A 56,297-nucleotide genomic window follows, 5' to 3' on the forward strand; every position below is an offset into this window, starting at 1 on the left:
CGAGAACTCGACACATGGCCTGGATGCGAGAACTCGACACATGGCCTGGATGCTGAACTCGTTCCTATGGGCTTCGATGAACTTGTATGCCTGTCTGACCTTACTTAGGGGCTTGCCTGGGGACATAGCCGAAACCCTCAGCGGATCGTGTGGATACTAGGACTTGTCCACTAAAYCCTGGTAACTCCACTCTGACCCCAGTTTCGGCCGATGGCGCAGGGGCAAGGGGTCCAGGCTACGACCGAGTTCCTCAACAGTCGCGACACGGGGGAGTTCACGGATATCTATGAGGCGCATGGTGTACACAGCGCTGGATCGCCAGCCATTGGTGTAACTGATGATCCCGCTGTAGCGGAGTACTTTGCCCGCGGGCCTAACCAAGATCAGAATGGTTACGTAACTGTTTTCCGAATGAGTGTTGAGGATGCTAACAAGTTCGCGATACCGAACTTCGACAATCCTCAGGCGTTCTTCGAGATCAATCCGAAGATCGGCTTGGCGGAACGCGAGTACCTATTCCATAATTTCATCGACACTAATTACATCCATCAGCAATATCCGGTGAATCCATGATCAAGGAATTGAGGTTGCGGTGGGAGCCTGAGAACACGACTCCGCTGAAAGATATCGAAGATCGAATGGTTTCGTACAAAAAAGGGCGCGATGGGATCATCATCCTTGGCAATGGAACATTGCTTTCGCTCACCACAGGTGAAGATGATGTGGCGGATGCAAGGCACGCGCTAGATGAAGCTCGCTTCATCGTCGATTTTCGTGTGGTGCCTCTTAAAGAAGGGGGCTACATGGTGGCTTTTCACGGCGCTGTTGCCGTGTTTGTGGGGCAAGAAGAGTTTGAGCAAAGAAGGAGTGAGATTGAAGCCAGGCAATTCGAATTGCGCTTCCCAGGAGAGTCATTCATCGTCCCTCCAGACATGCCAGCCGAGCATGTTCTGATAGGACTATATGCGCGCGGAAAGCTTCAAAGGGACGCCTATAACTTTCATTTCTACAAGAAGGTTTAAGTTCCAGACACAGAAGCGCCATTTAGCCCCATAGTTGACGGCGGTGGACTGCAGGCTCATGAAGATGCCGGCGGCCATCTCTTGGAGAAGCACGTTGGGCAGTCGGAGCAGGACCTTGGGTCCAGAACGGGGTCAGGTTCACTTCCTTCGTGGTGGGCGATGGGCGGGGCGAATACCGGCGAAGCGCTGGGTCTTGGCTTCAACCATCGCTCTGAACGCATCTCGCCCCAAGGCACGTTGTTGTTGAAGATGCGCACGAAGAACTGGGGTCAGAGTGCACTTTTAAGGGCCGGTCGACTTGCGCGGTCGTCCGATTTTGGCCGGCGCTACGCGGCGCGCGAGCTGCGCCTCGATCGCCTCACGAAAGCGATCTGATCCAAGCGCGCTGTCGCTGAACATGGCCACGAATCGCCTCAATATCATCATCGGAGAGGATCTCCGTCACGAGCGCACGATAGGCCGCGCAGCGTTCGGCCTTCGCCGCACCAAGGGCCAAGTAGTTGGAAAAGAAAGATGCCCGGGACATTTTTCGGGAGCCCGAATTGTCCCTGGCACCTGTTCGGGTTCCCGGCATTTGTTCGAATCACTGGCACTCCTGGCGCCAATGCTTTCGCACCTGCGCGGACTCCAGCCCCCACTTAGCTCGCTTAATCAACGAGAGGGCGATAAGCGCGCACCACAGGCTTCGCCCTTTCCAGGTCGTACCGCGCCTGCAGTGCCAGCCAGTAAAAGGCGGTGGTGTCGAAGGCGAGAGAGAGGCGGATGGCGATCTTGGGCGTGATCGGGAGAGTGTCGGCGATGAACGCTTCGATCTGATTGGAGGGTATGCCGGTTCGACGGGCAAGTTGGGCGGGGTTGAGTGCGCTTGGGATCAGGTAGGCATGCAGCAGGATGTCGCCGGGGGCTCGCAGGGGTTGCGAGGGGTCCACTTCCGAGTGCGGGGTGAGCTGGATCAGTTCCATGGGGGTTCCTCCCTGTCGGACACGGCCGCACGGCGGCTCAGGCGCTTACAGCGCTCCGTGTCAGTGAATGCTTGGCAGCTTCGTCGGTGATCGCTCGAATGCGGCGCATCGCCACGCCGGCCGATGCGCCGCAACGGCGATCATCGGAGGCGTGTGGTGTTCACTCGAGGCTCGTCAGCGAGCAGGCGGGCGTACTGCTGTAGGCAGTGGATGGCCGTGCCCAGACTGGCCGTGACGGCCACGGGAAGCGGCCATGGCAGCGCCCTGCCGGGGAATCCCCGCGCCTGCGCGTTGCGGCACTGCTCGCTGTCGAGACGCAAGCGCGTGAGGGCGAGCACCGCCAGGGCGATGTCACCGCGAGTGCCATGACGAAGGGTTTCGGGCCATGCCACAGACGTCGATGACGGGTCGCGAGGCGGAGGAGTGAGGGTGTCGTCAGGGAGAACGGACGAGCGAATGCGTACCGTATGATCGTGGGTAGCCATGATCAACTCTGCTTAGTTGGTGATGGTTAGCGGGTCGTGGGTGTTACAAGCACTCACGGCCCGCGCCTCATGACCTAGTGGTCATGGTCACTCGCGAGGCCGTGCAATACGACAGCGCGAACGACTGACTGACCCTAACAAGCAGGTTTGGGAACGTCTGTCAGGGATCGGCGAGATGGGTGTCCACCTAGGTAATGCGGCGCGTGACGGCGCCAGGCCGATCGAATGTCAGCACCATTCCCATAGATGACCTGAAGGCAGTGCGCGCTCTCAAAAAAACGTGCACTCATGGACTATGAAATTGTCTCCGGCACCTTTTCACTTTGATGCCTTTGCGTATGCGAAATGAAAAACGATGGTCAGCGTGCGCATTTATGGAGCGGTCGACTTAGGTAGCCGGTCAATTTCTTCGGTTGCGCCCGCATGACGCGCAAGCTGCGCCTCTAATGCTTCACAAAAGCAGAAAGTTGCTGACCTTCACAAGGCCAGCAACTTCCAGTCTCCTTAGTTCGGAACCGTCAGATTCCCCGAATTGCCAATCACAGGATTGTCCCCGTTATACGGTGCAATGCCGTGAATGTAGATCTTGTGGCCCGCCCACTGCGCCCTCAACGCAGACGACAGTGGAATGGCGAAGCGGAAGCTTCCCGAGCCTGCGGCGCAGGCATTGGCAACGGCCTGCTCGCTACTCACGTTGGCCAAATACTCGCCCACGCCCGTGCCGCCTTGCCCGTAAGGGGCGTCCATGTAGAGGTCGACGTAGATCGATTGCGGCATGCCTTTGGCACAGGCCCAGCCCGATATGGTGGGGGTGAAGTCCATGTAGTAGACGCTGTCGATATTGCCGATGACGGGATTGGACTGCTGTTTCAACGTTTGGCCAATCTCGGAGTACGGCGTCAACAGGGCCGGTAGATCACGTACGCCAGGGCAATTGACGTCGGGCGTGAACCAACGGAAAGGCGCCAGCCAGACGGCCTTGGCATCGGTCTCGATCAGGTTGTACATCACCCACGGGTCGGAGTAGGCCGTCGCACCGCCGCCAACGCCACAGACGCCGCCCTTGGTCGCCTTGGGCACGAGGATGGTCCGCTGATTGGCAGCCAGCATGCCCTTGAGCTGGTTGTAGGAGCTGTTCCACTGGGGTTGGGTTTCACCGTAGTTGTCGAAGCCGACCCAGTCAAACAACGCCATGGTCCGAGGGTTGTTGTAAAAGCTCCAGCCCATGATGGACGCAAGCGGGATGCCGCTGGTGTTGCCGTTGCCGCGAATGGCGTTCACCGCATTGACGACAGCCGCGTCGGCCCCGCCATTCTTGTCGCCCAGACCCGCAAGGTCCGGCTCGTCGATCACATAGATGGCCGCAACGGTACTCAGTGTCGGATTGCCCGGCACGATATAGCCGTTGGCGACCAGTTGATTGACGAAGTTGGCCCACTCTGCACCTGCGTTGGGCTCGGCTTGCCAAGCGGTGCCGTTCAACTGAAAAACAAACGGCGTGGCCGTCACGATGGCCTTGACGCCGTTCTGGCGAGCCAAGGCGAGTTGCCCGAGCGTATAGGAGATCGTTCCGGCACGACCTCCCTCGGTCGTATTGCCGCTCCAAAAAGCGATGTGATAGAGGTTGATGCGGTTGTAGTTTTCGGTGAACGCGGGGTTGCCGCTGTTGTAGCTGGTCGCGTCGTTGTAGAAGTAGCCGAAGTATTTAGTGCCGCTTTGCGCGAATGCCCCGAACGGAAGCATGAGCAAAAATATCCCTATGGCTCGAATCCACCTCATGTGTTTCCCCTTGATAAGCCGGCCAGCCGGCGAAGACAAAACGGTCCCTAGGTATCGTCTTGTGTTAGCGCTTGCTCTGACAGCGTCGAGACGTAGGGTTTGAGTTGGTCACGCTGTAGGGGGATGCCTAGTTTCGCAGCGCCGTGATGCCGATCTCACATGGGCAAAAGGGTTGCCCGATTTCTGCTGCGCCCGTGGCAAGACTGGTTCGATCGCCTGTTGCGCGGCAGACCTAAACTTTTTCCTCTGACCGCGGATTAAATTGAGATGCCCTGCGAGCCAGGGCCAGTTATCAATCGGCGGTCGTTGCCTGAGGGTGGTGACGACTTTTTTTCGTGTGTTTCGACAAAACAGGGGATTCACGGGATGAAAGGTATTTCTTGGAAGTCCGCCATGGTGGCCGGCACGCTCTTGCTGGCGGGTTGCACCGCCACGCCGACCAAGCCGGGTGATGGCACGCCGAGCGTCGTTTACGACAAGCCGGCCGTTGAGGTTCAGAAGGCCGCCGTGGATGCGCTGGTCGCCAATGGATTTGTTGTAAGCAAGACCACCGCCGACTATATCGAGGGTGCGCGCCCCCATAAGGTGGGCCTGGTGGTTGGTTCGGGCGGCGAGTCGGCCGGCGTGTGGCTGTCGCCAGTGGGCGGCACCAAGACCTCCGTCAAGGTGAGCACCGCCAAGTCGTTCGCGGGCATGGCCGGCCAGAAGAACTGGGATAAGGAAATCATCGCGGAAATGGACAAGGGTGTCGGTCCGCACGAATAAGGTCGCAGCGCAATGACGGGGAAGATCATCATGGTCAGAAATGTCGCGGTGATCTTCCTCGCCCTGTGCCTCTGCGGCTGCATGGCGACCACGGGGAACTACCGTCCGCTCAATGGTGGCGCTACCGCACGGGCAGCGGACTGCCAGGTTTCTGTTCACAAGGACGCGCCGCCGAAGCTGCCGTACGTGGCGATATCGCGGCTCAATGTCCATCTTGAGAAGACCTTCTTCGTGTCGTCGGACTATGTTTCTGCAGCCGCCGAGTTGAAGCGGCAGGCGTGCCTGTCGGGTGCCGAGGCGGTGGTCGTTCTGCCGGAACAGTCGTCGAGCTATCTCGAGACACGCATTGACAATCTCTCGGGGACAGGCGCGCGTTTTCTTGCTCAAGACGCGTCCCGCTGAGAGAAAAAATTAGGCACGTAATTGCTGGTTCCGACCGGGAGATTGACGCGTTGAGGACTTCGCTCTTGCGTCGCCTGTAGCGGGTGCGTCGAAGACGCTCGCTCTTGCCTCAGTCCAACTGGCGAGCGTTACTGGCGCTTCAATCCGCGCACCATTTCGACGAATTGCGAGCGAAAGCGCTCATCGATGTCGATGGCCTGATTGATGCGTTCCACCATCGGCTGAAAATGCGTGCTCTGCCGAAAATCGCTGCCGAATTCCCAAAGAATGATTTCTCGCAGCGCGGGCTGCTGCACGGCCCGCATGGCCTCGTCATCGTCAGGGTCGACATCGGCAAGTAGCGCGCGCAGGCGCTGGCGAAGCTGTGCGGTGGAATGACGCGAAATTGTCGGAGTCCGGTCGTTCTTGACCGAGGGCGCTGCTGCCGACCCCGTGGTGGATCCGGCCTTGCCTTGAGCCAACGCCCGCATCGTTTCCAGTAGTGAAGAACCTGGGGTGATGCGATCGGCGGGCATGGGCATTTCCTAGAGATGGGCGGGCGAAGTGTAGCGGTGTTGCTGTACCGATATAAAAAGTGATGCACATCACATTCAAAATGCCCACTTCTGACAAACGAATTCAAAGGCAATTTCTTGAACACACCTAACAGCGGCGGAGTTCGTCCGTACGGTCTTCAAGCTTTACATTTATATCCTTGATTTTACGGCCCTAAGTATCGCAAAGATTTACGAGCCATCTGGCTTATTGACACGCTCTTCACAGCGCACCTAGTCTCGCCGCGTCGCAGCCCAGATTAGTGTGTTCGATCTGCTGGACAGCGCGGGGGCGCTGTTTTGAAGGGCTGGAATGCAAGGGGGCGTACGGTCTTCGCCGTGCGTAAATGGAATTACGTGTTCAAGACCATGTTGGATGCAGGACGTCGTGACGTCCCGCCTGAAGTAGTTGTCCGTCTGCAGCGCGAAAAGTTTAGGGGTTGCCGGTGAGCCGCGTTGCCTCGCTGGAGGCTTATGCGGACCGCGACCCTTCCAATGCCGACCTGCTTTGCGAACTGCTTGATCAGCTGCTGATCGAGGGTCAGGTTGCGCGAGCGCGCCAGCGCCTTGGTCAGCTTGCGCACCCGTTGAGGTCGTTGCCGGGCGTGGTGTTTCGCGAAGCCCGTTGCGCGCTCATGGATGGCGATTTCGCGACCGTGGAAGGGTTGCTACAGCCGCTCGTCACCGCGATGCGCCCGGCTCCTGCTGGGTTATGCCACGACCTTGCCTTGGCACAATTTCGCCTTGGCAAGTTGGACGACGCGCTTCGTGTGCTGTCATTGGCGGGCGCGGAAGACGACGACACCTTTGCCGCTATCGCCTTGCTCAAAGCGCGCATCCTGTTCCACCAGCAGCTTATCGCCGATGCCATGGCGGCGCTGGATAGCGTGGGCGCGAATCACAGGGGCGCAGAGTTTCATGGCTTGCGTGCTCTCTTGCTGCTCGATAGCGGCGACACGGCGCAGGCTGCACAAGCCGCGGCGCATGCGCTTGCTCAGGATCCGGCGCAGTTCGATGCCATGCTGGTAAGCGCCACGCTTGCGCTATCGGAACGTCGCGATGACGTCGCTGTCCCGATGTTCCAGCAGTTGATTGCTGCGCAGCCCAGCGCGGGCAGGGCATACCTCGGTTTGGGCGAAGGCTTGATGTTGCGTGGCGATATTGTCGCGGCGCGCGCCGTGCTGGATCGCGCCGTGGCCTATATGCCGGAACACATCGGTACCTGGCACGCCATGGCGTGGTGCCAGCTGTTGCAAGGCAACCTGGACGGCGCTCAGCAGAGTTTCGACGCCGCTTTTACGCTGGATCGCACCTTCGGCGAAACGCACGGTGGACGCGCCCTGATCCATGCGCTTCGCGGCGAACGGGAGGCGGCAGGCGAAGCGATCAAGCGTGCGCTGCGGCTCGATCCGAATGGTCGCTCGGCACGTTACGCACAAAGCGTCCTGCTGCTGGACGAGGGCAGGGAGGCAGAGGCGCAGGCGATCATCCAGTCGCTGACCGCCTCGTCGGCGAACTTGCGTGAGCCGATCACGGCAGAGTTCGTTTACACGCTGCGGGATCTCGTGCGTCCGACACAGGAGCGTACGCGTGGACACTGACGTCGCCATGCATCTGCTCGCGCAGACGTTGCTGACGGCGGCGAAAGTGAGCGCGCCGATTCTGGTGGCGACCCTGCTGGTGGGTGTGGTGATTTCCATCGTGCAGGTGGTGACGCAGATCCAGGAGATGACTTTGACCTTCATCCCGAAGCTCGTCGTCGTCGTGATGATGTTTGTGATGACGGGCGCCTGGATGATGGCCGTCGTTGTCGAGTTCACGCGTCATCTGTTTGGCTTAGTGGCGGGGATGTAAAGCTCGTGGAAGTACTGGATAGGGATATCGCGGCGTTTCTGTTGGCGATGGCGCGCTTTGCGCCCCTGCTGATGGTGCCCGCGCTCGGCCCCTTTGCCTGGGTGCCGGGAACGGTGCGCGTCATCGTGCTCCTCGCGCTCAGCTTGACCGCGGTCGGGGCGGTGGACGCGGCAACCGTGTCGACGGCAACGCTCGATTCGCCTCTGCTGTTCGGGCTTGCGCTCGGCGGCGAGAGCCTGGTGGGTCTGACGTTTGCGTTGGCCGTCGTCCTGCCCATGGCAGCCCTGGGGTTCTCTGCACGCATGCTCGACATGCAGTCGGGCCTGGCAGCGGCCAGTCTGCTCAATCCCTCCACGCACACCACCGAGTCACTGTTCGGCACGGTTATTCAATGGGCCGGGATGGTGGCGTTCTTCGCCTTGGGTCTTCACCTGGTTCTGCTGCGCGGGCTGGTTGCCTCGATCAATCTGGTTCCGCTTGGCAGCGGTCGCGTGGTCATGACTCCTTCGGCGTTCCTGAGCCTGCTTTCAACGCAATTTCTGCTGGGCTTGATGGTGGTGCTGCCCGTCGTGCTCGGCCTGTTCGCCATTGATCTGGGCACCGCATACGCAAGCCGCTCGTTGCCCCAGGCCAATATCTATTTCGTGGCGCTGCCGTTGAAGGTGATGGCGGGTTTCGCGCTGCTGGCGGCCACACTGCGGTTTGCGCCACCGCTGATCGAGCGGCTGTTTCGTGCCGCGTTCTCTTCTTTGCCGATGCCGGCGGTGCACTGACATGGCGGAGAACGAGCAGAGCAAGACCGAGCAGCCAACCCCTTTTCGTCTCCAGGAGGCACGCAAGAAGGGGCAGGTGGCGCGCAGTGCGGAAGTGAGCGGCCTGTTGGTGACCGTGGTCTTCAGCATCACCTTGTGCGCTACCGCTGCCACGCTGGCCGGTGCCTGGGCGCATTCCTTCCAGCGGATGATCCTTATGGCAGGCAACGCGCCCACGCCATCGGTGAGTCTGATGCAATGGATAGGGGCGACGTTTCGACCGGTTTGGCAGGCCATGGTGCCGCTGGTGATTGCGCTGATCGTGACGGCGGTGATCGCCAACCTGGTGCAGACCGGCCCGGTGTTCAGTACGGAACCGATGAAGCCGGACTTTTCGCGACTCAACCCGGCGCAGGGGTTCAAGCGGATTTTCTCACTGCGCTTACTTTGGGACCTTTTCAAGCTGGTGCTCAAAGTGTCGTTGCTCGGCGCGATGGCCTGGTGGCTGACCGGCTCGCTACAGCATCAGTTGTTGGCCACGGCGACCGCGGCACCCAGCGCAGCAGGAGCATTGCTGCAGTCGATCTATGTGCGCGTCACCACCTGGGTATTGGTGGTACTGGCCTTGGTGGCGCTGATGGATCTGCTCTTTTCGCGCAGAGAGTTTCTGCGCAAGCTGCGCATGAGCCGCAATGACATCAAGGACGAAGTGAAACGCCGCGAAGGTGATCCGGACATCCGGCACAAGCGCAAGCGGCTGATGGTCGAGCTGCTCAAGCAATCGCGCTCGGTACGGCGCGTGCCGGAAGCTGATGTGGTGTTGACCAACCCCACGCATCTTGCCGTGGCGATCCAGTACCGCCCGCGCACGATGCGATCGCCCGTCGTGCTGGCCAAGGGAACCGACGCGGTGGCGGTGGCCATGCGCAGCAAGGCGGCCGTATCGGGCGTCCCCTGTCTGCGCTCGCCCGCGCTGGCGCGTGCTTTGTTCCGGGAGTGCGGGATCGATAAGCCCGTGCCTGACCACCTCTATGGCCAGTTGGCACCCGTCTACCGTTGGTTGATGGGCCGCGCCGGCAACAGGATTTTTTCGTGAGCGCACTTTTTGGACAGCTGTGGAGCGGCAAGCGCGATATGGCGCTGGTGCTCGGCATGGTCGGGATCCTGGTCATCCTGTTCACGCCGATTCCGCCAGGCTTGCTCGACTTTCTGCTGGTGTTGAATTTCACGTCGGCGCTGCTGGTGCTGCTGATTACGTTCTTTACCGAGACGCCGCTGAGCTTCTCCACGTTCCCTTCGCTATTGCTCATCACCACGCTGTTCCGCCTCTCGCTGAACATTTCGGCGACGCGCCTCATCCTGGACAAGGGCAACGCCGGCCGGGTGATCAACGCGATCGGCTCTTACGTGGTGGGCGGCAACTACGTCATTGGCCTGGTGGTGTTTCTGATCCTGGTGGTGGTGCAGTACGTGGTTGTCACCAGTGGCGCCCAGCGCGTGGCCGAAGTGGCTGCACGCTTTACGCTGGACAGCATGCCCGGCAAGCAGATGAGCATTGATGCGGACATGAACATGGGCCTCATCGATCAGCACGAAGCCAAGCGGCGCCGTGCATTGGTCGAGCGCGAGGCGAGCTTCTATGGCGCGATGGACGGCGCGACCAAGTTCGTGAAGGGCGACGCCATCGCCGGCATCATGATCATCCTGATCGACATCATCGGCGGCCTGGCCGTCGGCATGGTGCAGCGGGGCCTGCCCTGGTCAGAGGCGGCGCACCAGTACACGCTGCTGACCGTGGGCGACGGCATCGTGACGCAGATCCCCTCGCTGGTGATCGCCGTAGCCACCGGCATCATCATCACCCGCGCCGCGTCCGACGCCCAGCTCGGCACCGAGATCACGCGCCAGGTCTTGTCCAATTCACGCACTCTGCTGATCGTGGCAGTGGCCTTGATGGGGGTGATGCTGCTGCCGGGCCTGCCTGCGTGGCCGGTGCTTGTCGTGCTGGCCGGCGTAGGCGCCATGCTCTTCTTCTCGTTCCGCGGCAAAGCCTCCGGTGAAACGAACGAGGTTGAGGAACCCTCGCTTGAGTCACCGGCGAGTCGCACCGAAGAAGACCTTTATAAGCTGATGGTGGTCGAGCCGATCGAGATCCATCTCGGCACGGCCATCGTGGCGACCTACAAGGCTAAGAATCTCGACCTGGGCGAGCGTATCGCGACGTACCGCAAGCAGTACGCACTGGAGGCCGGTTTTATCCTGCCGAAGGTGAAGCTCATCCAGGAGGCGCCGCTGGCCGAACGCGGCTATGAGATTCATGTGCAGGGATCGCGTGTCGGCAAAGGCGAGCTGCACTTCGATGCACTCCTGGCCATTGATCCGGGCGGCAAGCGTCCGCGCCTGGAAGGCAAAGAGACCAAGGACCCCGCCTACGGCCTGCCCGCGCTATGGATACCGCCGGAGCAGCGGCAATTTGCGCGCGGCGCCGGCTATACGCTGGTCGATCCGGAAACGGTCTTGATCACTCATCTCGGCGAGGTCGTGAAGCGGCACGCTCCGGAATTGCTGACCCGTGCTGAGACCGAGCGCCTGGTTGCGCGGGTGAGGGAACAGCAGGCATCGCTGGTCGACGAACTCATTCCTGGTGTGCTGTCCTTTACGGATGTGCAGAAGGTGCTCCAGCAGTTGCTCAAGGAGCAGGTGAGCATCCGTAACACCGAGTCCATCCTCGAAGTGCTGGTCGATGCGGGCAAAACCTATAAGCAGACCGACGACCTGGTTGAGCGAGTGCGTGAACGCCTGGGGCCGACCATCTGCCAGCGCGTGAGCAATCCCCAGGGCGAGCTGCACGTATTGACTCTCGCTACCGAGCTTGAACGCCATATCGTCGCGGCGCTCAGGCAGCGCGAAGGTAGCGGCCTGCTGCTTAGCGATCCTGGGCAGCTCGAGGCCCTGCTCGGCGGATTGGCCAAACAGTCCGAAGCGATGATGGTGCGCAACCACCTCCCTGTGCTGCTGTGTCCCAGCGCGCTGCGACGTCATTTGCGCGCACTCATCCAGCGCAGCCTTCCCCATATCACCGTGCTTGGCATCAACGAGGTGCCGGCGTCTTTGGCCGTGAAATCTTTCGGCGTCGTCAGCGTGTCTCCATGAGGAATTCATGAGCAACGTCATTTCCAGTATCGCCAGCTATCTCAGTCGTGATGTTGAGTCGCTGGATATCATTGGCCAGAACGTGGCCAATATGCGCACGGTCGGCTATCGCACCGAACGACTCAAGGGCGATTTTCGTGCTGCCACGGCCAGCGGCGATCGCACGCTCAGCATGCTCGACGGGAACCTCGACAAGACCGGGGCTTCGCTGGACCTGGCCATCCAGGGGCAGGGCTTTTTCGTGGTCGATGTGAATGGCCAGGAGCGCTTGACGCGCAACGGGCAATTCCATCTCGACGAAGACCGGCAGCTGGTGGATGCCATGGGCCGTGCCGTGATGGGCGAGTCCGGTCCGATCACGCTTGACACCGCCGCGGTGCAGATCGGTGCCGACGGCACCATCAAGGACGGCGAGAAGCAGGTCGATACCTTGAGGATCGTTGGCATCGCCGACGCAAACGGTCTGCGCGAGATCGGGGATGGCCTCTATGCGTACAGCGGCTCGACTGGCGAGTGGAATGGCAGCCTGCATCAAGGCGCGCTGGAGCGCTCGAACGTGGATCCCGGCACCGAAATGGTGCGCCTGATGGAAGTGACTCGTCATGCACAGTCCGTGCAGCGGGCCATTCAAGCCTACGACACCGCGATGCAGAGCGGCGTTTCCCACCTTGGCGACAACGCCTGAGGAGCTCGACATGATTGACGCGCTTTACATCGCCACCTCTGGCTTGAAGAGCCAGCAGAGCCAGATTGATACCCTGTCCAACAATATCTCCAACATGCAGACGCCGGGCTTCAAGGCCAAACGCGTGGCGTTTGGCGATATTGCAACGATGTCGCCGGCGCAGGTGGCGGCCGGGCTGCCGCCCGAGAGCGAAGGAGCCGGCTCGGAGATCATTGCAACCACGGCGTTGTTTTCGCAGGGCCAGATGGTCCAGACGAATAACACCTGGGACATCGGCATCCAGGGCAGCGGTTTTTTGGAGGTTGCCGACAGCAATGGCAATCGTCTCTACACGCGTGCCGGCCAGCTGCACGTCGATAGCGAGGGCTATCTGGCGACGGTCGATGGCAATCGTCTTGCGCAGAACATCCAGATTCCGCCGGATGCCGCGCAGATCCAGATCAACCAAAGCGGTCAGATCTACGCCAACGTCGGCGGCAGCGCCACACAGACGCTGTTGGGGACGCTCGAGCTGAGTGTTTTTCCGTCCCCGGATGGGTTGCAGTCGGTGGGCGGCAATAACTTTGCCGCCACCCAGGCGTCGGGCGATCCGAGCGTGGAGAAGGCCAACGAGAACGGTACTGGCAGCATTCTGCAGGGCTCCCTGGAAAGCTCGAATGTGGACATGGTGTCTGAGATGTCGTCGCTGGTGATCGCGCAGCGCGCCTATCAGCTCAATGCGCGCGTGCTGCAGGCGTCGGATCAGATCCTCGACACCATCAACAACCTCCGCCAATAAGCATGCGCTACATCCTGTTCGTGCTTGCCGTCCTTCTGTCTGCGCCATTCCTTGCGGAGAGTACTGCGCAGGTGGTGGGTGCGTCGCGCCTGGTCGGCGCGGCCGAGGATGTGCTGCGCGAACATCTTTCCACGGGCGGCGAAGTCACGCTCACCACGATTGGTACGCCCGAGGATGTGCACGTGCCAAAAGGCGGCGTGAGCCTGCAGGTTCATCCGATCAGTGGGCGTTGGCCGCGCCCTCGGGTGGGGATGCCCGTGGATGTGCGGGTGGATGGTCGCGTGGTGCGATCTGCCACGGTGTGGTTTGCGGTGAGTGTCCACAACAAGGTGCTTACCTACAGCGACGATGAACCCATCGGCATGAAGGCGCAGGCGCTGCGTATCCAGGAAGCGGACGTCGACGTGGCAACTTTGGCGGAAACGCCGGTGGACGGACCGGCGGCACTCGATGGCATGCGGCTACGCAAGCCGGTTCAAGGTGGTGCCGCGGTGCTCTTGAGCGACTTTGAAAAGATTCCAGACGTGGATCGACGTCAGAAGGTCCGCGTGCTTGCCAGTTACGGCGCCATTCGCTTGGCGACGCGCGGCGTGGCCAATGAGAAGGGCAATGCGGGCGATGTAGTGCCTGTACTGGTCGATGGTGCGGACGAACCCGTGCGTGCGCGAGTGACAGAGAAGGGAGTAGTCGAAGTTGTCCAGTAAACGTGCCATACCATCATTGCTTGTCGGCGCTCTGATGACGTTCACAGCGCAGGCACAACACGCCAGCGGCTCGATGATCGAGCCCGATGCCTACCACGGCCTGGCGGCGGATCGGCGTGCTCATACGGTGGGGGATACGCTGACCGTGGTGGTCACGGAGACGGCACAGGCCTCAGCCAGCGCCAACACGGACGCTGACAGCGCTGTGCAACTTGCCGCCAACACGCAGAACAAGCACGTGCAGCACAACTACGGCGTGGGCCTGTCCGGCAGCGATACCGGCGAGGGTAAGACGACCCGCGCGGGCATGCTCCAGGCCCAGTTGACGGTGCGTGTCACCGGCATCGAGGGCAACGACATGCTGCGCGTCCGCGGCGAGCAGACCGTGGTGGTCAACGGCGAAAAGCAACATTTCGCGCTCACGGGCCTGGTACGTCCGGAAGACATTTCAGCGACGAATGTCATCCTCTCGACCCGGATCAGCGAGGCGAACATCGAATTCACTGGCCAAGGCGATGTGTCCGAAGCACAACGCCGAAGCATTCTCTATCGCATTGCACGCTGGCTGCGCCTGATATGAAATACCGTGTACTCATCGGCGTGCTGTTCGCCGCCTGCGCACTCTCCGTGCAGGCAGACACCGGCAGCGTGCGCCTGAAGGAAATTGCCCGCATCGAAGGCGTCCGCGACAACCCCTTGACCGGCTACGGCCTGGTCATTGGCCTTGCCGGCACGGGCGACACCAGCAAAAACCATCTTACGGTGCAGTCGGTGGCCAATACGCTGAGTCATTTCGGCGTCAACATTAGCCCTGACGACCTCAATAGCCGCAACGTCGCTGCCGTTCTCGTGACTTCAACGCTACCGGCGTTCGCAGAGTCCGGGCAGAAGCTGGACGTTTCGGTGTCGTCGCTCGGCGACGCGCGCAGCCTTTCCGGTGGCGTGCTGGTGTTGACGCCGTTGAACGGACCTGACGGGAAGATGTATGCGCTTGCTCAGGGTGCGCTTTCCGTTGGTGGATACGACGTGCGTTCGTTTGGCAGCATCGAGCAAAAGAATCACCCCACCGTGGGCCGCGTGCCCGACGGTGCCTCGGTCGAACGGGAGGCGCCCCTAGGCCTCAACACTGACAGTCGAACACTTGACGTGGTGTTGTATCAGCCCGATTTCACCACGGCTGAGCGCGTTGCCGAGTCGTTGCGGCGAAATGCGAGTGTTTCGGCCGTGGCCGAGCATGCCGGCAAGGTCAGGGTCGTGTTCTCCACGCCACCGACGGACATGGTGCGCATGATCTCGTCGATCGAGAACGTGCCGGTGATGCCGGATGCGATTGCGCGCGTCGTGGTCAATGAGCGCACTGGCACCGTGGTCTCCGGCGGCGATGTGAGGCTGGGCAGCGTGACCATCTCGCATGGCGATTTGCGCGTGTCGGTACAGACCGATTACCTGGTTTCGCAGCCTGAGGGTCTTATCAATCCTTCCCGCAATATCGGCACGGCCGTCGTGCCCCAGTCGACCATCCACGTGCAGGATCCCGAGGCACGCATGGTCAATATGCCCAATGGCGCCACGGTTGCCGACCTCGTCGGTGCACTGCGGGCCATCCATCTTTCGACGCGCGACGTCATCACCATTCTTCAATCCATCAAGGCTGCCGGTGCTTTGCACGGCGACCTGGTGATTCAGTGAGGTAGACCGTGGATCTAACTACCGAAGCATTGCGTCTTGGCATGGGTCTGGCGCGTACGCGTGCCGAGATTGCGAGCGCCAACATCGCCAACGTCGATACCCCAGGGTTCCGGGCTCAACGAGCTGACTTTGGTCAGGCACTCGGACTGTTGCAGCAAGCGGCAGTCCATCCAGAGATGAGCAGCGATACGCTGAGGCTGGAAGGCAAGCACACCACGATCACGTCGGTGGCCACTACGGATGCCGCTGACGTGAATGTGCACCTGGACGGTGAAGTGGCGGATCTTGAGGCTGCCAGCACCGACTATCAGTCCATGACGGCTGTGCTCTCCCGTCGTTTTTCGCTCATGCAGCTTGCGCTGGCAGGCAGGGGTTGATCATGGTTGACCAGATTTTCGCGGCCACGCGCTATGGCCTGGAATACGAACGTCTGCGGCTGGAGGCAGCAAGCCACAATATTGCCGTGGCCAATACGCCCAGCGACGCCGCGCAACCGGAGCGACTCATGCGCGTTTCCACCACGTTCCTACCGCATGTGGGAACGTCGGCGTCGCTGATGGCTGGTCACTTGCCGCGCCCGGTGATGGTTGATGCCGAGGCTGCCGAGCGCAAGGTACATGACCCATCCGACCCGGCCGCTGACCAGAACGGCATGGTCAGCTACCCCAAGGTCGACCTCGTGCAGGAAATGAGCTCATTGCTCGATGCCAGCCGCGCATACGAGGCCAATGTCCGCGCTTTCAACACGCTGCGTGGAATGGCGCTTCACGCTTTGGATCTGGGAGGTGGCGCATGAGTGTGGCGCCGATCCAACCGATCTCGCTCAGCGCCGTCGATGCTGCGCGCGAGGCAACGCCGCTGTCGTCCCTGCAGGGCAACGGATTCATGCATGCCCTGGGCGATGGGCTGAACGGCATCAATGCCGATCTCTCGCAAGCCGACACACTCGCTCGCCAGCTGGCGGCAGGCGACAAAATTCCGGTGCACGACGTGATGATCGCGTTCGAACAAGCGCACCTGAAATTGCAAATGGCCGTCGAGGTACGCAATCGCGTCGTCGATGCGTATCAGAACCTGACCAACATGCAGTTGTAACAGCACGTGCAGGACGGCAGTCCTATCCCCGGAGCAGGTATGCAGCAGTTTTTTTCCAATCTTTCACGCCGGGCACGTCTTGGCTTTGCACTGGGCGTGCTTGTCATCGTCGGCCTTGGTGGTGCTGTCGCTTGGTGGGCAGCCCATCCCGACTACGGCGTGCTGTTTCGGGACCTCAAGGAAACGGATGCGGCGGAGATCACCACCGCGCTCGGGCAGATGCAGGTGCCCTATCACATTGCCGATGGCGGTCATTCGATCCTTGTGCCGGAGACGGCGGTCTACGACACCCGCATGAAGCTGGTGTCGCAAGGCGTGCCCAAGGGCGGCAGCGTGGGCTTCGAGCTCTTCAAGGACTCGGACTATGGGGTTACCGAGTTTGCGCAACGGGTGAATTTTCAGCGCGCGCTGCAGGGCGAGCTGGAGCGCACCATCGACGCGATGGACGAAGTCGCTTCGTCCAGGGTGCACCTGACCATACGCCGCGAGGACATGTTTGCGCACGATGGCGACGCCTCCAAGGCATCGGTGACGATTGCGATCAAGCCGGGCAAGCACCTCGAGGCACGGCAGGTGGTGGGCATCCAGCGCCTGCTGGCTTCCGCCGTGGAGGGGTTGTCGTCGGATGCCGTTGTAGTGCTGGACGGTAACGGCTCCGTGCTTTCGGCCCATGGCGCTGACGGTGTGGCCGCGGTGGGCGATCGCATGGACGAGCAGGCGCGGCTGGAGCTGCAGTTGCGGCAGAAGGTCGGCACGTTGTTGCATCGCGTGCTGGCCAATGACGACTTCACTGTGTCAGTGGATGTTCGTGTCAACTACGACCATGTGAAGCAGGTTCGTGAGCGCCTGATTGCGCAAGGCAAGGATGGCAATGGACTGCTGGTGAGAGAGAAGACCGGCTCGACCGGAAGAACCGCGGACGATTCGGACCCGGATCATGCCAAGACCGGTTCGTCCACCAGCGACCGCGAAGTGGAATACGCCCACGGTCGCGAGCAGGAGGAGATCGAGCAGGCGCCCGGGCGCATCGAGCGCATCTCTGTGGGCATCGTGGTGCCGGATGCCATGCCGCAGACCGAGTTGTTGAAGCTGTCGGACGTCGTTTCCGCCGGCCTTGGGCTGGACCTGGCGCGTGGGGACAAGGTTGATATTGCCTCGATCGCGCCGCCGGCCATCGCCACCGTCGAGAAGCCGCGCAGCTCGGTGGCCGTTGTTGAGAGCGCGGCAGGCAATGTCGTGGAGGATCGCAGCCAAGCTGACGCCACGAGTTCGGGCGGTCATTTGCCTTTGTGGGCGTATCTCGCGCTCAGCGCTGGCGTGATGCTGGTCGCTTCGCTGTGGATGGCCTTTGGTGCGCATCCTCGCCAACGCCGACTGACCGCGCCCGAACGCGAGGAAGCCCTGCAACGCCTGCGGCAATGGGTTTCCTCTGCGGAGGTGAAGTCGTGAGCACGCCTGGCATGCGCAAGGCCGCTGTTTACCTGGCGACGCTGCATCCCAAAGACCGGCGTTGGTTGCTCGCCCAGCTGCCCGCGTCCCGAATGTCTGCATTGGATGCGCTCATCGCGGAGGCGGAGCCGTTGGTAAAGGCGGCGCCCGAGCTGGTCGTCGAGCTGCTGGCGGACAACGAAGCAGGAAAGCCGGCAGAAGTGCCTGCGCCGAACCTGCTGATCAGTACGCTCAACACGCTTGATGAGTCGTGGGCTGCACGCATGATTGCGGCCACGGCGCCCGATCATGCAGAAATCTATCTGGCCGCCTGCTTTCGGCAACGCGCCATGGGTATTCGCAGTGAACTTGGCGCTCTCCCCGCGGCATTTCCACCAGCGCTGGCTCGTTGCATGGCCGATGAGCTGGCCGTGATGGCCCATGAGTCGGAGGCGACTGCCGCATGATCCGGCGACTGTCCGACGCCGCAGCCGTGTCCGAAGCTGCGCGATTGCAATCCATGACGTTGTCGCACGAGGCCGTCGTTGTGGACGGCGCGGACGCGGCAAGGTTTGGCGACGGCTACCGCGAGGGATTCGAGGCGGGGGAGGCAGACGGTTTGCGTGAAGCGGAAGCACGTTTCGCAAAACTAGAGGCCGAGCTACGGGACCGTCATGAGCTAGCAGAGGCATCGCTCCTGGTGGAGCGCAGTCGATGGAGCGAGCTTGCCGCAGGCCTGGCCGACGCCGAACGTGCCCGCGTAGCCGACATGGAAAAGGACGCATTCGAGATAGCGCTGCTTGCACTGAGCGCGGTGCTTGGAGAAGGCATGAGCGAAGGCGAAAGATTGGGGCGTGTGGTGGCTCAGCTCATCAACGAGTACCGCGCTGACGCCTTGTGTCTTCAGGTTGCCGCGGCTGACCTCGCGCACCTTCCTGATCAGGTCAACGGTGTTCCAATCGAAGCTGGTGCAGCCATGGTGCCGGGTTCATGCGCGCTGATGACGGCACGCGGACGCTTGGAGACATCCATCAAGGATCGTTTGGACGCCGTTCATCGCGCGATGCTCGACGGGCTCGCGAGGGCGACACCGTGAACGCGGCCGCGGCGACGACGTTCAAGGCCGCGCTGGGCGCCATGCCATGGGTCAGGCGCCTGGGTTGTCTTGTCGCATTCAATGGGCTGGTTGTCGAAGCGCAAGGTCCTGATGCGGTCGTCGGTGAGCTTTGCCAGCTTTCCGGCCAGGGAACGCAAGCGCCGGTGCTCGCCGAGGTGGTGGGGTTTCGCGATGGCCGGGTCCTGTTGATGCCGTTTGGACATCTGCGGGGCATGCCGATTGGCGCCACCGTGGAGGCCTTGGGACGTCGCGCCCGCATCCCCGTCGGCAAGGACATGATCGGGCGAGTGCTCGACGCCTTCGGTGCGCCGCTCGATGGTAAAGGACCGGTCCGTGCCGAACTCGAACGAGATATTCATGGCGTAGCGATCAACCCGATGGCCCGCGCGCCCTTGAGCGAAGGACTGGAAACCGGCATCAAGGCCATTGACGCTTTGGTCCCGCTGGCCAAGGGTCAGCGCGTAGGCATATTCGCGGGCAGCGGTGTTGGCAAAAGCACCTTGCTAGGCATGCTTGCGGGACACGTCCGCGCCGACGTGATCGTGGTTGGCCTGATCGGCGAGCGCGGCCGCGAGGTGGCCGACTTTCTGCACGATGCACTGAGCAAGGAGGGTCGCGAGCGCTCCGTGCTGATCGTGGCCACCGCCGATCAGCCGGCCCTCACGCGCACACACGCCGTGCACGCGGCGCACGCCGTCGCCGAGCACTTCCGGGAACTTGGGCTGGATGTCCTGTTGGTCATCGACTCCATCACACGCTTTGCGATGGCGCAGCGCGAAGTCGGCCTGGCCACGGGTGAGCCGCCCACATCGCGTGGCTACCCACCATCGGTATTCAACCTGCTTCCACAGATACTCGAGCGGGGAGGCAGCCTGAAAGGGGCTGGCACTATCACAGCAGTGTATAGCGTGCTGGTCGAAGGCGACGACATGAACGAACCCGTCGCCGATCACATGCGCGCGATTCTGGATGGCCATATTGTGTTGTCGCGCGATCTGGCTGCGCGCGGTCAATTGCCGGCGATCGATGTGCTTTCAAGCATCAGTCGGCTCCAGTCAAAGATTTGCCAGCCAGATGATCTTGACCTGATGCGGCAGACACGGGCCATGGTGGCGATCTACGAATCGTCGCGGGATCTGGTGGAGATGGGCGCGTATCAGGCGGGCACGAACCCCGGGCTGGACCAGGCGCTGCGCTGTCAGCCGCGCATCGTCGACTTCATCCGCCAGTCGCCCGGTGAACGCAGCACTCACGATTCAAGCATGCGCTTGCTCCGTGAATTGGTTTCGGAGGAGCCCGCGTGAGCAAACACTCGGTTCGTTCCTATGAGGTGCTGCATCGCATCGCCCGCGTCAAGGCATCACAGGCAGCGTTGGCGCTTACGGCGGCAAGCCGTGCCGAACAGGCTGCGTCGAACGAGGTCGATCAGGCGACATCGCTTTGCGCGACCGCTTCGAACGCGCGGGCTCGTTGCATCCGTGACGATGGCAGCCTGCGCCTTGGTGAGTACTCGATGTTGAGCGATTTGCACGCTTCGCTGGAAACGCGCCGTGAAGCCGCTATCGATGCATGGAGCGAAGCAAAGGACGAACAGAGGGCGCGCGGTCTCGCCGCCGCCTCGACGCAGCGTTTCGCCGATGGCGTACAGGAAGACCTGGAACTGCGCCGCCGGGCAGTGACGCTTGGTACTGAAGGTCGGCTTCTGGCGGAATCGTTAGATCTATGGATGCTTCATCGGAAGGAGTCGTGATGGATTTGTCCCCGATCCTTGGCATGCAGGCGCGCGCGCCTGGCCGTCTGTCGCAAACCAGCTCCAGTGATTTTTCCGACCAGTTGAACAAGGACATGCCGCGCGAGGCGTCGAAGTCCCCTCGCGAGGACCTGTCTCAAGAACGGATCAGTCAGACGAGCGAGCAATCTGCGAGTGATGCGTTTGCGGCGTCGCAAGATGAGAACGGCATTGTGCTGGGTCCGCTTGCGGTCACTGATACGGGGGCCCTGTCTACCGTGGCAAGCGTTGAGCAGGTCCTTTCCGCCCGCGTTTTTGGCCTGCACCTGCAGGCGTCTGGCTATTTGTCCGAATACCGGCTCGCCTCCGCGGAGAACGAGACGTCGGCGTCGCACGCGCAAGTGAGCGCGATACAAATGGACGAACTTCCGGCTCGGTCGCCATTGCAGGAAAGCTCGGTGACGGCGAGCGCGCTCAGGGATGCCTCTGGATCGGCCTTTGGCGCGATGGGCATTACGAATGTCGCGCTACCGGAGATTGCCGCAGCCGCATCGACTGAAGTCGACGCTATGGCGCCGCCATTGTCCGGCGCCGCGGCGTGGCGCGAAATCACGTGGCAGCAGCGCGCGTTGCGATTGATCGCGCGGCCTGATGGAAAGCACACAGCCTGGTTGCGCGATTACAGCGTTTCCACGGACGAGGCGCGCCAGCTGGCAACCAGCCTGGCTCGACAGTTGAAGGGGCAGGGCCTGGCTCTGCATAGCATCATTTGGAATGGCCACGAAGTGTGGTCATCCGTGGACGTTGACTAAGGAAATCAAATGACCGTCCAAGCCATCGGTAATGCATTGAGTACCAGTGATGCGTCCACGCTCTCCAACTCAGGAATCAACGAGCAGGACTTCATCAAGCTCTTTGTCAGCGAGCTGCAATTTCAGGATCCCATGCAGCCGCTCGATAACAGCCAGTTTCTCACCCAGCTGGCGCAATTCGTGAGCATCGAGCAACAGAGCGAGGAGGTGAGCGGCATCAATAACCTGCTCACGCTCGACTCGTCCGATCAGTCGCTTGGCCTGCTGTCCCATACCGTGCAAGTGGCCAATGCGGATGGATCAACCACTACCGGCAAGGTCACCGGCATCCAGTACACCAGCAATGGTGTGCAGATGACCATTTCCACTGGCACGAGCAATGGCGTCACGAATGTCGGCTTGTCCCAGATCCAGCTCGTCACTCCCTGAGGCTTGAGTCATGCCCAGCATCATGCAAGCGCTATACAACAGCGTGTCGGGTCTTTTCAGTTTCTCGCAGACGTTGAATACCATCAGCAACAACGTAAGCAACATGAATACGCCGGGCTTTCGCGGCAGCGACTCGTTCATGGAGAACGTGCTCGACGACGATGGATCGAAGGTCGCCGGCACCGGCTTTAACCTGAGCGAAGGCCAGATCGAGCAGACCAGCACGAGCACGGACGTCGCGATCGATGGGAAGGGCTTTTTCATCCTCAAGGATGCGCAGGGCGCCACCTATTACACGCGATCGGGCCAGTTTGAATTCAACGAGCAGGGGCAGCTGGTCGACTCCGTCAACAAGTATGTTGTTCAAGGCTATGCGACGGATGGCACCTATGGGGCCATCGATATCTCTTCGCTGGAGAAGCTCCCAGCACAGCCGACCACCAGTATTTCTATGGCGGGCAACATCGACCCGACCAGCCCTTCGGACACTGTAAACAATGTCACTGTGTACGACGCGCAAGGCAACGCCCACGTCCTGACCGTGGCGCTCACGAGCAATACATCGGTGACGGCGGGTAGCTGGAAGGTCAGTGTCACCGATGCCAGCGGTACATCGCTGGGGAGCGGTGAAATACGCTTCAGCACGGACGGCACGCTGCAGCCCGGGTACACCACGGTATCGGCCAGCGCAAACTGGGGTCCCACCGCCCAGGCATTGACGTTTAATTTTGGAACGGCCGGCGGCTTATCCGGTACGACGACGTTCGCGGGAACCACGTCCACACTCGCCGCCCAGGTCAAGGACGGGCACGGCGTCGTTGGCCTCTCCTCGGAGAGCTTTGATACCACCGGCACCTTGCAGCTCGCCTATTCCGATGGCGAGACCAAGGCCGGTCCGCAACTCGCACTGGCGACATTCCAGGATGAGTCGAACCTGCAGATGATCCAGGGAAATCTCTATCTGCAACCGCAGACCCAGATTGCCCAGGTCGGCCGGCCGAGTTCGACGGTGTTCGGCAAGATCGATGGCGGAAGCCTGGAAATGTCCAACGTTGACCTCACCCAGGAGCTCGCCGACATGATCGTGATCCAGCGGGGCTATCAGGCCAGCTCCCGGGTGATGACGGTATCGAGCGACATGCTCCAGCAGCTCTACGATTCGACGCGGGGCGGGTGATGATCGACGTTCCGCGTTTTGGTTGGCTCGGCGAATCCCGGCGCATCGAATTTCATGCGCTGCTGGTTCGCGAAATCTCCGAGTGGTCGCGCGACTGGTGGCTGGAGCATTCCTCGGCGGCGATCGACGTGTTCCCACTTGATGCGTGGGCACCCAGCCAAGAGTCGCTTGCTACATGGCGCCTGGGTACGGGGACGCTCCAGTTGGTCTCACTGAGCGGCGAAGCTGCGCTTGGAAGCCATCTGTCTGGTCATGCCGGTGACAACTCATCCGCGCTCGCTGCGCGCATCGGCAACCGAGCTCTGGCGGACTTGGCCCAGCGCTTGGCTCGTCGCGCACACGTGCCGCTTGGCGGCATGTCCGAAGGCGATAGCCCAAATGATGCCTGCCATCAGCTTGAGCTTGGCGCGTACTTGGCGACGGTGTCTCTGGGCAGGTTCACGTTCCTCCTCGCTATAGACCGGGCGGTTGCGGATCTGCTGGCGCCTGCGAAGAGTCCAGAGAAAGCCGCATTGGCTTCGCGCGCCCAGGCCATGAACGGCCTGGTTGTCGACCTGGAGGTGTGCATCCCTCTGGGCACGGCATCGCTGTCGCACTTGGACAATCTAGGCGTCGGTGAAGTACTGGTCGGCGACGCCTTGTTATCTGCGCCAGTCGAGATACGCGTCGTCGATGGCCAGGCCATCGCCTTCGCGACACTTGGCGAGAGGGATTCTTCCCGCACCGTCACGCTTACCCATTCCCTCTGAGCACGAAAACTTATGAATGAAGAAGTCGCTACCGCCGCCAATTCCATTGCAGGCAAAAGCGAGACTCAGGAAGTCGCGCCCCTCATCAAACGCAATATCGCCTTACTGGGCCATGTCAACGTCAAGCTCGAGGTGGTGGTTGGCCAAGCCAACGTATCGGTCGATCGGCTCTTTTCCATGGGCAAGGGTGATCTTTTGACGCTGGACTCCGGCCTGGATGAGCCAGTCTCGATTCGCCTGGATGGAAAAGTGATCGCGAAGGGACATCTGGTACCCGTTGGCGATCAGTTTGGCGTCAAGATCTCGGAGATCCTCTGACATGCTTCAAGGCGGAAGCATTGCGTTGGCGCTCGTGCAGGCCGCGCCCTCCGGGCTCCCTTTTCGCACTGAATCAGCCGTCTCCACGGACAGGTTCGTGCTCGCCATGCTCACCGTGACGCTGCTGCTTGTGGCATTGATAGCGGCGCTGTACGTCGCGCGCAAGAAGGGCTGGCTCGATGGCGTGATGCTCCGATCATCAGTCTCTCAAGGTGATCGGTCCGAATTGTCGTTACGCGCATCCAGGCGAGTCAGCACTTTCACCTCGGTCCATGTCCTTGCCAGGGGAGACCAGGAGTTTCTGGTCGTAGAGTCCGTTCGCGGTGCGACAGCTCAGATCCACATGATGTCGAATACTCTTGAAGGGCGGGGGGACGGTCTGTGAAGTGCCGCTCCTGGTACATGATCAGTGGCGCGCTGGCGTGCGTGCTCGCCAGTGGCGTAGCTCACAGCGAGCCGATGGCGGGGCTCATCAGTCGCCTGGCCAATGACGACTATTCGCCGGTTCTCCGGTCCTTCGTCATGCTGTCTGCGCTGGCGTTCCTGCCGCTGATGGTCATTGCGCTGACCAGCTTTACCCGGATCATCGTGGTGTTATCGCTGCTGCGGAGCGCGCTCGGCCTGCAACAAACACCACCAAACAGCGTGCTGTTGACGCTTGCTATTTTCCTGACACTGTTCTCGATGAACCCCGTGTTCGAGGCGGCGAAGCAATCCGCCATCGACCCTTACAGTCGGCACGAAATCCCAGCGGACGTGGCGATTGCCAAAGGGTTCGAACCGTTCAAGCATTTCATGGTGCGCCAAACTCGCGAGGAAGATTTGCGCGCCGTCGTGCAGATGTCGAAGCTGCCGATGCCCAAGTCGATCGATGAGGTTGGCGCGCTGCAGCTCATTCCCGCATTTATGCTGAGCGAACTTCGCACCGCCTTTCAGATTGGCTTCGTAATCTTTCTGCCGTTCCTTCTGATTGACCTGGTGGTCGCCGCCATCCTCATGGCGCTTGGCATGATCATGCTGCCGCCGACAACCATCAGCCTCCCACTCAAGCTGCTGCTTTTTCTCTTGGTCAACGGCTGGGCACTTTTGGCCCAGGCGCTCCTTAGCAGCTATCACTGAGGGGCCGCGGCTTGGATGCGCACGAACGTCAGCTATGGGACCGCTGGAAGGTCCATCAAGACGTTGACGCCAGGAGCGAGCTGGTTGTGCGCCACTCGGACTGGGCGCGGCAAGTAGCGCGCTCCGTGTATTGCCGAATCTATGGCATTTCAAGCATCTGGGAAGACTGCGCCCAAAATGCGTTCATCGGGTTGCTTGAATCGATCGACCGCTTCGACCCTGCCCGTGGCGTCGATTTTGAGCCGTACGCCAAGTTCCGTATACGCGGTTCCGTTTTCAACGGGCTACGACAGCTACTGCATCGTCCCGGACGCGTTGACGTCAAGGATGAAGCCCGCAACACGCTTCGCGAACGCGTCGCCTCGATGCAGGAGGATTCATCCGATGACCCACTCGAAGCTTTTGTAGCCGCGACGGTAGGGATGGGCCTTGGCTTTCTGCTGGATGCCCAGTCGCTGCCGTCGCCTAGATCTCAGTCGGACGCGTACACGGCAGTTGAAGAGCGAGAACGGGAGGCGCTGGTCTCTGAGTTCGTCAAGTTGCTACCGGAACGAGAGCGTTCCATCGTTGTCATGCACTACTACCACCACATTCCGTTCACCCAGATAGCTGAGAAATTGAATGTAACGAAAGGTCGCATCTCCCAGTTGCACAAGCAGGCGCTGGGACGCCTCCGAGTGCTGCTCCGCGATCTTTGGACCGAGTCAGCATGATTTGATTAAGGTTAGCGCATGGGTTTGCGCTTTCAATCGAAGTGATGGACATAGCCAACCTGAAATCCCCCGGGTAGCAGCGAAAGAATCCAGGGCGAATCGCGATGCGTGGCCCATATCCCGATGCCCGTTCCGATGGCCGCGCCTATCAGCACGTCGCTCTGCCAGTGCCCATGCGTTTTTACGCGAGCCACCGCGTCGTACGCGGGCAGGAGGGCAAGCAGGTAGACCGCGGGATGGTCGCTGCCATAGTTGACGATGAATGGCGTAACGGCGGCAGATATGGTTGCCACCTCGCCACTGGGAAAGCTCTCGGCGTGCAGGCCCTGGAACCACTTGTTTGGGTTATTGGTTTCCGACGGGCGCTCGCGCTGGAAGGTCCACTTGAGCGCTTGCGTGCTGACAGCGGTGATCGCCACGGAATCGACCGATCGCCAGAAGGTGTCGCCGAGTTTGTTGTCATCGCCAAACCAGAGCGCTCCCGCACCCACGGTGGCGATGGTTCCATAGAACAGGATTTGCTGATTGCTGCGCTTCCAGATGCCGCTGTTGTCATAGGTCACAGGGTGATCAAGACCCAGGATGCCGCTGCCCGCCCAGCTGGGGTTGCAGGCAAGCACGAGGACCAAGGCTGCGAGTTGTCGAATGGACATACGCCCTCCGGTCACTTCGGAACACCGTGTACGAGAAACAGCAGGTTGTTTCGCCACGCGCCGGCGGACACGACGGAGGCGCCGCAGCTGTTCAACAGCGCCTGCGCATTGGCGGCAGGGATGTCGCGATCGACCAGCAGCAAGGACGTTCCCTGTGCCTTGGCAGCGGCGCAGAGCTGAGTGCCCACGTCGGGGCTGCGCCACCAGATGCCGTAGACCGGCCGGTTGAGATAAAACCTGAGGCCCCAGAGGGTTTGTTCTTCCACGGCATAGGTGTCCGTGGCCTCTTCCAGAAAAAGCAGCGCACGGTAATCGGCTGCGCCCATCGTTGCCGCAATCTGTTTTGCTGCCTGGCGGTTGTCGACGTTCGTTCTGTAGCCGTAGGCCGCGATGGCCTTGGTCGCGAGCAGAAGCACGATCCATGTGGCCAGCAAGGCGATGGTCCGCTGGCTGCCTAAATCGAAGGTGCGCTCCATGCGCGATGCCGTGAGCAGGGCAAGAGGGAGAAACAGCGGCAGCAGATAGAGCGGCAGGCGCGACTGCGCGAGACAGAAGATGACGAAGGGCAGCGCAAACCAGAGCACAAGAAACAGCTCAATCGATTGCTCCCTGCGCCAACGGATCCACTGGGCGGGCTTGACCATGTCGCGGATCGACAGCGCAAGGCCGCGCCACCAGGGGATGGTTCCGAGCACGAGCACGGGAAGAAATGCCACAGCCCATCCAAAGGCTCCCGCATGGCGTTTGTGCATGGCGGTGAAGATGCGGCCGTACACTTCCTGATGAAGAAAATAGTGGAGCAGGCCGGGATAACGAAGAATGACCACGGCATACCAGGTGAAGCCAACCAGTACAAAGATCACCAGGCCGGCCGGATGAAACAGTCGAACGACGGCACGTCCACCGCCGCAGATCGCGGCGAAGGCGATGACCGAAAGCAGGGGGAGCAGGCCCGGAGGTCCCTTGGTCAAGAAGGCCAGACCAAAACCGAGCCACATCACGACCAATCCGTAACGTCGTTCGTCGTCGCTCTCAGGCCATCGGTGCAGGATGAAGCCGAGCACCGCCAGGCCCTCAGTCAGCGTCAGCAGCACATCCGTGCTGATGATGTTGGAACTGAAAAACGTGAACAGGCTGGTCGCATAGACCAGCGATGGAAGCCAGGGTTTGCCCGGGCTGGTGCGCTTGCCCATGGCGAACAGCAAGACCAGCGTCGTCAGGTAGGCGAGGGCGTAAGGCAGGCGCGCCGCCCACGCATTGCGGCCCAATAGCCGAAGCGACGCGGCAATTGCCCAATACGTCAGCGGCGGCTTGGAGAAATTGAGCGAAGCAGGACTATAGGCGGGGGCGAGATAGTTGCCCGAGTCCATCATCTGCAATGCAACGCCCACGTAGCGCCCCTCGTCGGGGCTCCACAAGCCACGAGAGCCCTGGAAGCCAAAACCAAGCAACAGGCCAAGCAGCAACACCCACGCCAGAGCACTGGTGTGGATGCGCGCGGCCGCTCGCGTAGATTCAACCGACACACTCAGGCTGCTGTTCATGCGTGACGACCGGTCAGCGATGCCCTGGTCGCCTCCCTTGTGCAAACGAAATTTGGTGGACGTTGGCAGGCAACGTTCCATGCGTTGCCGCCTTGTTGGCTCAGGCACTCGCTGGCAGAGGAAGGTGACTGGCTAAGACATGGCGTGATGGGAAACCGATCGAGAAACGTACCGGCCGTTGCGGGCATGGATGAAGCTCTGCGTTGGCGAATGTCTGCTTATCCATTTGCCAATTTCATGCCACGCCACTAAGTGGCTGAGCGAGCGTCCATTTGGACGCTGATAGCGCACCGCCAGCAGCATGCAAAACCTGCACCCTGCAATTTTCGTTTGCAAAAAGGGTAGGAGCGCGCGCTGGATCGCGCGCATCGCGTCACAGGTTTTCTTGAGGAAGCGCCTGCGCGAGGGCGTCTGCGGGCCATACGGCCAGCGATATGCCGCGGAACGGTTGGATATAGATGGCGTGTGCGCGATCAGCGTCGCTCAGGCGCCTGGGATAGATGATCACCAGGCCTTCGGGGTGTTGGTGCGCCCACTCGCCTAGTGCGTGGAGGCTATGCACCGATGCGACCGGCTGGGTCAGACGTCCGAGGAAGGTGTACTGCCCGTCGTTCGATTCGAAGTTGGCAACGGCTCGCCCCTGCTGCTGGGCAGTAGCAAGCAGGCGGGCCACGGGGGCGAAGTCGTAAGCGGGCCATAGCGTCATGCTGAAAAGCCCGTTGGCCGTCACCACGGCGAGCAGGCCTACGCCGGCCACACGGTACAGTTCTCCTCGTCGCGGCACGGCAAGCACCAACGCCAGCAGCAGATACAGCACGCCGAACGGGCGACTATGCGTGGCCAGCGTTGCAAACATCGGATCAACGAGGTGCCCATGGGCAACCAGCCCGTCCATGGTGATCAAGATGGCGCCAGCCATCGCCAATAGCAGCGCCAACGGCCATGGCGACCACCAGCGGCCAGGCCGCGCCTCGCGCAAGGACAGGCGGGCCAGCGATGCCGCGACCAGCACGGCAAATCCGGCAAACTCAGGCAGCAGGTAGTACGCCTGCTTGCCGCTGATCAACGAGAACGCCAGAAAAACAGAGCCGAGCCACGCAAGCAAAAACCGCAGGCCGGGCTCAAGCGGGCGACGCCAGCTAGCCAGCGCCAACCAGATGCGCGGCCATAGCGCGAACGGAAACAGCAGCACCGGCAGCAAGGGCAGGTACCACCAGAACGGTTGCGCATGAGCAAAGGCGTCGACAACGCGACCGGCAGTCTGATGTACCAGCAGCGTGTGTCGATAGACCTCGCCGCCACTCCACGCAGCCAATAAGGCCCACGTCAGCAGCACCCCGCACGCCGCCAGGCAGGCGGCGCCTCCTCGTACATACCACCGCCGCGCATCCCGCCGTGCGTATTCGCTCCACAAGGGAGCCAGCAGCCAGGGCAGCCCGACATGCAGCAGCATGACCGGTCCCTTGGTCAACAAGCCGAGGCTGAGCGCCAGGGCAAACCTGCCCAGACGCGGAGGTTCGCCATGCACCGAGGGTGCAAGGCAAAGCAGGGCCGCCAGTACGCAGTCGGCCAACAGGACCTCGTACATCACCTGCAGGCCAAACAGGAAGCCATAGGTAAGCGCGAGCACGATCCATGCCGTGCCGTGTGCAACCAGCGCAGTCCGTGGAAACAGTCGGCGCGCCAGCCGCCACGCCAGCACCAGCTGCAGTGCGCCGAGCGCCACTTCGAGCAGACGCGGCCACACATCACCGACGCCGCCGATCACCCAGCCCAACTGGATCAGCCACAGCAGCAAAGGCGGCTTGTCGCTATAGGGCAGGCCGTTGAGGTAAGGAACGAGCACGCTGTGGTGCGTCCACATCTCCCACGCCACCGACAAGGTGCGGGTGGAATGCATGGGCATGGGGCCGTGCTGAAAAATCGCGATAAGCGCCGCCACGATCCACAACGGTAGCCATGCCCAGGGCAGGCAGGACGCCAGGCGAACATGCAACGTGGTGCGAGGTGCGTGGGTGTCTGGAAAATTCACGGGCGACTCGGGAGCGTGGTGGCACAAGGACGGGAGGCAGGTGCATCAACGGTGACTGTCGATGCCGCCCCAGTCCTCGACGGCGCCCGTGGGCACCTGTCCTTGCCGGCACGCAGCAGCCACCGCGTCGCTGCGAAACAGTCGCCAGTCGCGCCCGCTGGTGATGCCTGCATCCACGGTTGCCGAGCGGAGGATGCATGGCCCCATCACGTCCGCCAGCACCAGCACCCAGCGCCGTTCCGGCGCCTGGGCCTGCCAGCGTATTGCCGACGCCAGCTGCTGATGCCAGGGCACGACAAAGCCGAAATCGGTGAGCGGTCGCGCAAAGGCAAGCGGCAGTTCTTCTTTCCAGGCGACCAGGGCGAGCTCGGCTTGTGGACCAATGGTCTGCTCGACGCGATTGGCCAATGTCGCCGGGGAGCTGGCGCGCGCCAGCATGGGTGCCATGCCGAGACCCCAGATCGCCCATACGCCGGCCATGCCGGCGAGCATGGCAACACCGGCGCGACGAGGGCGAAAGATCGCCGCCTGCAGCAACAGCCATGTGCCCAGGGCGATGCACATGCTCCACCACAGCGAGGCTTGCTCGCCCAATTGGCGCGCAGCGATGAAACGTGCGGTCGCCGCAGGATGGAAGCCAAGCGCAGCTACGCCGATACCCAAGGCGGCACTGCCGAGCAGGAGCAGAAACCCGATGGCGACGAACGACAGCCAGCGTTTGCGCAGCGCATCTTCCAGATACGGGCCCGCGCAAAGTGCCAGCATCGGCAGCGCCGGCATGATGTAGACGTCGCGCTTGGCCCGCGTCAGGCTGAAGAACACGATGACCATGACGATCCACGCCAGCGGCAGCAGGATGCGTGCATCGCGCGCCCGCAGCCGTTCCATCCAAGCCGGCGCCAGTGCGGGCAAGGCAAGGCTGAGCGGCAGCCACGAGGTGATGATCACCGTGAGATAGAACCATGGCGGCTGGAAGCTGTTCCAGGGATGCACGTAGCGATGGAGGGTCTGGTTGAAGAAGATATCGTGCAGATAGCTGCGCGCGACGTCGCTGTCGTCTGCGTGCACATAGAAAAGCAAAGGCACCATCCACAGCGCGATGGCCAAGGCGAAAGCCAGCAGGCCGCCCATCCAGTGCCCGACTTGGCCACGAAAGCCAGGCATCCAGAGCCAGCGACGCCGCGCGGCAAAGGCCCACGGCAAGAACATCATCAAGGCAAGAAAGCCGACACCCTTGGTGATGACGCCCAGGCCCGCGGCAAAGCAGCCGAGCCAGAATGCGCGCCAGTCCGGGCCCAGCAGCAGATGCCGCAGCAGACCCACATTGGCGAGCGTGATGAAAAACGTGACGGTCGGATCGATCTGTCCGCGCTTGGCCTGGAATACGAATTGCACCGTGCACAGCAGGGCCAGGCCGGCGAACATGCCGGCTCGATGCCCCCATAGCCGGCGCGCCAGGTCGTACACCAGCCACAGCGTACCCAGGGCGCTCAGCAACGAAGGCAGCAAAAATGCCACCCACCAGTTGCCCGTGAGCGTATACGACAGCGCTTGCATGGCCATGAACAGCGGTGGCTTGTCCGAATACCAGTCGCTGCCGCGATGCGGAATCAGCCAGTTTCCCGACGCCACCATTTGATGCGCCACCAGTGCGAAACGGGGCTCATCCGATGGAGTGGGTCCGCGCAGGCCGATGCCCGCCGCGAGCAGCAGCAAAGCACCCAACATCAACAGCCAGCGCTCCAGTCGATCGCGTGACCAGGCCGTCGCCGGAGCATCGCTGGGTGCGTATCCCGACCTGGGTTGATGCGGGGACATCACGTCGGCACGCTCTGCAGAAGGCTCGCCAGGCGTGCGTAGTGGTTCCGTCATGGTGCCCATGCCCGCTCGAGGAACAGGTCTTCGCCCGCCGTGGCTGACACGTCCCCCGGTGACGACCCGAACACGGGACGCCCCAGCAAATCCGGGTGCGCCGCCACTACGCGGCAAGCGACTTCGCGTGCGGAAAGCCCTTGCGTGGGCAGGGAGCAGTTGCCCTTTCCGTAAGGGGCATACACCGAGGCATCGGTGACGCAGAACATGCCGACCGTGGCCACGCGCGATGCCACGGCCAGATGCATCACGCCACAATCGGCCGTGATCATCAGGTCCATGCCTGCCATGACCGCGCCCATGCGGCGAATGTCGGAGGAGTAATAGCCCGGCCATTCGGCGCCCAGCATGGAATGGCCGTGCATGGGGATCAGCTCGAGCATGCTCGCTGCCGGACATAGCGTCTTGAAGGTGTCGATGAACTCGCGCCACCACTCCATCGGGTAACGCTTGGCGCCCGTTGCATTGGCGAACACGCCGACCACCGGGGGCGAACTGGTCTGGCGCGACACGGCCAGCAGTTCGCCAATCACATGGCGTCCGTGGGACCGCTCGACATCCGTCAATCGGATATCCAATGGCGGATAGCCAGGCTCCTCGCCCTGGCTGCGGCCCAGCGCCCAGCGCAGCAGGTTGACCGGGCGTTTGGCCATATGCTGCATTGCGATACTGGTCGGCGCAGCGTGGGTGAGACCTGCGCGCAGGGGAGTGTCGCTGAAGCCCAGCTTGTACGTTCCCTGGAGCAGGCGGGTGACGGCGCGACTGAAGCCCGAGCCCAGGCAAGGGTCGATGATCAGGTCGTAGCGGGTACGGCGCACGCGATGCAGCAGGTGCAGGAAGGGCAGCGGGTGCTTGAATCCGCGCCTGGGCAGGCAATAGACGTTGCGGACGCTGAAGAACGTCGCGAAGATTTCTTCGGCGATGTCTCCCTCGGAGATCACGTCGATCTCCGCGCCCTTGAAGTGCCGCTCAAGCTCCGCGATCAGCGGCGTGAGCAGGATGGTATTGCCAAGACGATGATTGGGGCGGCAGACCAGGATGCGAAAGATGCCTTTGCGAGGCAGCGGCTCGTTGCAATGGAGTGTCTTGGTTTCGTTCAAGCGGCACCGGTAGGCATGAAGGAGGCATGAGGCGAATTCCGCTCCGGGCTCATGCCGAGATCCGCGCAACTACCGCCAACCGCATCATGCCCTAAGAAGGGTGCAAGAAGTTGACACAGAGAAGACAAAGGATCTGGTAGCTCGCAGCCGGACAGTGCTGCGGTGCGATTTTCGTGCCACCGGTGCAAGTGGCTGATCATTCGATGAAAGAGCACACCGGGCAGGATCCAGCGAGCGCGCGGCATCCTGCAGAGTGCAAAGTTTGTCTGCAATGATTGGCGCGGCGGCCGGGTGACTCAGGGCGCAGGATGTTCCGGACAGATCGGAAGATCTTCGGCCTGGTGCGCCGGCAGGGTGATGGTGAGCACGACGCGCACGCTGGCATCTGCCTGGCAGGGTTCCACGTAACCAATCGCACCCGGCGTGGTCGCCACAAAACGGACCACGGCATCGGCCGAGGCGAGCACGTAAGGCGGACTGACACCCTGGAAGTATTGCCGATCCCAGTAGTCCTGCAGCTGGGTGTCGTCCATGTGCAGCAGCGCGCGCGAGAACGCTACGCGCATCGGCGCGCGGCTGGGGAAATTGACCGGCGTCAGCCGCTGCCCCTTGCCGTCCACAAAGATCTTCTTCAGATACACGTTGCGCACCGTGTTCTGATCCAGCGTCATCTGCGGCCCATCAAGTGCCGTGATGATCGCAATCTGCGGCTGTGCGGCCCAGGCCGAGCCCGCCCGCATCAGCAGCGCACTGATGATCAGCCAGGTGGACCATTGCCGAAGTTGTCCGCGCATGGGGGCGACGCTCAGAACAGCACCGCGACGGACGCCAGCCAACCGGTCGGCGCGAGCAGCTCGTTGTGAGAGCCATCGCGATATTCGAGTTTGAGCACGACCCCTTCAACCGGCTTGAAATTGATGGCCGTGGTGCGGATAGTGCTGGTTTGGGCGGGCGTCGATGATCGGTAGCGCTCGTAGCGGCCGATCAGGTACAGCCGTCGCCATAGCGGCACCTCTGCCTGCACGAAGCCGCCTCGCTCATCGGGGCGGTTACTGGTGCTGCTGCGGTAAATGCCTTCGCCCGTGAGGCTCACGTAGCGGCTCGTCCAGCTGAAATCGATGCCGTTGAGCCAGTATTTTTCGCGAGGCTGCTGCAGCTCGTAGTTCAGCGTGGAGGCGCCGATACTCAGCGAGTCGCCCAGCAGGTGGTAGAGCACCCGGCCACCAATGGCCTGGCGAAAATTGTTCTGCAGCGTCTCGGTGGTGCCGAAGTTGGTATACGCACTGTCCTGATCGCGGCCGATGTTGAGGTTCTTGCTGTCATCGGCAAAGACCCAGTAGTCGAGGTCGTTGCCCTTCACCGGAAGCGTGCCGAACATCATCGCGCCGTTGGTATGGAGCGCAAACGCAGCCGAGGTCGACAAGGGACGCGATACCGTCCAGGTCAGCGGGTCGGCATGCACCAGATTCCACTCGCCCACGGGCGTGAGGAACTTGCCAAAGCGGAACGTGATGGCCTGGTTGGCGTGGTAGTCGGCGTACAGGCGCTCGATGTCGAGCTCGGCGTCGTCATCGTCGGTGCGCCCGGTGCTGTTGACCGGGTTGGTGGCTTCGATTTCGCTGAAAAGCTGCCAGCGCGTGCCGATGTCCTGGGTGATGAACAGGCTCAGATCGCGCACGTTGTAACTGGTCTTGGTGCCCTGGACGCTGAAGAAATTGAGGTCGGCATAGCCGCCGACACGCAAGCCCACGCCAGGAAAGTACAGGCCCTGGCCCAGCGTATAGGGCGCCGGTTGCCAGCTGCCGTCGCCATCGTCCGCGGCCATCGCGCCCGAGGCGTAGACCAGGCCCAGCAGCAGGGCGACTGCGCCAGGGAGCGAGTGGCGGCGAGGGTGCCTGTTCATCGGTCATACCCACCAACATGGAATGGAATCGAGCCGGCACGCCTGGTTTGGGCGGCAGACACAGCGAAACGAAAGGCTGGCGAGCGACTATTTCATCGGAGGGGCTCGGCACTGCGGCGGATTCTGCGACAGTGCAGGGGCCGCCGCAAAGGCGTGCCATCCAGCTCGGGCGGCGACGCACTCCCATCATCAGCGCGACGACAGCACTTTGACCACACGATCAGCCCTGTTCCGCCTGCTGTTCCTGACCCTGCTGGGCACCGTCATGGTGGTTGGGGCGCTCTCGTTCTATCAGTTTCGCAGTGCGCTCAGGTCGGAGATCGCCGGCAACCTGCGATTTGGCGCCAGCACCGTGATGCAGCGCATCGACACGCTGCTGTTCTCGCATATCGAAAACATGCGCGTGTGGAGCGGGCTGGAGGTGATGCAGGACATCCGCGTCAACGATGTCGACAAACGCCTCTCACACTTCCTTTCGGATCTGCATGCCGGGCAGGGTAACGCGTATGCCGCGCTGCTGTGCACCGACGAACACGGACGCGTGGTGGCAGCCAGCCAGCCTTCCCTGATTGGCACGGCGGCGCCGACCGGTGCTGTGTGGCGCCCCATTTCGGGTGCTCGCCTGGGTGGCGCATCCATTGCCCAGACGTGGGGCGCTGATGGCCAGGGCGCCATCTTGCGTACGCCGGTTGCCAATACGTTTGGCCAGGGCAGTATCGGCTACCTCTACGTCGTGCTGAACTGGCAAGCCGTGCAGGCGCTGCTGGACGAGGCCGTGGGTCACGGGTCACGAGGGCTCCTGCTGGTGGACGATCACGGTCGCGTCATCGCTGCCTCCGCTGCCTTGCGGACACGCGCCGTCCTTTCGCGCCTGCAACTGGATTGGCGCCTGCCGGCGCAGGGGGCGTTGTCCTATGTCCGCGACGGCAGTGCGCTTGGCTATGGCACTTTGTTGGTCGGTATCGCCACGTCGACGGGCTATCAGCAATTCCAGGGCCTGGGCTGGCATATCGTGATGATGGAGCCGACCTCGGTTTCCTTTGGCCCGATCTGGCGCTTGCTGTGGGCAATGCTGGCGGTGCTGGTGCTGACCTTGCTTGCGGGATTGTGGATTTCGTCGCGACTGGCCAATCGCATTGCGCTCCCCATCGTGGCCCTGACTGACTTTACGCGCAGCTTCCGTCAGCGCGACGCTGCGTTGCCGCAACTGCCGGCCACCCATATCTCCGAGATCCACGAGCTGCATCGCGCCTATGCGGAGATGATCGACGCCTTGGCGCGTTCACGCGAGCAGGTCGTGCGTGCAGGCAAACTCGCCGTGGTCGGTGAGATGGCCGCCATCATGGCGCATGAGGTGCGAACGCCCATGGGCATATTGCGCAGTTCCGCGCAAATGCTGCAGCGGCAACCACACTTGGGCGAGCGCGAGCATGAGCTGATCGGCTTCATATTCAGCGAGACCGAGCGGCTCAACCGGCTGGTCACGTTGTTGCTGGAATGCGCGCGCCCGGCGCCGCCCGATTTTCGTCCGCACGACTTGCACGCCATCGTCGACAGCGTGCTGGGCTTGCTAGCCTCGCGGGCGGACAAGGCCGGCGTTTCCCTGTCCAGCCACTTTGCCGAACCGGTGCTGGTGTTTCCCTGCGATCGCGAACAGATCATGCAAGTGCTGCTCAACCTGGTGTTGAATGCACTGGCCTTCGTGGGTGAGCACGGCCGTGTGCAGGTGGCCACCCGCTCCGATGCGGCCGCGGTGTGGATCAGCGTGATGGACGACGGTCCCGGCGTTCCCGAATCGCTGCGGCAGACGATTTTCGACCCCTTCTTCAGCCGTCGAGATGGCGGCATCGGCCTGGGCCTGACCATCGTGCAGCAGGTGGTGCATGTGCATGGCGGCGAAATCACCGTAGGCGAGAGTGCCTGGGGTGGCGCCTCCTTCAATCTTCGATTCGCAGTGGATGGGCAAAACCGATGAACGCCAGGCGGATACTCGTGGTGGACAACGAGGCGAAGATGCGCCGCATCCTCGAATTGTCCCTGAAGTCGCTCGGCCATGACGTGCTGGAAGCCGGTGACGGCATGGAAGCGCTTGCCGTCATCGAGAAACAGTCGGTCGACCTGGTGCTCACGGATCTGCGCATGCCGCGGATGGATGGCATTGCCTTGCTTGAGGCCTTGCGCGAACGCAACCAGGACGTGCCGGTCATCGTCATGACCGCCTACGCCACCATCGAGACTGCCGTGGCCGCCATGAAACTTGGCGCCGTCGACTACATCATCCGGCCGTTCGAGATGGAGACCGTCGAGATGGCGGTGACCCGAGCGCTGGCCATGCAGGCCGTGCAGCGCGAGAACCTTTTTTTGCGTGAGGAGATATCGCGAGGCTGGGGCGAGTTCATCGGCGTCAGCCCGGCCATGCAGGCGCTTTACGAGCTGATCCGCCAAGTGGCGCCAACGCGCAGCAATGCCTTCATCGTCGGGGAAACCGGCACCGGCAAGGAATTGGTGGCACGCGCCATCCATGAGGCATCGGGCCGGCAAGGTCTCTTCGTGCCCATCAATTGCGCGGCCATTCCTACGGAGTTGCTCGAGACCGAACTGTTCGGCCATATCAAAGGCGCATTCACCGGCGCCTTGCGCGATCGCGTGGGCAAATGCGAGCTGGCCAGCGGCGGCACCATCTTTCTCGACGAGATCACCGAGATGCCCACCAGCCTGCAGGCCAAGCTGCTGCGCGTGCTGCAGGAAGGACGCATCGAGAAGCTCGGCGCCAATGCGGCGATACCGGTGGACCTGCGTGTGGTGGCGGCCACCAATCGCGAGCCGCAAGAGGCGGTCGAAGCGGGCATGCTGCGACGCGACCTTTATTTCCGGCTCAACGTGGTGCGCGTCGACGTGCCGAGGCTGCGTGACCGCCACGGCGACATGGTCATCCTGGCCAATCACTTCCTCAACAAATACTCGCTGGAACTGGGGCGCGCCACGCCCCGATTGTCAGTGCGTGCACTTGAGCGACTGGAAACCTACGACTGGCCGGGCAATGTACGCGAGCTTGAGAATCTGATGGAGCGCGCCGCCGTGCTCTGCCGCGACGGTGAAGTTGGCGCCGCGTTGTTGCCGGCCGAGCTTTCGCGCGAGCCGACGGTGCCGCCGCCGCACGTCGCGCCACCGCCCGAAGGCTCTCTGGCCTTGAAGGATCGCGTCGAGTCCCTGGAGCGCCAACTCATCGGGGCCGCCTTGGCGCGCAGCGACAACAACAAGGCCGCCGCGGCGCGCCTGCTGGGCGTCAGTGAACGCACGCTTTGGTACAAGCTCAAGACGTATCAGATGTAGCGTTGCATTCATGCTATCGAAGCACTCTCTTTGAGGCCGTCGGCTGAAGAGTGCGCGCAGCTGGAGACGCCGTATCGGCCGCGCAAGCTGCTTGGCCATGAGTAGACGCAGCAGAAAAAGCGGCCTGCTGTACCAGGTGATCGAACCTTGACGCAGGGGCTGCATCGATGTGGCCGACGGCCACCGCCTGTTCGATGAGTCGTGCGCGGGAGAATCTGCGCAATCGGGCAGGCGTTGCATCTGTGTAGCAAGACTACAACCACTAGCTAATTGAACTGAGTATCCGTGGTGGTAGCGTCGCAAAGGTATGTTGCGCCATCTGCGTGCTCGGCGGGCGCATCTGGCAGTAGAAGGCCAGGGGTTTCGTAAGTCGTCTGCGTCCGCATAGCTCAGCGGAAGAAAGAGGCCTGTGCCTTAGCTTCGCATCGCGGTGTTGCGCGGACACGGCGCGATCGTCGAATGGGCTCCGGAGTGGCGGGGATGGGTCGCAGGGAGTGCGCCAAGCGTTCTTGCATCGATCACCGGTTACAGCGGCGGAGTCAGCCATGAGCCAAGTCGTTGGAAAAGACGCCAGCATTTACGAAGTCGTGCGGATTCCCAAGCCGGCATTTCGCCCACTGAAGGTCTATGCATTCGACCCCAGTGCGGGACACTACGTGGGCAACCGCATGACGGTGCGCGTGACCTACGAGCCCTTGGCTCCCGGTCCGGTGGGCGAGCGATTGGCTGTCGTCGACTACGATTATTCGCAGAAGACCTATTATCTGCCGGTAAATCTTGACGATCTTCGGCTCGTCATGCCCGGCGGCCTCGAGCCCAACGAAGGTGATCCCCGCTTTCATCAGCAGATGGTGTACGCCGTTGCGAGCGAGATCCTCCAGCGATTTGAAAACGCGCTGGGACGCCGCATCCGGTGGGCCCGGGCAGCGAAGATGAAATCAGGGCGCAACCAGTCGAAGCTGTTTCTCTTTCCACACGCGATGGTCGGCGCCAATGCGTTCTATAGCCGGGCAGTCCAGGGCATTGTGTTTGGATATTTCCGCGCAAGCAAAACCGACCCTGGCGCCAACCTCCCAGGTCAAGTCGTCTTCACGTGCCTTTCCCACGACATCATTGCGCACGAAATGACGCATGCCATCGTGGATGGCATACGGCATTACTTCATGGAGCCGACCAATGTAGATGTTGTGGCCTTCCACGAGGCCTTCGCTGATATTTCGGCGCTCTTCTGTCATTTTTCGCACAAGGATGTCTTGCTCGATTCGCTGCAACGGACTGGCGGAAAGTTGTATGAGAAGAATTACGGACCCGAAGCCGGTCCAGATACAAGCACGCCCGAGCCAACCAAGGCCACCATCCAGGCGCAGCTATCCAAAGCCAATCCACTATTGGGTCTGGCGCTGCAATTTGGCGAGGCATCCGGCATGCGGTCGGCTTTGCGCAGCGCGCTGGGCACGCCTCCCGATCCCAACGACTTGGCCACGAAGACGGAGCCCCACGAACGTGGTTCGATCCTTGTCGCTGCGGTGTTCGATGCCTATTTTTCGATCTACACGCGTCGAACGGCCGACCTGTTCCGGATCTTTCGTGCAGGAAGTGGTGGCACCAATCCCGTGGATTTGCCCCAGTCTCTCGCGGGGCGCCTGGCGGAAGAGGCGAGCCGCACGGCAGAAGAGTTCTTTACGATTTGCGCTCGCGCGCTCGACTACTGCCCGCCAGTGGATATCGTGTTTGGTGACTTCTTGAGAGCGCTGCTGACGGCTCATGCGGATCTGTATCCCGGTGATCCCGATGGCGTCCGCAACGCCTTCATGGAGGCGTTTCGACTGCGCGGCATCGTGCCGCAGGATGCGAGTTTCTTTTCGGAAAACGCGTTGTTGTGGCCGCAGGTCGATGCGGATGCGCTTGATCCGGTCGAGGGCTTGACCTTCGGCGACCCCAATGGACTGACCGACCAGGAAAAGAACGACAACGGCAGTGTGCTTCGAGCGTACGCCAAGGAACATGCCAAGAAACTTGGATTTCCCGATGACCATGGGCCCATCGATGCACCATCGTTCCATCCCATGTTTCGCATCGGCCCGCAAGGCGACCTGATCGTGGATATGGTGGTTGAGCTGGTGGAGACCTGTCCACTGGATACGGACAATCCCGAGGGCGCGCCTTTCCGTGGCGGAGTCACTTTGCTGATTTGGCAAGAGGCGCTGGTTAAGGGAAAGCGTCCACCGCCACGCATCCATTACGTCATACCCAAGCATCGTGATGCCGATCGGGCCACCCGTCAGCGCATGTACAGCGCAAGGCTTACCGGTGCATTGGACGATCACGATCACGATCACGACGACCAGCGCTCGCCCAAAGCTGCCAAGCCAGTCCCGATGCGGATCGACTTTGGGCTCATCCACGCAGGGCTATAGCCATGGCCAGCCAACCCAGGAATTCTCGCCGCGTGCGCACGAGCCGAGCGTCGGCCGGTGCAGTTCATCGTTCGACAAGCAAGACAGCGGCAGCGAAAGTGACCAAGACAGTGGCGCGCAAAGCGACAGGAAAGGTTGCCAGGGGAGCAACGAAGAAGTCCGGAGAAACCTCGACGCGATCCCCCGCGTCCCCGCGCGTAAAGGCGGCATCCCATAAAGCGCCATCGACGAGGGATAAGGCTGCGACCGGTTTGCGCGTGCGCATGTATCGCGTGGGCTTTGGCGACTTCTTCCTGGTCAGCGTGCCGGCGGCCAAGGGCTACCAGCACATCCTGATTGATTGCGGCGTACATGCGAAGGACACCGGGAGCATTGTGGCGTCCGTCAAGCAGATGGCCGAGGAAACCAATCATCGGCTGGCACTGGTCATCGTGACGCATCGCCATGCCGACCACATTTCGGGTTTCGCACGCTGCAAAGAAATCTTTGAGACATTCACGGTAGATCGTGTGTGGATGTCCTGGTTTGAAGATCCGCGCGATAAAAAGGCGAAGGCGTCACAGGCGAAGCTCGCCATGGCCGCGATGCGTCTGGGCGCGGCGTTCGCCGATCGCAATCTCGCGGGAGACCAAAGCTATCAGCACATGGTCATGAACATCACGGGAGGCGGCCTGAACCAGTCCGCGCTGGATATGTTGCACGGCTTTACGAATCGCCCACCGGTGGACTACTACGCCGCCGGCGCGACACCCACGCTCCCCGCGAGCCTGGTCGCCACAGGCCTGAAGGCTTCGATTCTGGGGCCACCCACCGACCCCGCCTTGATTCGGACCATGTCAAACAGCAGTCAGGAGTACCTGGCCCTGGCCGAGTACGCGGCGTCAGGCAGTGTGGCGCCGTTTGCGAAGGGCTTCAACGTGCCGCCTGAGCAGTACGACAGCGAAGTCTTTGCCAGCGTCGACAGGAACACGCTTCAAGAGCGCATCAAGTCGGTGCAGCCAGACCTGCTTGTCGCAGCGGCCGTCGAGGCCGACCGATACCTGAACAATCAGAGCCTGGTGGTGCTCTTCACCTTTAAAGGGAAAAGCCTTCTCTTTGCCGGTGACGCCCAATGGGGGAATTGGGCGAACTTTTTGTATGGCAGCGCGACGAGCGACACCCTGACCAAGGACAGCGCAGCGCTTTTGGCCAAGCTCGACTTCTACAAGGTCGGTCACCACGGAAGTCGCAATGCGACTCCCAAGGCGGCTCTGCAAGCCATGCGAGATGGTTGCGTGGCGATGTGTTCAACAGCGGATGGCGCTTTCAACGGCGTGCCGCGCGTACCCCTGCTGACAGCGATTGACGCGAAATCCAGGCAGCAATTGGCGCGAAGCGACCAGGTGGGCGTGCCCCAGGCAGCCGCCATTGCAGAGGTGCTACCCAAGATATTCAAAGCCACCTCGAAAGGCGGCTACGGGTACATCGACTACTTCCTTTGAAGCACATCAGGGCCGGTGCAGTGGATTTATCAGGAGCAATGCCATGAGTTGGGACCTCATCCAGTCCATCCAGAAGACGACCGATCTGCGTCTGATCTTGCCTTTTGGGCTCACCTTGAAGCTCGGCGACGTCGTGGCTGTCGGGCGCGACGGCGTCTTCTCACTCCAGGGCAGTGCACGTACGTTGCTGGGCATGGATGCAGGCGAGCCTCGCCCGAATGGGAGTGCCATCAATCTTGAAGAGCAGTCGGGCAGGGATACTGTCTGTCGCTTCAGGGCGGCCGGCGTCGCGTCGAGCCTTTTCCCCGACGCTCCGCATGCCAACGCCGGTTTCGATGTCTCTTTCCAGAATGCAGATAGCTGGCTGCTCGCCGTCATAGGGCGACAACTTAGCGTTCTCGATCAAGTCGATCGTTTCCGTCAGCCCATCCTCGCGGCGTACAAGCGCGGTGTGTGGAAAGCTGATTGGGCGCTGGTGACCGGCGTGGCGAGCGTGGAACGCATGACGCTACTCGCATCCAGTAGTGCCAGCTCCAAAGTGGCGCTTTCCGTCGGCGCAACCGTCACGGCAACGACGCCTTTGGAGGCGGCCCTCACCAGCGATGTCAGCATTTCGGCCATGAACCAGCAGATCATCAAATGCATGATCACTCAGCAGTCGGGGGCCTTCTGCACTGCCATTCGCGTCAAGGATTCCTGGTTCAAGTCGCCGGAAGTGGGAGATCTCTCGCTGGCAGGGAAGCATCGTGACCCCACTGCCGCCGGCCACGACGCTTTTTGGGAGGATGTCGATGATGTTTCCAAACGGTAGACAAGGCGATCCGCTGTGCTGAGCGAGGAGGAGTTTCACGAGCTGCGGCGGGCGCTGTATCGCTGGTCCGAGCGTGTTCCTGATGTCCCCGTTCTGGGCTTTCTCGACTCAGATTCACTGATGACGCCCCGCGAAGTCTTCGAGCACTTTGATCGTCGCACCAGTGAGGGGCGCGGCATCCGCACGATCCTGGAGCACGGTGTTCGGCGCGAAGGCTTGCCAATGGTGGTGGAGCGCTTTTCGCTCGGCAGGAACGAGGAACGCGCGCGATGACTGGCACGCGGGTCGGACAGCTCGCGCTTGTCGTGCCGCGGGACGATGCCGCGGCACGACAAGCTTGCGATTGGGCGGACGACCTTGTGGCGCGCTGGCCAAGTCACGCGGTTGCGTCCCGGGTGGATGATCGATCCCCCGCCAATCGACAGACGATACAGCTCCTGTTGGCTTCGAAGGCCGATCTCACACTTTATTTTGGACATGGCAATACCCGCGCCTGGCTCACGCTCGGTCGAGTGACGATGGGCGTGGCAGCTGTTGCCGCAGGGGCGGGAACAGCCGTGGTGTCAGTGGCCTGCGAAACAGGGCAGCGACTGGGCCCACAGGCTGTCACTGCCGGTGTGATTGCCTGGCTGGGCTTCACTATCAGAGTACCGGTCATGCCCACGCACAAGGGGCTCGATCCGATCGGTGACGCGCTTGTCGATGGTTTGGAGGTGTTGGGAAAGGCACAAAGCATGCAGGTCGCCAGGGATGCCGTCGTCAGTGCGCTCGACCGCACCGTCGACAGCTTTCGCAACGGCTCGCTGGCATCGCATCCGGGTGCGGCGCTCGGCTACTACGCAGCGATGTGCCTGCGCGATCACGTGGTGATCCACGGCAATGCGGCCCATGTGCCACTGCCATGAACGAGGTCGCGGCGGACAAGTGGGGGAGTCCGCGTCCAGCAAGTAACGATCGTGCCATTGCTGATTGACAACGAGGCATCGCCATGACCATTGGGGATCTGATCGTCCATTCCACGACACCGGCGCCGCCCGTGCCTGCCGAGGGCATTGCGTTGGCGCTCTCCGGCGGCGGTTACCGGGCCATGCTGTTTCATACCGGAGTGCTATGGCGCCTGGGGCAGCTTGGGTTCTTCAAGGACAAGGACCAATCACGGCAGGCGCCTCAGCAGGCTGCTCCCAACGCCGTCGGGAAGCTGGAGCGCATATCGAGCGTATCCGGTGGGTCTATCACTTCTGCCGTTCTTGCGCTCGCATTCGCACAACTGGAAACCCTGGACGGGGCCGCTTTCGATGAGGCGTATGGCAGGCTTGTGGTCAAGCCTATTCGTGGCTTGGCGTCGACGACTCTCGCGGGAACCTCGGCCGAAGGAGTGTTCCATGTCCTGAAAGACATCGCGTTACCAGGGAGCGTCAGCGACCATATCGCCGATGCCTACGACGAGCACCTGTTCAACGGCAAGACGCTGCAGGACCTGCCCGATCGCGTGCGCTTCATTTTCAACGCGTCCAATCTCCAAACCGGCTCGCTTTGGCGCTTCTCCAAACCCTACCTTGGAGATTGGCGCGTGGGCCAGGTGGTGTCGCCGGGGTTGTCATTGGCGAAGGCGGTGGCGGCGTCGTCTGCCTTTCCACCAGTGCTGGCGCCAGCGATCCTGGACTTGAGCAGGACACCGCTGGGACCCTTCGCCACGGATGGTCCGGCCATACCCTTGGAGCCGCCATTCACCACGCGCCCTGTTCTGGCGGATGGCGGTGTGTACGACAACCTGGGCCTTGAGACCTGCTACAAGCGTTATAAGACGCTGTTCGTCAGCAACGCGGGCAAACCCTTTGCGTCGCAGGCAAGCGTGGCCAAGAACTGGGTGTCCATTGGCAATCGGTGCCTTGATGTCGTGGACAACCAGGTGGGCAGCCTGCGAAAGCGACTGCTAATGCTGGCCCTGACCCAAGGAGAGCGCTACGGCGCCTTCTGGGATATCCAACAAGACATTCGCACACACAATGCACCAGGGGCGCTGCCGTGTCCCTTTGAAAGCACGGGTGCATTGGCCCAGGTGCCCACTGACCTGGCGAGCAAGCCCGCCGACATTCAAGAGCGCCTTATCAACTGGGGCTATGCCATTGCCGACGCGGCATTGCGGCGATGGTTCAACAGTGCGCTGGCTCCGCCGCCAGACTTTCCGTATCCCAAGGTTGGCGTGGGCTCCTAGTGCCAGGTATTGCCGAGGAGGAACTGGTCATGCTGAACGCAGTCATCGACATTTCTCACCACAACACCGTCGCCGACATGGCGAAGGTGAAGAAAGATGGAGTGCAGGGCGTTTTTCAGAAGGCGACCCAGGGCGCAACTTACAAGGATCCCACCTTGGGGCAAAACCGAACGAAGATCGAAGGCGCCGGGCTGCTTTTTGGGGCCTATCACTTCGGCGTGTCGGGTGATCCCTCCGCGCAGGCCGAGTTCTTCCTGGACACCGTCGGCAAAGGTGCGTTGCTCGTGCTCGACTTCGAACCAAACCCACAGGGCTACGACATGTCGCTCCTGGAAGCCGAGCAATTCGTGCACCACATTTACACGAAGACCAAGCGTTACCCGGGCCTGTATTCGGGACACACGATCAAGGAGGCGCTGGCATCGCAGGGCATCACCTCCGCCACTCAAACCGAACTGTCCAAGTGCTGGCTGTGGATTGCCCAATACGCAACCGCCCCGTTGATTCCCAAAGTCTGGAAGAAATGGGCCGTCTGGCAATACACCGATGGCGCCATCGGGTCGATGCCGCATGAGGTGGCAGGCATCGGTCGTTGTGATCGCGATCAATTCAACGGCACGGCGAGCGATCTGAAAAAATTCTGGACTGACAACATGTGGGCGTAACCGCGTGCCTTAGCACCAGCGCAAGGAGTGCAACGACATGCCGCTTACAAGAGACGACTATCGGTGGGCGATCGGCATCATCATCATTCCTCTGTTGGGAGGCCTTTGGGCGCTCCATCAGCAGGATCTGGCAAAGCGGGAAGAGGCCGTGCGGCGCGACCTGGAGAATGCCCAGCGCGGAACCACCGTCCTTGTTTCGCTTTTGCCCTATCTCTCCGATCCCGATCCTTCGCACGTGAAGCGAAACATGGCCATCCGCGTGCTCAATAAGATGCGCGAGGAAAACACCATATCGAGCGAATTGCTGGCGAGCCTGGTTTTGGGCGTGGAGTTGCTGGACCCCAAAAACCCCCTGGATCAGAAGACATTGAGCAGCTTGGCACTGTCACAGGACCTGCCAACCGTGAATTCGCCGTCAGGGGCGCCCGTGGCAGCCGCTGGGCCGGCGTCGGCGACGGCGTCAACATATGTCGCGCCACCCCAGCTCAATCTGCCGACGAGGATTTACATCCAGGTCTATGGCGAGCAAGAGATGGCCCAGGCAAGCAGGGCAAAGGAAGCTCTCCAGGCGGCGGGCATCATCGTGCCGCAGATAGAAGACGTCACACTCAAGCAGCAGAAGGGACAGAAGGTGCCGATCGGGTACGCCGAGTTGACCTTGTTGTACTTTCGGGCGTCCGACAGTGCGGCCGCGCAAACCGCTGCAGCGATTCTGCAAGACGCGGGTTTAGGTGCGGTGCACGTGGCTGATCGCTCGAAGTCAGGCTACCAGGTGCCAAGCGGGCAGCTGGAACTATGGTTTGGCCATTCTGTCGTCGCCGTCAATTAACAGGCGTGTGATCTGACGAGCTTTCGTTTGACCGAGGGTGCCGCCCATGGATGTTCGCAGGCCAGTTGATTTGGCCTGGACCATTGAGCGCTTGAATGCCTGAAGTGAGCTGCGCAGGAAAACCAGCGCGGATGACTTCAAGCTGCCCGCCGCCGAACTGGCGGCGAGCAGCCATTGACTCGCAAGAGGCGAACTGGAAAAACCCGGGGCGACATACAGGCACTCAGTCATCGCTACGCCGAGGAGATGGCAGAGCGACAGGCCGACTCGGGAGGAGCGATGGAAGAGCATCCCCTCATGCTTTCGCCTGCACGCCGAAGCTCGGTGGCCGATCCGCCATGGCCGAGCCGAACGCCGGATTGGGTTTGTCGCTCATCTGGAACAGCAGGGTGCCGCCAGCGGTCAGTTCGGCATGGGTGATCCAGCTCTTGGTCCACGGCTGGCCATTCCAGCTCACCGACTGGATATACGGACGGCCCTTGCCATTGCCCTGCGTCTGCACCACCAGTCGCTTGCCGCTGGCCAACTGGACTTCGGCGCGATCAAGCAGCGGGCTGCCGAACACGTAGTTCGTGCTCACCGGATCCACCGCATACAGGCCTAGCGCACTCATCACGTACCAGGCGCTCATCTGGCCGCAGTCCTCGTTGCCGGGGAGGCCGTCAGGGTCGGGCAGATACATCGTTTCCAACAGCATGCGCACGCGCACCTGAGTCTTGTGATGTGCGCCGGTATACGCATAGAGATAGGGCATGTGATGGCCCGGCTCGTTGCCGAAGGCGAACTGGCCAACCATGCCGGCGATATCCGGCGGTGCATCCGACGGCAATTCGGAGTCGGTGGTGAAGAGCTGATCGAGTTTTTGCTCGAAAGCGTTGGCGCCACCGAACATGGCCATGTACGTGTAGAGATCGTGCTGGTTGAGGAAGGTCGCCTGCCACGCATTGGACTCGGTGAAGTCGCGCCACTTCTTCGAGTGCCCGATGGCGCGCGGATCGAACGGCTCCAGCCACTTGCCATCACTGGCGCGCGGACGCACGAAGTTCACGGTCTTGTCGAACACGTTGCGGTAGTTCTGCGAGCGCGCCTTGAGTGCGGTGGCATCGTCGTGATGACCGAGCTTCTCCGCGTAGTGCGCCATCACCCAGTCGTCATAGGCATACTCGAGCGTCTTGCTGACGGCTTCGCTTTCGACATCGCTGGGGATGTAACCGCGCTTGCGATACTCGGGCAGGCCGAAGTAGTCGTCTTCCATGGCACGCTTGCGGAACACGGGCCACGCGGCCGCATAGTCGATGCCGGTGAAGCCCTTGGCTTGCGCCTCGGCAATCACGACCGCCGAGTGGTAGCCGATCATGCAGACCGTCTCGATGCCTTGCAGCGGCCACACCGGTGGGCCGGCAGGGCTTTCCTGCGCCATGCGCACCAGACCGTTGACCAGGTCGGGCACGCGCTCGGGCTGGTACAGCGTAAACAGGGGATGCTCGGCGCGGTAGGTATCCCACAGCGAGTAGGTGCTGTAGTTGTGCTGCCCCTTGGGCAGCTGGTGCACCTTCATGTCCATGCCGCGATAGCGGCCGTCCACGTCGCTGAACAGCGTGGGCGCCAGCATGGTGTGATAGAGCGCGCTGTAGAAGGTGCGCTTGATATCGTCCGACGAAGACTCGATGCGGATGCGGCTGAGCTCGCTTTCCCACGCGGCTTCGGCGGCTGCCTGCACGCCATCGAAGTCCCAGGCGGGAATCTCGGTCATCAGGTTGCGCAGTGCGCCTTCGATATCGACGCCCGAAATGCCGACCTTGACCAGCAGGGGTGCGTCGTCGAGCTTGTCGTAGAACAACGCGGCCTTGAGGTTGGTGCCCTTGACCTGCGTTGTGCCCTCGGACTGGGCGCTGTCGTTGGAGTACAGCGCGCCGCGCTTGAACGGTCGCGAGACCTTCAGCGCGAAATAGATGTGACGCCCATTGGCCCACTGATGCACACGACGTGCACCAACCACGGTGTCATTGCCCACCAGCTTCAGTTCGGCGTCGGTGACGCTGGCGGGCTTTTTCGGGTCGTCGTGGAAACCGTGGGCGAAGTCGACCAGCAGATGCGCCTCGCCCGCTTGCTGGAAAGTGTAGCGATGGATGCCGGCACGTTCCGTCGCAGTCAGCTCCGCGAGCACGTGGCTGTCCGTCAGTTGCACGCGGTAATAGCCCGGCCGCGCCTGCTCACCGGTGTAGTGCGAACGGTAGCCCTTGACGTGGGTCTTGTAGCCCTTGCGTTCGGCGCCCTGGCCGGCGTGCACGCCGTCGTAGCGCGAGGTGTAGTTGACGCCGTCGTAGTCGCGATCGCCCGGCTGCAACAGCACGGGCCCCATGGCCGGCACGACAAGCACATCGAGCATGTCAGCGGCGCCCGTACCCGACAGATGGGTATGCGAGAAACCCATGATCGAGCCGTCACCCTGGTGATAGCCCGAACTGCCGTCCCATTGCGAGTCATTGGTGTCGGGGCTGAGCTGCATCATGCCGAAGGGCATGCTGGGGCCGGGGTACGTATGGCCGTGGCCGCCGGTGCCCACGAACACGTCGACGTGACGCGACACGCCCTGGGCAAGCGCCGTCTTCTTGCCTGCGGCAGCCGGCAGCGCCGGGAGCGCATGGGCACCGCTACTGAGAACGCCGAGGGCGGCCATGCCTTGCAGAAAGCGACGACGCGAAACCATGATCTGACTCCTTAAAGCAAAACATTGGCCGCGGGGTCGGCCGGGTGGGGGATGGGGTGATTACGCCCTGCGCAACACCTGCGGATGGCGATCGGCCAGCGTCACGATCAGCTCGCCGAACAAGGTGTTGGCCCAGGCAAACCATGAGCGCGTGAATTTCGCCGGGTCGTCCTGATCGAAAGCCTCGTGCATGAAGCCGGTGCCGGCATGCGTGGTTTTGAGCCAGGCGATGCACTGGGAGATCTCTGCCGTATCGCTGCTGGTAAAGGCACGCATCATGATCGACATCGGCCAGATCATGCGCAGCCCTTCGTGCGGACCGCCGATACCCGATGCTGCGCGCCCTTCAAAGAAGTACGGATTGCGCGTGCTCCACGCCTGCGAACGCGTGCGCTGATAACGCGCATCGTCCTGCGTGCAGCTGCCGAGATAGGGCAGGGCGAGCAGGCTGGGCACGTTGGCATCGTCCATGAACAACTGGTTGCCGTAGCCATCGACTTCATACGCCCAGTAGTCGCCTTGCTCGCCGTGGATGACACCGTGCGCTTCGGCCGCACGCTGGATGTCATCGGCAAGCGCGATGCAATCGCCTGCGGTGCTGTCGTCATGGCGCATCGCGCGCAGCATCTCGGCGAGACGGCGAAGACTTGTCGCCGCAAACAGGTTGCCGGGGATATTGAACGGATAGACGGTGGCATCGTCCGATGGACGGAACATCGCATGGATCATGCCTGTTGGTCGCGTCGGGTTGCCGTAGCCCTGCAGGAACTGCGATTCGCTCGGCGTCGGCGACGTGCGCTGGAAGTGATACGGCCCCGGGCCATCCTTGCGCTGCTGTTCGCGGAAGGTCTTGAGCACGGTGCGCATCGCGGCGTGCCAGTCATCATCGAAGGGCGTGATGTCGCCGGTCGCCTGCCAGTAGCCGTGTGCCAGCCGGATCGGATAACACAGCGAATCGATCTCCCATTTGCGCTCCGCCACGCCCGGGCGCATGTCGGTGATGTCGTGCTGCGCCCATTCCAGGTTCGACTTCGCCGTCGGGTCGGGCATGAAGGCGTTGGCATAGGGATCGATGCTGATGCATAGCGCGTGGCGATGAATCAGTCCACGGAACAGCTGCTGCAGGGCCTTGTCCTGGCGGGCGAGCTGCGCGTACGGCCACACCTGCGCGGAGGAATCGCGCATCCACATGGCGTCGATGTCGCCGGTGACCACGAAGGTATCGGGCTTGCCGCGCAGCGTACCCACCTGGACGGTGGTATCGAGCGTATTGGGGAAACAGTTCTCGAACATCCACGCAAGTTCAGGATCACCGATGCGCGCCTTGGTGGTTGCGATCCGTTTCTCCACGGCGGCACTGGTGAATTTGCGCTGGCCAACCGGTGGGCGCTTGCTGGTGAAGGCCGTCTTACCGACGCCAGCCAGCGCGCCGTTTGACAGCATGGCGGCGGCAGGCGCCATCGCCATCCATTTAAGCAGGTCGCGTCGCGTGGTCCTCATGGCTTGGCCTGCGCCTGCGACTGCACCGCGTCGACCAAGGAGGTCAGCTTGAGGGCTGCCTTGAGGCGTGACACGTCCGTCGCACTCTTGACGGTGATATCCACGTGCTCCCCGGGTAGCAGGTCGAACGCATTGTCGGAAAGTTCGACATCGTTGCTGCCGAAATCCAGCCATACGCCGCGCGCCAGCTGTTTGGTACTGATGGTCAACACAATGCCGTTGCCGCTCTGTCGCCAGTCGGCCATCAGCCCCGGCTGGCCCGGAAGCGCCAGCGATTTGGCCAATCCGAAATAAAGCAGGTGATGAGCAATCACCTCGCCGTTCTCGATCACGTCGAACGAGGCCACACTGCGCGTCGGATTTGCGCCGTGCAACAGGTCTGCATCACTGAATTCGCCTGCCATGGTGCTGCTGAGTGCGGCGGCTTCGACCGGCCTGCTGCTCTCGCTCAGGCGCTTGCCGGCCATGTCGTAGAGGCGCGTGCGCAGTACCGCCTTGAACGGCGTCGTGCGATCGGACACGAGATGGAGTGTCGTGTGGCCGTCGCGACGGATCGGCACCACATCCACGGGCGCGTAGAAGCGCCTGGCATGGTATTGCAGTGCCTTCCAGCGACCGAAATAGTCGAGGCTGGACCAGGACGGCCCCGGCCACACGTCGTTGAGCTGCCAGTACAGCGAGCCCATGCTCTGCGGGCGCGCGCTGCGCAAGTGCTCGGCCGCCAACTCGATGCCTTCGGCCTGCATCAGCTGGCTGAGATAGACGAATGACGCAAAGTCCTTCGGCTCGCCGTAGTTGCCGCGGATGTAGAGCAGCAGGCGGTCGTTGCCATCGCCGTTCGCGAACTTCTGGTGCGCGCGCATCACCGGCGAGTTCGGCGTCATGTCGGCGGGCGTGGCGAAGCTTTCGATGGTGGCCATCACCGGAAACGACTGCAGCCCGTACTCGGACTGGAAGCGCGGCGCGACATCCAGGTAGTGCTCGATCGGCTCGGAGCCCGACCACACCTTCCAGTAGTGGTAGTCACCATCATTGAGCACATTGGCTTCGCCATCGAAATCCGTGCTGGGCGAACTGGCCCAGTAGGGCACGTCGGCATCGTTGGACTTCACCACGTCGCGCAAGGTGGTGCCAAAGAGTTCGCGCATGCCGCTTTCGATGCGCTGGCGTTCATCGCTGCCGATGGTCTTCTTGAAATCTTCGCGATCGGGCCAGGATTCCCAGCCCGTCTGCACCTCGTTGTTGCCACACCACAGCACGATGCTGGGATGGTTGCGCAGCCGGCGCACCTGTTCCACTGCCTCGATGCGTGCGTTCTCGCGGAATGCCTGGTCGTAGGGCGTGATCGCGCCGCCGAACATGAAGTCCTGCCAGATCATGATGCCAAGCTGGTCGGCCAGGTCGTAGAACGCATCGCTCTGGTAGTAGCCGCCGCCCCACATGCGCAGCATGTTCAAGTTGGCGTCGCGGGTGGAGGTCAACAGCTTGCGCAGTTGCCCGGACGTGGTGCGCTCGGGAAAGCTGTCGGTGGGAATGAGGTCGGCGCCCTTGGCAAAAATCGGCAGGCCGTTCACCACGAAGGCGAAGCCGCGACCCCATTGGTCACGGTCTCGACGCAGCTCGACGCTGCGCAGGCCGCTCGTACGGTCGGCGCTCGCGAGCGTGTTGTCGCCGCGCTTCACTTCAACATGGAAGCGATAGAGGTTCTGCTTGCCGTACCCCAATGGCCACCAGCGTGCCGGATGCTCGATGGTGAATGGCAGGCGCAACGCATTATCGCCAGCCGTGAGTGCGACATCTTGCGCCGCCTCGCCGCGGCTGCCATCCGGCGCCGTCCAGCTCAACGTGACGTGTGCAGAGCCGGACTTGGCTGCCTGCAATGAGACTTCTGCCGTGAGCGCTGCCTTGTCCGCATCGACGTGCGGCTGGGCGATATGGAAATCTTCCAGCCGCGCGTCGGTCCAGCCCTCCAGTCGTACGGGCTGCCAGATGCCGAGCGTAACGAAGCGCGGGCCCCAATCCCAGCCGTACTGGTAGTTGGCCTTGCGCACATAGTTGGAGGTCTGCTTGCCCTTGGGCTCATCGCCGAAGGCCGAATCGAACTCGCCCGGCAACGCATAGGGCTGCTTGAGCAACCAGGGCTGCAGCCTGGCGATCGGCGAATGCAGTTTGACGATCAGGTTATTGCTGCCCGCATGCAGCACACCCTTCACCGGTACGCGCCAACGGCGGAACATGTTGTCCGCGCTCAGCAGCGGCTTGTCGTTGACGGCGATGTCAGCGAACGTGTCCAGGCCATCGAACACCAGGTCCACGTGATCCTGTTTCAGCGTGGCCGCATCGACGTTGAAGGCGAGGCGATATTCCCAGTCGGCCAGGCCGATCCACTGCAGGCTCGCTTCGTTGTCGCGATAGAACGGGTCGCCGATCTTGCCGGCCGTCAGCAGATCCGTCTGCACGCTGCCGGGAACGTGCGCGCTGGTCCAGGCTGCCTGCTCCGGATGTCTGGCCGCCTGTGGCGTGCCCGGCAGCAGGCGGAACTGCCACCCCGTATCCAGTGGCGTCACTTCAGTGGCGTGGAGTTGGCTTGCACCAGCGAACAGGAGGCCGGCCAGCAGGCCGAGAGAACAGCGAGTCAAAGAGGGCAAGGCAAAGCGCTCCGCATCGTCGTGGTTGGAACGTCGGCCGTCAGAGCCGGCCGGCGTTGCAGGAAGGCGAGGCTTCCCGGCAACGGCATGTCGTGATGGTGTCAATTGTCCAGCGACGCCGTGGAGCGATGATCCAGTTCGCCGGATACTTCGTTCGCCGCCTCGATGAGCAACTTGGTAGTGGTCGCCATGGTCATGCTGGAGCCGCGCCGTTCGATGAAGGGAATGGTGATCGCGCAGATGGCTCGATCGTGTTGCATGACCGGCGCGGAAATATCGGTGACGCCATCGACTACCTGGCTCGGGATGGTGGCCACGCCAGCGGCACGGATCTCGCGTATCGCCTTCTCGACGGGTGGGCGTCGCAGCTGCGGTTCGTGCTCGATCATCATGGCGAACCAGCGTTCGCGCGTGGCGTCGTCCTGCCATGCCAGCAGCACGTGGCCGGAAGCGGAGTGGGAGATCGGGCGGCGATGACCCACGCGTACCACCAGGCCGATTTCACCCGGCGGATCGACGCGCGCAATCACCACGATCTGCTCCTGTGACGGCACGACCAGATGACAAGATTGATCGATGTCGTCCGAGAGCCTGTGCATGATCGGCAGGGCGGTTTCCACCAGACTCTTCACCGGCGGTTGTTCCATGCCCAGGCGAAACAGTCGCGGCGTGAGCGCGTAACGGCCCTCGCCATCCGGGCGACTGATGTAGTCGCGTTCTTCCAGCACCTGGAGCATGCGGAAGATTTCGCCGCGCGAACGGCCTACGCCTTCGGAGATCTCCGCGATGGTCAGCGGTGCGACGGCGCGCGCCAGCAGTTCAAGGATGTCCAATCCCTTGTCGAGGGCGGGGGCGCGATATTTGGGAGACTCTGCAGCCATAAGCGTCCGTGGTATTGAGTGGCTCGTCATGCAGACTACGGGCGGGTTTCAGATGCGAAATTCAACAGCCTCGCCGCCCACCATGCTGCGCCGCAACTTGTGATACATATAAACTATAAGTTCATATTTGCACAATTGTGGCGCCCAGGGCAGAGGGGGCGCTCGCCAACGGCCGGAGGATGAACATCCATGCACCCACAAGCCGCGCCGATCCCGGCGGGTGGTCGCTTTCGGGACAGGGTCCCGCTTTTTCCCCTGGCCTTGATCGTAAGTCTTTTCTTTCTCTGGGGTGTGGCCAACAACCTCAATGACGTGCTGGTAGCGCAATTCAAGAAGGCCTTCACGTTGTCGGACTTCCAGGCCGCGCTGGTGCAAAGCGCGTTCTATCTCGGGTATTTCGTCGTTGCACTCCCTGCGGGAGCCTATATGCGGCGATACGGCTACAAGTCGGCGGTGGTGCTGGGCTTGTGCCTGTATGGGGCAGGGGCGCTTCTGTTCTGGCCGGCCGCGGTGTCGGCAACCTATGGGATGTTCCTCGCGGCGTTGTTTGTCATCGCGTGCGGACTGGCCTTCCTCGAAACCTCGGCCAATCCCCTGGTCACCCTGCTGGGGCCGGCATCTTCGGCTGCCGCGCGCCTCAATCTGGCGCAGGCGTTCAATCCGCTGGGATCGATTGCCGGCGTGCTGATCGGGCAGCATTTCATCTTTACCGGCGTGCAGCACACGCCCACGGAACTCGCCGCCATGAGTGCAAGTGCCCGCGAGGCTTTCATGAAGAGTGAAGCCGCTGCGGTGCAGATGCCTTATCTGGTCATCGGGCTGGGCGTGCTTTTGTGGGCCGTGGTGATCGTGCTGACGCGATTCCCGTCGGTGGCCGTCAGCCAGGAGGGTGCGCCGGGCGAGCGGGGCGTGCTGAGGCACTTGCTGCGCGATGGCAGGTTCCTGGGTGCGGTCGCTGCGCAATTTTTCTACGTGGGTGCGCAGGTCGCCATCTTCAGCCACATGATCCGCTATGCGCAGGCGACGATGCCGGGCACCGCGGACAAGACGGCCGCCAGTTTCGTCACGGCTGGGCTGATCTGTTTCATGGTGGGCCGATTTGCCGGGGCGGTGCTGATGAAGCGCCTGAAGGCTTCGCGCGTGCTGGCCTTGTTCGCGCTCGCCAATGTGCTGCTGATGGCCGTGGCAGCGCTGGCGCCGGGGCGTGAGGGCATCTATGCGCTGGTGGCATCGAGCTTCTTCATGTCGGTGATGTATCCGACGATCTTCGCACTGGGCGTGGAAGGCAGGAGCGACGACGAGCGGAAATTCGGCGCGGCCCTGCTGGTGATGGCTATCGTCGGCGGCGCGGTACTTACTGCCGCGATGGGCGTGGTGTCCGATGGCGTCGGCATTGCGCACGCGATGCTCGTGCCCGGCGTGTGCTTCGTGGCCATCTTCCTGTTCGCGCAGCA

Annotated in this window: 56 protein-coding genes (1 of these 56 running past the window's edge); 41 read left to right on the forward strand and 15 right to left on the reverse strand. The window is 61.9% G+C overall.

From position 1 onward, the window contains the following. Positions 1–210 precede the first annotated feature (210 nt). Both AC1DKY_RS09615 and AC1DKY_RS09620 read left to right on the forward strand, forming a co-directional pair. On the forward strand, positions 211–573 hold the full coding sequence (locus AC1DKY_RS09615) for a hypothetical protein (RefSeq protein ID WP_441603780.1): 363 nt from the start codon (positions 211–213) through the stop codon (positions 571–573). Beyond that, positions 570–1,022: a hypothetical protein gene (locus AC1DKY_RS09620; protein ID WP_441603781.1), complete on the forward strand. Its 453-nt coding sequence runs from the start codon at positions 570–572 to the stop codon at positions 1,020–1,022. The genes AC1DKY_RS09615 and AC1DKY_RS09620 overlap by 4 nt, the downstream gene beginning before the upstream one ends. 647 nt (positions 1,023–1,669) lie before the next feature. On the opposite strand, the gene AC1DKY_RS09625 is transcribed toward AC1DKY_RS09620, so the two are convergent. Continuing rightward, positions 1,670–1,984: a HigA family addiction module antitoxin gene (locus tag AC1DKY_RS09625; protein WP_441603782.1), complete on the reverse strand. Its 315-nt coding sequence runs from the start codon at positions 1,982–1,984 to the stop codon at positions 1,670–1,672. 989 nt (positions 1,985–2,973) lie between these two features. Further along, on the reverse strand, positions 2,974–4,212 hold the full coding sequence (locus AC1DKY_RS09630) for a hypothetical protein (RefSeq protein ID WP_441603783.1): 1,239 nt from the start codon (positions 4,210–4,212) through the stop codon (positions 2,974–2,976). Between the two features lie 402 nt (positions 4,213–4,614). Here AC1DKY_RS09630 and AC1DKY_RS09635 point away from each other — a divergent pair, with 402 nt between their 5' ends. Then, the gene (locus AC1DKY_RS09635; protein WP_441603784.1) at positions 4,615–5,013 is read left to right on the forward strand and encodes a hypothetical protein; all 399 of its coding nucleotides are present in this window, start codon (positions 4,615–4,617) and stop codon (positions 5,011–5,013) included. Positions 5,014–5,025: 12 nt separating this feature from the next. Then, positions 5,026–5,415: a hypothetical protein gene (locus AC1DKY_RS09640; RefSeq protein WP_477179905.1), complete on the forward strand. Its 390-nt coding sequence runs from the start codon at positions 5,026–5,028 to the stop codon at positions 5,413–5,415. A gap of 128 nt (positions 5,416–5,543) precedes the next feature. On the opposite strand, the gene AC1DKY_RS09645 is transcribed toward AC1DKY_RS09640, so the two are convergent. Then, complete coding sequence (locus AC1DKY_RS09645; RefSeq protein ID WP_441603786.1) at positions 5,544–5,930, reverse strand: hypothetical protein; 387 nt, start codon at positions 5,928–5,930, stop codon at positions 5,544–5,546. Positions 5,931–6,394: 464 nt separating this feature from the next. On the opposite strand from AC1DKY_RS09645, the gene AC1DKY_RS09650 reads away from it, so the two are divergent. The 26 genes from AC1DKY_RS09650 (at position 6,395) to AC1DKY_RS09775 (ending at position 26,249) form a co-directional block, all read left to right on the forward strand. Further along, positions 6,395–7,549 (forward strand): tetratricopeptide repeat protein, encoded by a 1,155-nt coding sequence (locus tag AC1DKY_RS09650; protein WP_441603787.1) that lies wholly within the window; start codon positions 6,395–6,397, stop codon positions 7,547–7,549. Continuing rightward, entirely contained in the window at positions 7,539–7,802 is a 264-nt protein-coding gene (locus AC1DKY_RS09655) for a flagellar biosynthetic protein FliQ (protein ID WP_426271785.1), read from the forward strand. The genes AC1DKY_RS09650 and AC1DKY_RS09655 overlap by 11 nt, the downstream gene beginning before the upstream one ends. Positions 7,803–7,807: 5 nt before the next feature. Beyond that, complete coding sequence (locus tag AC1DKY_RS09660) at positions 7,808–8,575, forward strand: flagellar biosynthetic protein FliR (RefSeq protein ID WP_441603788.1); 768 nt, start codon at positions 7,808–7,810, stop codon at positions 8,573–8,575. A 1-nt stretch (position 8,576) separates the two neighbouring features. Next, positions 8,577–9,650: an EscU/YscU/HrcU family type III secretion system export apparatus switch protein gene (locus AC1DKY_RS09665; RefSeq protein WP_441603789.1), complete on the forward strand. Its 1,074-nt coding sequence runs from the start codon at positions 8,577–8,579 to the stop codon at positions 9,648–9,650. Further along, positions 9,647–11,707: a flagellar biosynthesis protein FlhA gene (locus AC1DKY_RS09670; protein ID WP_441603790.1), complete on the forward strand. Its 2,061-nt coding sequence runs from the start codon at positions 9,647–9,649 to the stop codon at positions 11,705–11,707. Before AC1DKY_RS09665 ends, AC1DKY_RS09670 begins: the two co-directional genes overlap by 4 nt. A gap of 7 nt (positions 11,708–11,714) precedes the next feature. After that, complete coding sequence (locus AC1DKY_RS09675; RefSeq protein ID WP_441603791.1) at positions 11,715–12,392, forward strand: flagellar hook-basal body protein; 678 nt, start codon at positions 11,715–11,717, stop codon at positions 12,390–12,392. A gap of 10 nt (positions 12,393–12,402) precedes the next feature. Next, complete coding sequence (locus tag AC1DKY_RS09680) at positions 12,403–13,170, forward strand: flagellar hook-basal body protein (protein WP_441603792.1); 768 nt, start codon at positions 12,403–12,405, stop codon at positions 13,168–13,170. Positions 13,171–13,172: 2 nt separating this feature from the next. Next, a complete protein-coding gene (gene flgA, locus AC1DKY_RS09685; RefSeq protein WP_477179906.1) occupies positions 13,173–13,874 on the forward strand; it encodes a flagellar basal body P-ring formation chaperone FlgA in 702 nt (233 codons plus the stop codon). A gap of 34 nt (positions 13,875–13,908) precedes the next feature. Further along, positions 13,909–14,454, forward strand: coding sequence for a flagellar basal body L-ring protein FlgH (locus AC1DKY_RS09690; RefSeq protein ID WP_441603794.1), 546 nt, complete (start codon positions 13,909–13,911; stop codon positions 14,452–14,454). Continuing rightward, on the forward strand, positions 14,451–15,563 hold the full coding sequence (locus tag AC1DKY_RS09695) for a flagellar basal body P-ring protein FlgI (protein WP_441603795.1): 1,113 nt from the start codon (positions 14,451–14,453) through the stop codon (positions 15,561–15,563). Before AC1DKY_RS09690 ends, AC1DKY_RS09695 begins: the two co-directional genes overlap by 4 nt. Positions 15,564–15,571: 8 nt before the next feature. Beyond that, the gene (locus AC1DKY_RS09700; protein ID WP_441603796.1) at positions 15,572–15,940 is read left to right on the forward strand and encodes a flagellar basal body rod protein FlgB; all 369 of its coding nucleotides are present in this window, start codon (positions 15,572–15,574) and stop codon (positions 15,938–15,940) included. A gap of 2 nt (positions 15,941–15,942) precedes the next feature. Beyond that, complete coding sequence (locus AC1DKY_RS09705; protein WP_441603797.1) at positions 15,943–16,359, forward strand: flagellar basal body rod protein FlgC; 417 nt, start codon at positions 15,943–15,945, stop codon at positions 16,357–16,359. Further along, entirely contained in the window at positions 16,356–16,658 is a 303-nt protein-coding gene (gene fliE, locus AC1DKY_RS09710) for a flagellar hook-basal body complex protein FliE (RefSeq protein WP_441603798.1), read from the forward strand. Before AC1DKY_RS09705 ends, fliE begins: the two co-directional genes overlap by 4 nt. A 39-nt stretch (positions 16,659–16,697) precedes the next feature. Further along, the gene (fliF, locus tag AC1DKY_RS09715; protein WP_441603799.1) at positions 16,698–18,107 is read left to right on the forward strand and encodes a flagellar basal-body MS-ring/collar protein FliF; all 1,410 of its coding nucleotides are present in this window, start codon (positions 16,698–16,700) and stop codon (positions 18,105–18,107) included. Continuing rightward, the gene (locus tag AC1DKY_RS09720; protein WP_441603800.1) at positions 18,104–18,553 is read left to right on the forward strand and encodes a hypothetical protein; all 450 of its coding nucleotides are present in this window, start codon (positions 18,104–18,106) and stop codon (positions 18,551–18,553) included. The genes fliF and AC1DKY_RS09720 overlap by 4 nt, the downstream gene beginning before the upstream one ends. Further along, entirely contained in the window at positions 18,550–19,182 is a 633-nt protein-coding gene (locus AC1DKY_RS09725) for a FliH/SctL family protein (protein WP_441611187.1), read from the forward strand. The genes AC1DKY_RS09720 and AC1DKY_RS09725 overlap by 4 nt, the downstream gene beginning before the upstream one ends. Next, on the forward strand, positions 19,179–20,507 hold the full coding sequence (locus AC1DKY_RS09730; RefSeq protein ID WP_441603802.1) for a FliI/YscN family ATPase: 1,329 nt from the start codon (positions 19,179–19,181) through the stop codon (positions 20,505–20,507). The genes AC1DKY_RS09725 and AC1DKY_RS09730 overlap by 4 nt, the downstream gene beginning before the upstream one ends. Positions 20,508–20,533: 26 nt before the next feature. Next, on the forward strand, positions 20,534–20,953 hold the full coding sequence (locus AC1DKY_RS09735) for a hypothetical protein (protein WP_477179744.1): 420 nt from the start codon (positions 20,534–20,536) through the stop codon (positions 20,951–20,953). Beyond that, the gene (locus tag AC1DKY_RS09740) at positions 20,953–21,744 is read left to right on the forward strand and encodes a hypothetical protein (RefSeq protein WP_441603804.1); all 792 of its coding nucleotides are present in this window, start codon (positions 20,953–20,955) and stop codon (positions 21,742–21,744) included. The genes AC1DKY_RS09735 and AC1DKY_RS09740 overlap by 1 nt, the downstream gene beginning before the upstream one ends. Positions 21,745–21,753: 9 nt before the next feature. Continuing rightward, positions 21,754–22,173, forward strand: coding sequence for a flagellar hook capping FlgD N-terminal domain-containing protein (locus AC1DKY_RS09745; RefSeq protein WP_441603805.1), 420 nt, complete (start codon positions 21,754–21,756; stop codon positions 22,171–22,173). A 10-nt stretch (positions 22,174–22,183) separates the two neighbouring features. Beyond that, a complete protein-coding gene (gene flgF / locus AC1DKY_RS09750) occupies positions 22,184–23,350 on the forward strand; it encodes a flagellar basal-body rod protein FlgF (protein ID WP_441603806.1) in 1,167 nt (388 codons plus the stop codon). Then, the gene (locus AC1DKY_RS09755) at positions 23,350–24,099 is read left to right on the forward strand and encodes a FliM/FliN family flagellar motor C-terminal domain-containing protein (RefSeq protein ID WP_441603807.1); all 750 of its coding nucleotides are present in this window, start codon (positions 23,350–23,352) and stop codon (positions 24,097–24,099) included. Before flgF ends, AC1DKY_RS09755 begins: the two co-directional genes overlap by 1 nt. Positions 24,100–24,111: 12 nt before the next feature. Beyond that, complete coding sequence (locus tag AC1DKY_RS09760; protein WP_441603808.1) at positions 24,112–24,417, forward strand: FliM/FliN family flagellar motor switch protein; 306 nt, start codon at positions 24,112–24,114, stop codon at positions 24,415–24,417. Between the two features lie 97 nt (positions 24,418–24,514). Continuing rightward, entirely contained in the window at positions 24,515–24,802 is a 288-nt protein-coding gene (locus AC1DKY_RS09765; protein ID WP_441603809.1) for a hypothetical protein, read from the forward strand. Further along, a complete protein-coding gene (fliP, locus tag AC1DKY_RS09770; protein WP_441603810.1) occupies positions 24,799–25,536 on the forward strand; it encodes a flagellar type III secretion system pore protein FliP in 738 nt (245 codons plus the stop codon). Before AC1DKY_RS09765 ends, fliP begins: the two co-directional genes overlap by 4 nt. Before the next feature lie 11 nt (positions 25,537–25,547). Further along, positions 25,548–26,249 carry a sigma-70 family RNA polymerase sigma factor gene (locus AC1DKY_RS09775; protein ID WP_441603811.1) on the forward strand — a complete coding sequence of 234 codons (702 nt, stop codon included), beginning with the start codon at positions 25,548–25,550 and terminating at the stop codon, positions 26,247–26,249. 32 nt (positions 26,250–26,281) lie between these two features. On the opposite strand, the gene AC1DKY_RS09780 is transcribed toward AC1DKY_RS09775, so the two are convergent. The 7 genes from AC1DKY_RS09780 to AC1DKY_RS09810 form a co-directional block, all read right to left on the reverse strand. Further along, positions 26,282–26,902, reverse strand: a complete 621-nt coding sequence (locus AC1DKY_RS09780; protein ID WP_441603812.1) for a phosphatase PAP2 family protein — start codon at positions 26,900–26,902, stop codon at positions 26,282–26,284. A gap of 11 nt (positions 26,903–26,913) precedes the next feature. Further along, on the reverse strand, positions 26,914–28,446 hold the full coding sequence (locus AC1DKY_RS09785) for an ArnT family glycosyltransferase (RefSeq protein WP_441603813.1): 1,533 nt from the start codon (positions 28,444–28,446) through the stop codon (positions 26,914–26,916). 373 nt (positions 28,447–28,819) lie between these two features. After that, complete coding sequence (locus AC1DKY_RS09790) at positions 28,820–30,352, reverse strand: ArnT family glycosyltransferase (RefSeq protein WP_441603814.1); 1,533 nt, start codon at positions 30,350–30,352, stop codon at positions 28,820–28,822. 171 nt (positions 30,353–30,523) lie between these two features. Beyond that, positions 30,524–32,350, reverse strand: coding sequence for an ArnT family glycosyltransferase (locus AC1DKY_RS09795; protein ID WP_441603815.1), 1,827 nt, complete (start codon positions 32,348–32,350; stop codon positions 30,524–30,526). Continuing rightward, complete coding sequence (locus AC1DKY_RS09800; RefSeq protein WP_441603816.1) at positions 32,347–33,450, reverse strand: glycosyltransferase family 9 protein; 1,104 nt, start codon at positions 33,448–33,450, stop codon at positions 32,347–32,349. The genes AC1DKY_RS09795 and AC1DKY_RS09800 overlap by 4 nt, the downstream gene beginning before the upstream one ends. A gap of 296 nt (positions 33,451–33,746) precedes the next feature. After that, on the reverse strand, positions 33,747–34,244 hold the full coding sequence (locus AC1DKY_RS09805; protein ID WP_441603817.1) for a hypothetical protein: 498 nt from the start codon (positions 34,242–34,244) through the stop codon (positions 33,747–33,749). Positions 34,245–34,255: 11 nt separating this feature from the next. Then, positions 34,256–35,353, reverse strand: coding sequence for a porin (locus AC1DKY_RS09810; protein ID WP_477179907.1), 1,098 nt, complete (start codon positions 35,351–35,353; stop codon positions 34,256–34,258). A 208-nt stretch (positions 35,354–35,561) separates the two neighbouring features. Here AC1DKY_RS09810 and AC1DKY_RS09815 point away from each other — a divergent pair, with 208 nt between their 5' ends. The 10 genes from AC1DKY_RS09815 to AC1DKY_RS09860 all read left to right on the forward strand — a co-directional run bounded on the left by AC1DKY_RS09815 (position 35,562) and on the right by AC1DKY_RS09860 (position 47,104). Further along, the gene (locus AC1DKY_RS09815) at positions 35,562–37,328 is read left to right on the forward strand and encodes a sensor histidine kinase (protein ID WP_441603819.1); all 1,767 of its coding nucleotides are present in this window, start codon (positions 35,562–35,564) and stop codon (positions 37,326–37,328) included. Further along, positions 37,325–38,686, forward strand: a complete 1,362-nt coding sequence (locus tag AC1DKY_RS09820) for a sigma-54-dependent transcriptional regulator (protein WP_441603820.1) — start codon at positions 37,325–37,327, stop codon at positions 38,684–38,686. Before AC1DKY_RS09815 ends, AC1DKY_RS09820 begins: the two co-directional genes overlap by 4 nt. A gap of 545 nt (positions 38,687–39,231) precedes the next feature. Continuing rightward, positions 39,232–41,103, forward strand: a complete 1,872-nt coding sequence (locus AC1DKY_RS09825) for a gluzincin family metallopeptidase (RefSeq protein ID WP_441603821.1) — start codon at positions 39,232–39,234, stop codon at positions 41,101–41,103. Positions 41,104–41,360: 257 nt separating this feature from the next. Then, on the forward strand, positions 41,361–42,584 hold the full coding sequence (locus AC1DKY_RS09830; RefSeq protein ID WP_441603822.1) for a ComEC/Rec2 family competence protein: 1,224 nt from the start codon (positions 41,361–41,363) through the stop codon (positions 42,582–42,584). A 43-nt stretch (positions 42,585–42,627) separates the two neighbouring features. Then, positions 42,628–43,395, forward strand: coding sequence for a hypothetical protein (locus AC1DKY_RS09835; protein WP_441603823.1), 768 nt, complete (start codon positions 42,628–42,630; stop codon positions 43,393–43,395). A 15-nt stretch (positions 43,396–43,410) separates the two neighbouring features. Then, complete coding sequence (locus AC1DKY_RS09840) at positions 43,411–43,668, forward strand: hypothetical protein (protein ID WP_441603824.1); 258 nt, start codon at positions 43,411–43,413, stop codon at positions 43,666–43,668. Beyond that, positions 43,665–44,300, forward strand: coding sequence for a hypothetical protein (locus AC1DKY_RS09845; RefSeq protein ID WP_441603825.1), 636 nt, complete (start codon positions 43,665–43,667; stop codon positions 44,298–44,300). The genes AC1DKY_RS09840 and AC1DKY_RS09845 overlap by 4 nt, the downstream gene beginning before the upstream one ends. Positions 44,301–44,383: 83 nt before the next feature. Continuing rightward, entirely contained in the window at positions 44,384–45,610 is a 1,227-nt protein-coding gene (locus AC1DKY_RS09850) for a patatin-like phospholipase family protein (protein WP_441603826.1), read from the forward strand. Positions 45,611–45,639: 29 nt separating this feature from the next. Then, positions 45,640–46,275, forward strand: coding sequence for a glycoside hydrolase family 25 protein (locus AC1DKY_RS09855; RefSeq protein ID WP_441603827.1), 636 nt, complete (start codon positions 45,640–45,642; stop codon positions 46,273–46,275). A gap of 37 nt (positions 46,276–46,312) precedes the next feature. Next, positions 46,313–47,104, forward strand: a complete 792-nt coding sequence (locus AC1DKY_RS09860) for a hypothetical protein (RefSeq protein WP_441603828.1) — start codon at positions 46,313–46,315, stop codon at positions 47,102–47,104. On the opposite strand, the gene AC1DKY_RS09865 is transcribed toward AC1DKY_RS09860, so the two are convergent. The 5 genes from AC1DKY_RS09865 to AC1DKY_RS09885 form a co-directional block, all read right to left on the reverse strand. Further along, the gene (locus AC1DKY_RS09865) at positions 47,069–47,395 is read right to left on the reverse strand and encodes a hypothetical protein (RefSeq protein ID WP_441603829.1); all 327 of its coding nucleotides are present in this window, start codon (positions 47,393–47,395) and stop codon (positions 47,069–47,071) included. The genes AC1DKY_RS09860 and AC1DKY_RS09865 overlap by 36 nt on opposite strands. Positions 47,396–47,399: 4 nt before the next feature. After that, positions 47,400–49,814 carry a GH92 family glycosyl hydrolase gene (locus tag AC1DKY_RS09870; protein ID WP_441603830.1) on the reverse strand — a complete coding sequence of 805 codons (2,415 nt, stop codon included), beginning with the start codon at positions 49,812–49,814 and terminating at the stop codon, positions 47,400–47,402. A gap of 60 nt (positions 49,815–49,874) precedes the next feature. Further along, positions 49,875–51,314, reverse strand: a complete 1,440-nt coding sequence (locus AC1DKY_RS09875) for a glycoside hydrolase family 125 protein (RefSeq protein WP_441603831.1) — start codon at positions 51,312–51,314, stop codon at positions 49,875–49,877. Then, positions 51,311–53,962, reverse strand: coding sequence for a beta-mannosidase (locus tag AC1DKY_RS09880; protein WP_441603832.1), 2,652 nt, complete (start codon positions 53,960–53,962; stop codon positions 51,311–51,313). The genes AC1DKY_RS09875 and AC1DKY_RS09880 overlap by 4 nt, the downstream gene beginning before the upstream one ends. A gap of 101 nt (positions 53,963–54,063) precedes the next feature. Further along, the gene (locus AC1DKY_RS09885; RefSeq protein WP_441603833.1) at positions 54,064–54,843 is read right to left on the reverse strand and encodes an IclR family transcriptional regulator; all 780 of its coding nucleotides are present in this window, start codon (positions 54,841–54,843) and stop codon (positions 54,064–54,066) included. Positions 54,844–55,032: 189 nt separating this feature from the next. Between AC1DKY_RS09885 and fucP the strand changes: the two genes are divergently transcribed. After that, positions 55,033–56,297 carry the 5' portion of an L-fucose:H+ symporter permease gene (gene fucP, locus AC1DKY_RS09890; protein WP_441603834.1) on the forward strand. The gene runs 37 nt beyond the window's last position, so 1,265 of the gene's 1,302 nt are visible here — the first part of the coding sequence; it begins with the start codon at positions 55,033–55,035; its stop codon lies off the right edge, out of view.

Source organism: Dyella sp. 01N448 (genome assembly GCF_056399225.1).

Excerpts from the sequence above, each read along its gene's own strand:
- fliF (WP_441603799.1), top strand. The coding sequence starts at position 16,698 with ATGCAGCAGTTTTTTTCCAATCTTTCACGCCGGGCACGTCTTGGCTTT.
- AC1DKY_RS09885 (WP_441603833.1), bottom strand. The coding sequence starts at position 54,843 with ATGGCTGCAGAGTCTCCCAAATATCGCGCCCCCGCCCTCGACAAGGGA.
- AC1DKY_RS09690 (WP_441603794.1), top strand. The coding sequence starts at position 13,909 with ATGACGTTCACAGCGCAGGCACAACACGCCAGCGGCTCGATGATCGAG.
- AC1DKY_RS09625 (WP_441603782.1), bottom strand. The coding sequence starts at position 1,984 with ATGGAACTGATCCAGCTCACCCCGCACTCGGAAGTGGACCCCTCGCAA.
- AC1DKY_RS09780 (WP_441603812.1), bottom strand. The coding sequence starts at position 26,902 with ATGTCCATTCGACAACTCGCAGCCTTGGTCCTCGTGCTTGCCTGCAAC.
- flgA (WP_477179906.1), top strand. The coding sequence starts at position 13,173 with ATGCGCTACATCCTGTTCGTGCTTGCCGTCCTTCTGTCTGCGCCATTC.
- AC1DKY_RS09865 (WP_441603829.1), bottom strand. The coding sequence starts at position 47,395 with ATGCTCTTCCATCGCTCCTCCCGAGTCGGCCTGTCGCTCTGCCATCTC.
- AC1DKY_RS09755 (WP_441603807.1), top strand. The coding sequence starts at position 23,350 with ATGATCGACGTTCCGCGTTTTGGTTGGCTCGGCGAATCCCGGCGCATC.
- AC1DKY_RS09860 (WP_441603828.1), top strand. The coding sequence starts at position 46,313 with ATGCCGCTTACAAGAGACGACTATCGGTGGGCGATCGGCATCATCATC.
- AC1DKY_RS09785 (WP_441603813.1), bottom strand. The coding sequence starts at position 28,446 with ATGAACAGCAGCCTGAGTGTGTCGGTTGAATCTACGCGAGCGGCCGCG.
- AC1DKY_RS09640 (WP_477179905.1), top strand. The coding sequence starts at position 5,026 with ATGACGGGGAAGATCATCATGGTCAGAAATGTCGCGGTGATCTTCCTC.
- AC1DKY_RS09835 (WP_441603823.1), top strand. The coding sequence starts at position 42,628 with ATGAGTTGGGACCTCATCCAGTCCATCCAGAAGACGACCGATCTGCGT.
- AC1DKY_RS09805 (WP_441603817.1), bottom strand. The coding sequence starts at position 34,244 with ATGCGCGGACAACTTCGGCAATGGTCCACCTGGCTGATCATCAGTGCG.
- AC1DKY_RS09875 (WP_441603831.1), bottom strand. The coding sequence starts at position 51,314 with ATGAGGACCACGCGACGCGACCTGCTTAAATGGATGGCGATGGCGCCT.
- AC1DKY_RS09680 (WP_441603792.1), top strand. The coding sequence starts at position 12,403 with ATGATTGACGCGCTTTACATCGCCACCTCTGGCTTGAAGAGCCAGCAG.
- fliE (WP_441603798.1), top strand. The coding sequence starts at position 16,356 with ATGAGTGTGGCGCCGATCCAACCGATCTCGCTCAGCGCCGTCGATGCT.
- AC1DKY_RS09740 (WP_441603804.1), top strand. The coding sequence starts at position 20,953 with ATGGATTTGTCCCCGATCCTTGGCATGCAGGCGCGCGCGCCTGGCCGT.
- AC1DKY_RS09745 (WP_441603805.1), top strand. The coding sequence starts at position 21,754 with ATGACCGTCCAAGCCATCGGTAATGCATTGAGTACCAGTGATGCGTCC.
- AC1DKY_RS09845 (WP_441603825.1), top strand. The coding sequence starts at position 43,665 with ATGACTGGCACGCGGGTCGGACAGCTCGCGCTTGTCGTGCCGCGGGAC.
- AC1DKY_RS09665 (WP_441603789.1), top strand. The coding sequence starts at position 8,577 with ATGGCGGAGAACGAGCAGAGCAAGACCGAGCAGCCAACCCCTTTTCGT.
- flgF (WP_441603806.1), top strand. The coding sequence starts at position 22,184 with ATGCCCAGCATCATGCAAGCGCTATACAACAGCGTGTCGGGTCTTTTC.
- AC1DKY_RS09810 (WP_477179907.1), bottom strand. The coding sequence starts at position 35,353 with ATGAACAGGCACCCTCGCCGCCACTCGCTCCCTGGCGCAGTCGCCCTG.
- AC1DKY_RS09645 (WP_441603786.1), bottom strand. The coding sequence starts at position 5,930 with ATGCCCGCCGATCGCATCACCCCAGGTTCTTCACTACTGGAAACGATG.
- AC1DKY_RS09620 (WP_441603781.1), top strand. The coding sequence starts at position 570 with ATGATCAAGGAATTGAGGTTGCGGTGGGAGCCTGAGAACACGACTCCG.
- AC1DKY_RS09725 (WP_441611187.1), top strand. The coding sequence starts at position 18,550 with ATGATCCGGCGACTGTCCGACGCCGCAGCCGTGTCCGAAGCTGCGCGA.
- AC1DKY_RS09870 (WP_441603830.1), bottom strand. The coding sequence starts at position 49,814 with ATGGTTTCGCGTCGTCGCTTTCTGCAAGGCATGGCCGCCCTCGGCGTT.
- AC1DKY_RS09675 (WP_441603791.1), top strand. The coding sequence starts at position 11,715 with ATGAGCAACGTCATTTCCAGTATCGCCAGCTATCTCAGTCGTGATGTT.
- AC1DKY_RS09630 (WP_441603783.1), bottom strand. The coding sequence starts at position 4,212 with ATGCTTCCGTTCGGGGCATTCGCGCAAAGCGGCACTAAATACTTCGGC.
- AC1DKY_RS09635 (WP_441603784.1), top strand. The coding sequence starts at position 4,615 with ATGAAAGGTATTTCTTGGAAGTCCGCCATGGTGGCCGGCACGCTCTTG.
- AC1DKY_RS09695 (WP_441603795.1), top strand. The coding sequence starts at position 14,451 with ATGAAATACCGTGTACTCATCGGCGTGCTGTTCGCCGCCTGCGCACTC.
- AC1DKY_RS09760 (WP_441603808.1), top strand. The coding sequence starts at position 24,112 with ATGAATGAAGAAGTCGCTACCGCCGCCAATTCCATTGCAGGCAAAAGC.
- AC1DKY_RS09705 (WP_441603797.1), top strand. The coding sequence starts at position 15,943 with ATGGTTGACCAGATTTTCGCGGCCACGCGCTATGGCCTGGAATACGAA.
- AC1DKY_RS09825 (WP_441603821.1), top strand. The coding sequence starts at position 39,232 with ATGAGCCAAGTCGTTGGAAAAGACGCCAGCATTTACGAAGTCGTGCGG.
- AC1DKY_RS09795 (WP_441603815.1), bottom strand. The coding sequence starts at position 32,350 with ATGACGGAACCACTACGCACGCCTGGCGAGCCTTCTGCAGAGCGTGCC.
- AC1DKY_RS09615 (WP_441603780.1), top strand. The coding sequence starts at position 211 with ATGGCGCAGGGGCAAGGGGTCCAGGCTACGACCGAGTTCCTCAACAGT.
- AC1DKY_RS09855 (WP_441603827.1), top strand. The coding sequence starts at position 45,640 with ATGCTGAACGCAGTCATCGACATTTCTCACCACAACACCGTCGCCGAC.
- AC1DKY_RS09790 (WP_441603814.1), bottom strand. The coding sequence starts at position 30,352 with ATGCCCATGCATTCCACCCGCACCTTGTCGGTGGCGTGGGAGATGTGG.
- AC1DKY_RS09850 (WP_441603826.1), top strand. The coding sequence starts at position 44,384 with ATGACCATTGGGGATCTGATCGTCCATTCCACGACACCGGCGCCGCCC.
- AC1DKY_RS09820 (WP_441603820.1), top strand. The coding sequence starts at position 37,325 with ATGAACGCCAGGCGGATACTCGTGGTGGACAACGAGGCGAAGATGCGC.